The sequence below is a fragment of the Alteromonas sp. G5_S2_22_S1 genome (assembly GCF_054968525.1).
In genome coordinates this window covers 1-57,671 of record NZ_JBQKUJ010000005.1, presented here as the reverse complement: position 1 = coordinate 57,671, position 57,671 = coordinate 1, and the positions used below count along the sequence as shown (strand labels likewise).

General features: G+C 42.5%; 58 protein-coding genes and 1 pseudogene (1 of these 59 running past the window's edge). 28 read left to right on the top strand and 31 right to left on the bottom strand.

All coding sequences use genetic code 11. The features are described 5' to 3' along the window. The 8 genes from ACTRWF_RS07440 to ACTRWF_RS07405 all read right to left on the bottom strand — a co-directional run. Window positions 1–702 carry the 5' portion of a TolC family protein gene (locus ACTRWF_RS07440; protein WP_012518521.1) on the bottom strand. Its footprint begins 663 nt before the window's first position, so 702 of the gene's 1,365 nt are visible here — the first part of the coding sequence; it begins with the start codon at window positions 700–702; its stop codon lies off the left edge, out of view. A 69-nt stretch (window positions 703–771) separates the two neighbouring features. Next, the gene (locus tag ACTRWF_RS07435; RefSeq protein ID WP_012518520.1) at window positions 772–1,149 is read right to left on the bottom strand and encodes a hypothetical protein; all 378 of its coding nucleotides are present in this window, start codon (window positions 1,147–1,149) and stop codon (window positions 772–774) included. Between the two features lie 22 nt (window positions 1,150–1,171). Continuing rightward, window positions 1,172–2,074, bottom strand: coding sequence for a cation diffusion facilitator family transporter (locus ACTRWF_RS07430; RefSeq protein ID WP_023559718.1), 903 nt, complete (start codon window positions 2,072–2,074; stop codon window positions 1,172–1,174). A 215-nt stretch (window positions 2,075–2,289) separates the two neighbouring features. After that, on the bottom strand, window positions 2,290–5,424 hold the full coding sequence (locus tag ACTRWF_RS07425; protein ID WP_462835310.1) for a CusA/CzcA family heavy metal efflux RND transporter: 3,135 nt from the start codon (window positions 5,422–5,424) through the stop codon (window positions 2,290–2,292). A 60-nt stretch (window positions 5,425–5,484) separates the two neighbouring features. Next, a complete protein-coding gene (locus tag ACTRWF_RS07420) occupies window positions 5,485–6,420 on the bottom strand; it encodes an efflux RND transporter periplasmic adaptor subunit (RefSeq protein WP_438499077.1) in 936 nt (311 codons plus the stop codon). Continuing rightward, window positions 6,420–7,754, bottom strand: a complete 1,335-nt coding sequence (locus tag ACTRWF_RS07415; RefSeq protein WP_196899359.1) for a TolC family protein — start codon at window positions 7,752–7,754, stop codon at window positions 6,420–6,422. Before ACTRWF_RS07415 ends, ACTRWF_RS07420 begins: the two co-directional genes overlap by 1 nt. A 72-nt stretch (window positions 7,755–7,826) precedes the next feature. Continuing rightward, a complete protein-coding gene (locus tag ACTRWF_RS07410) occupies window positions 7,827–8,222 on the bottom strand; it encodes a hypothetical protein (RefSeq protein ID WP_196899479.1) in 396 nt (131 codons plus the stop codon). Continuing rightward, window positions 8,209–8,826 carry a cation efflux transmembrane domain-containing protein gene (locus ACTRWF_RS07405; RefSeq protein WP_015065928.1) on the bottom strand — a complete coding sequence of 206 codons (618 nt, stop codon included), beginning with the start codon at window positions 8,824–8,826 and terminating at the stop codon, window positions 8,209–8,211. The genes ACTRWF_RS07410 and ACTRWF_RS07405 overlap by 14 nt, the downstream gene beginning before the upstream one ends. 82 nt (window positions 8,827–8,908) lie before the next feature. On the opposite strand from ACTRWF_RS07405, the gene cadR reads away from it, so the two are divergent. Beyond that, window positions 8,909–9,325 (top strand): Cd(II)/Pb(II)-responsive transcriptional regulator, encoded by a 417-nt coding sequence (gene cadR / locus ACTRWF_RS07400; protein ID WP_012518513.1) that lies wholly within the window; start codon window positions 8,909–8,911, stop codon window positions 9,323–9,325. A 273-nt stretch (window positions 9,326–9,598) separates the two neighbouring features. On the opposite strand, the gene ACTRWF_RS07395 is transcribed toward cadR, so the two are convergent. Both ACTRWF_RS07395 and ACTRWF_RS07390 read right to left on the bottom strand, forming a co-directional pair. After that, window positions 9,599–10,216, bottom strand: coding sequence for a SprT-like domain-containing protein (locus tag ACTRWF_RS07395; RefSeq protein WP_080663234.1), 618 nt, complete (start codon window positions 10,214–10,216; stop codon window positions 9,599–9,601). 2 nt (window positions 10,217–10,218) lie between these two features. Then, a complete protein-coding gene (locus ACTRWF_RS07390) occupies window positions 10,219–10,431 on the bottom strand; it encodes a hypothetical protein (protein WP_148291026.1) in 213 nt (70 codons plus the stop codon). 166 nt (window positions 10,432–10,597) lie between these two features. Between ACTRWF_RS07390 and ACTRWF_RS07385 the strand changes: the two genes are divergently transcribed. After that, window positions 10,598–13,657 (top strand): Tn3 family transposase, encoded by a 3,060-nt coding sequence (locus tag ACTRWF_RS07385; RefSeq protein ID WP_012518510.1) that lies wholly within the window; start codon window positions 10,598–10,600, stop codon window positions 13,655–13,657. Window positions 13,658–13,730: 73 nt separating this feature from the next. On the opposite strand, the gene ACTRWF_RS07380 is transcribed toward ACTRWF_RS07385, so the two are convergent. Then, window positions 13,731–14,195, bottom strand: a complete 465-nt coding sequence (locus ACTRWF_RS07380; RefSeq protein WP_462835309.1) for a hypothetical protein — start codon at window positions 14,193–14,195, stop codon at window positions 13,731–13,733. A 12-nt stretch (window positions 14,196–14,207) separates the two neighbouring features. On the opposite strand from ACTRWF_RS07380, the gene ACTRWF_RS07375 reads away from it, so the two are divergent. From ACTRWF_RS07375 to ACTRWF_RS07360, 4 genes are all read left to right on the top strand, one after another. Next, complete coding sequence (locus ACTRWF_RS07375) at window positions 14,208–14,906, top strand: hypothetical protein (protein ID WP_462835308.1); 699 nt, start codon at window positions 14,208–14,210, stop codon at window positions 14,904–14,906. A 33-nt stretch (window positions 14,907–14,939) separates the two neighbouring features. Further along, window positions 14,940–15,236, top strand: a complete 297-nt coding sequence (locus ACTRWF_RS07370; protein ID WP_462835307.1) for a hypothetical protein — start codon at window positions 14,940–14,942, stop codon at window positions 15,234–15,236. A 2-nt stretch (window positions 15,237–15,238) separates the two neighbouring features. Further along, window positions 15,239–15,973, top strand: a complete 735-nt coding sequence (locus ACTRWF_RS07365; RefSeq protein ID WP_462835306.1) for a hypothetical protein — start codon at window positions 15,239–15,241, stop codon at window positions 15,971–15,973. 167 nt (window positions 15,974–16,140) lie between these two features. Then, the gene (locus ACTRWF_RS07360; protein ID WP_462835305.1) at window positions 16,141–17,952 is read left to right on the top strand and encodes a diguanylate cyclase; all 1,812 of its coding nucleotides are present in this window, start codon (window positions 16,141–16,143) and stop codon (window positions 17,950–17,952) included. Window positions 17,953–17,981: 29 nt separating this feature from the next. On the opposite strand, the pseudogene ACTRWF_RS07355 reads toward ACTRWF_RS07360, so the two are convergent. After that, window positions 17,982–18,137 (bottom strand): annotated as a pseudogene (locus ACTRWF_RS07355) (antitoxin Xre/MbcA/ParS toxin-binding domain-containing protein); the annotation flags it as partial. 560 nt (window positions 18,138–18,697) lie between these two features. Continuing rightward, entirely contained in the window at window positions 18,698–19,333 is a 636-nt protein-coding gene (locus ACTRWF_RS07350) for a hypothetical protein (RefSeq protein ID WP_462835304.1), read from the bottom strand. 2,019 nt (window positions 19,334–21,352) lie between these two features. On the opposite strand from ACTRWF_RS07350, the gene ACTRWF_RS07345 reads away from it, so the two are divergent. Both ACTRWF_RS07345 and ACTRWF_RS07340 read left to right on the top strand, forming a co-directional pair. Beyond that, window positions 21,353–22,543: a tyrosine-type recombinase/integrase gene (locus ACTRWF_RS07345; RefSeq protein ID WP_020743663.1), complete on the top strand. Its 1,191-nt coding sequence runs from the start codon at window positions 21,353–21,355 to the stop codon at window positions 22,541–22,543. A 219-nt stretch (window positions 22,544–22,762) separates the two neighbouring features. After that, window positions 22,763–23,113, top strand: a complete 351-nt coding sequence (locus tag ACTRWF_RS07340) for a hypothetical protein (protein WP_012518536.1) — start codon at window positions 22,763–22,765, stop codon at window positions 23,111–23,113. 23 nt (window positions 23,114–23,136) lie between these two features. Here ACTRWF_RS07340 and ACTRWF_RS07335 read toward each other — a convergent pair whose 3' ends face one another. Continuing rightward, window positions 23,137–23,490: a diacylglycerol kinase gene (locus ACTRWF_RS07335; RefSeq protein ID WP_012518537.1), complete on the bottom strand. Its 354-nt coding sequence runs from the start codon at window positions 23,488–23,490 to the stop codon at window positions 23,137–23,139. A 68-nt stretch (window positions 23,491–23,558) separates the two neighbouring features. Then, the gene (locus tag ACTRWF_RS07330) at window positions 23,559–23,981 is read right to left on the bottom strand and encodes a universal stress protein (RefSeq protein WP_020743664.1); all 423 of its coding nucleotides are present in this window, start codon (window positions 23,979–23,981) and stop codon (window positions 23,559–23,561) included. A 201-nt stretch (window positions 23,982–24,182) separates the two neighbouring features. Here ACTRWF_RS07330 and ACTRWF_RS07325 point away from each other — a divergent pair, with 201 nt between their 5' ends. Further along, on the top strand, window positions 24,183–24,656 hold the full coding sequence (locus tag ACTRWF_RS07325) for a c-type cytochrome (protein WP_462835303.1): 474 nt from the start codon (window positions 24,183–24,185) through the stop codon (window positions 24,654–24,656). A 92-nt stretch (window positions 24,657–24,748) separates the two neighbouring features. On the opposite strand, the gene ACTRWF_RS07320 is transcribed toward ACTRWF_RS07325, so the two are convergent. Continuing rightward, window positions 24,749–26,380, bottom strand: coding sequence for a glutamate synthase-related protein (locus ACTRWF_RS07320; RefSeq protein ID WP_462835302.1), 1,632 nt, complete (start codon window positions 26,378–26,380; stop codon window positions 24,749–24,751). Between the two features lie 399 nt (window positions 26,381–26,779). Here ACTRWF_RS07320 and ACTRWF_RS07315 point away from each other — a divergent pair, with 399 nt between their 5' ends. From ACTRWF_RS07315 to bfr (ACTRWF_RS07305), 3 genes are all read left to right on the top strand, one after another. Continuing rightward, window positions 26,780–28,351, top strand: a complete 1,572-nt coding sequence (locus tag ACTRWF_RS07315) for a cation:proton antiporter family protein (protein WP_015067287.1) — start codon at window positions 26,780–26,782, stop codon at window positions 28,349–28,351. Window positions 28,352–28,484: 133 nt separating this feature from the next. Continuing rightward, complete coding sequence (bfr, locus tag ACTRWF_RS07310; protein ID WP_462835301.1) at window positions 28,485–28,961, top strand: bacterioferritin; 477 nt, start codon at window positions 28,485–28,487, stop codon at window positions 28,959–28,961. Continuing rightward, on the top strand, window positions 28,961–29,428 hold the full coding sequence (gene bfr / locus ACTRWF_RS07305) for a bacterioferritin (protein ID WP_012518543.1): 468 nt from the start codon (window positions 28,961–28,963) through the stop codon (window positions 29,426–29,428). Before bfr (ACTRWF_RS07310) ends, bfr (ACTRWF_RS07305) begins: the two co-directional genes overlap by 1 nt. A gap of 69 nt (window positions 29,429–29,497) precedes the next feature. On the opposite strand, the gene ACTRWF_RS07300 is transcribed toward bfr (ACTRWF_RS07305), so the two are convergent. After that, window positions 29,498–29,977: a hypothetical protein gene (locus ACTRWF_RS07300; protein WP_023559720.1), complete on the bottom strand. Its 480-nt coding sequence runs from the start codon at window positions 29,975–29,977 to the stop codon at window positions 29,498–29,500. A 229-nt stretch (window positions 29,978–30,206) separates the two neighbouring features. Here ACTRWF_RS07300 and ccoN point away from each other — a divergent pair, with 229 nt between their 5' ends. The 12 genes from ccoN to ACTRWF_RS07240 all read left to right on the top strand — a co-directional run bounded on the left by ccoN (window position 30,207) and on the right by ACTRWF_RS07240 (window position 41,470). Continuing rightward, on the top strand, window positions 30,207–31,640 hold the full coding sequence (gene ccoN / locus ACTRWF_RS07295; protein ID WP_012518545.1) for a cytochrome-c oxidase, cbb3-type subunit I: 1,434 nt from the start codon (window positions 30,207–30,209) through the stop codon (window positions 31,638–31,640). A gap of 15 nt (window positions 31,641–31,655) precedes the next feature. Further along, window positions 31,656–32,261 (top strand): cytochrome-c oxidase, cbb3-type subunit II, encoded by a 606-nt coding sequence (gene ccoO / locus ACTRWF_RS07290; RefSeq protein ID WP_012518546.1) that lies wholly within the window; start codon window positions 31,656–31,658, stop codon window positions 32,259–32,261. Window position 32,262: 1 nt separating this feature from the next. Further along, window positions 32,263–32,424 carry a cbb3-type cytochrome oxidase subunit 3 gene (locus tag ACTRWF_RS07285; protein ID WP_012518547.1) on the top strand — a complete coding sequence of 54 codons (162 nt, stop codon included), beginning with the start codon at window positions 32,263–32,265 and terminating at the stop codon, window positions 32,422–32,424. 16 nt (window positions 32,425–32,440) lie between these two features. Then, window positions 32,441–33,394 (top strand): cytochrome-c oxidase, cbb3-type subunit III, encoded by a 954-nt coding sequence (gene ccoP / locus ACTRWF_RS07280; protein WP_015067289.1) that lies wholly within the window; start codon window positions 32,441–32,443, stop codon window positions 33,392–33,394. Window positions 33,395–33,662: 268 nt separating this feature from the next. Continuing rightward, window positions 33,663–34,142 carry a FixH family protein gene (locus ACTRWF_RS07275; protein ID WP_015067290.1) on the top strand — a complete coding sequence of 160 codons (480 nt, stop codon included), beginning with the start codon at window positions 33,663–33,665 and terminating at the stop codon, window positions 34,140–34,142. After that, window positions 34,142–36,532 carry a heavy metal translocating P-type ATPase metal-binding domain-containing protein gene (locus ACTRWF_RS07270; RefSeq protein WP_462835300.1) on the top strand — a complete coding sequence of 797 codons (2,391 nt, stop codon included), beginning with the start codon at window positions 34,142–34,144 and terminating at the stop codon, window positions 36,530–36,532. Before ACTRWF_RS07275 ends, ACTRWF_RS07270 begins: the two co-directional genes overlap by 1 nt. A gap of 1 nt (window position 36,533) precedes the next feature. After that, window positions 36,534–36,764, top strand: a complete 231-nt coding sequence (gene ccoS / locus ACTRWF_RS07265; RefSeq protein ID WP_012518553.1) for a cbb3-type cytochrome oxidase assembly protein CcoS — start codon at window positions 36,534–36,536, stop codon at window positions 36,762–36,764. Next, a complete protein-coding gene (locus ACTRWF_RS07260; RefSeq protein WP_462835299.1) occupies window positions 36,751–37,410 on the top strand; it encodes an urease accessory protein UreH domain-containing protein in 660 nt (219 codons plus the stop codon). The genes ccoS and ACTRWF_RS07260 overlap by 14 nt, the downstream gene beginning before the upstream one ends. Before the next feature lie 45 nt (window positions 37,411–37,455). Beyond that, entirely contained in the window at window positions 37,456–38,196 is a 741-nt protein-coding gene (gene fnr / locus ACTRWF_RS07255; RefSeq protein WP_462835298.1) for a fumarate/nitrate reduction transcriptional regulator Fnr, read from the top strand. A gap of 256 nt (window positions 38,197–38,452) precedes the next feature. Continuing rightward, on the top strand, window positions 38,453–39,376 hold the full coding sequence (gene uspE / locus ACTRWF_RS07250) for a universal stress protein UspE (RefSeq protein WP_012518556.1): 924 nt from the start codon (window positions 38,453–38,455) through the stop codon (window positions 39,374–39,376). A gap of 114 nt (window positions 39,377–39,490) precedes the next feature. After that, complete coding sequence (gene ttcA / locus ACTRWF_RS07245; protein WP_012518557.1) at window positions 39,491–40,444, top strand: tRNA 2-thiocytidine(32) synthetase TtcA; 954 nt, start codon at window positions 39,491–39,493, stop codon at window positions 40,442–40,444. Further along, window positions 40,445–41,470 carry a patatin-like phospholipase family protein gene (locus ACTRWF_RS07240; protein ID WP_020746032.1) on the top strand — a complete coding sequence of 342 codons (1,026 nt, stop codon included), beginning with the start codon at window positions 40,445–40,447 and terminating at the stop codon, window positions 41,468–41,470. Window positions 41,471–41,473: 3 nt separating this feature from the next. Here ACTRWF_RS07240 and ACTRWF_RS07235 read toward each other — a convergent pair whose 3' ends face one another. From ACTRWF_RS07235 to ACTRWF_RS07190, 10 genes are all read right to left on the bottom strand, one after another. Beyond that, window positions 41,474–42,121 carry a DUF2987 domain-containing protein gene (locus ACTRWF_RS07235; protein WP_015067295.1) on the bottom strand — a complete coding sequence of 216 codons (648 nt, stop codon included), beginning with the start codon at window positions 42,119–42,121 and terminating at the stop codon, window positions 41,474–41,476. Continuing rightward, window positions 42,118–42,909, bottom strand: coding sequence for a glucosaminidase domain-containing protein (locus tag ACTRWF_RS07230; protein ID WP_015067296.1), 792 nt, complete (start codon window positions 42,907–42,909; stop codon window positions 42,118–42,120). The genes ACTRWF_RS07235 and ACTRWF_RS07230 overlap by 4 nt, the downstream gene beginning before the upstream one ends. Then, on the bottom strand, window positions 42,902–43,633 hold the full coding sequence (locus ACTRWF_RS07225) for a hypothetical protein (protein WP_020743669.1): 732 nt from the start codon (window positions 43,631–43,633) through the stop codon (window positions 42,902–42,904). The genes ACTRWF_RS07230 and ACTRWF_RS07225 overlap by 8 nt, the downstream gene beginning before the upstream one ends. Window positions 43,634–43,715: 82 nt before the next feature. Beyond that, a complete protein-coding gene (locus ACTRWF_RS07220) occupies window positions 43,716–44,342 on the bottom strand; it encodes a LysE family translocator (RefSeq protein ID WP_012518563.1) in 627 nt (208 codons plus the stop codon). Window positions 44,343–44,354: 12 nt separating this feature from the next. Beyond that, window positions 44,355–45,128 (bottom strand): Sir2 family NAD+-dependent deacetylase, encoded by a 774-nt coding sequence (gene cobB / locus ACTRWF_RS07215; protein ID WP_257720488.1) that lies wholly within the window; start codon window positions 45,126–45,128, stop codon window positions 44,355–44,357. A gap of 54 nt (window positions 45,129–45,182) precedes the next feature. Then, window positions 45,183–46,013, bottom strand: a complete 831-nt coding sequence (locus ACTRWF_RS07210) for a sulfurtransferase (RefSeq protein ID WP_024016348.1) — start codon at window positions 46,011–46,013, stop codon at window positions 45,183–45,185. Window positions 46,014–46,085: 72 nt separating this feature from the next. Next, window positions 46,086–46,586 (bottom strand): thiol peroxidase, encoded by a 501-nt coding sequence (gene tpx / locus ACTRWF_RS07205; protein ID WP_012518566.1) that lies wholly within the window; start codon window positions 46,584–46,586, stop codon window positions 46,086–46,088. A gap of 74 nt (window positions 46,587–46,660) precedes the next feature. Continuing rightward, window positions 46,661–47,353: a tRNA-uridine aminocarboxypropyltransferase gene (locus ACTRWF_RS07200; RefSeq protein WP_024016349.1), complete on the bottom strand. Its 693-nt coding sequence runs from the start codon at window positions 47,351–47,353 to the stop codon at window positions 46,661–46,663. Window positions 47,354–47,620: 267 nt separating this feature from the next. Beyond that, window positions 47,621–49,234 (bottom strand): DUF726 domain-containing protein, encoded by a 1,614-nt coding sequence (locus ACTRWF_RS07195; protein WP_462835297.1) that lies wholly within the window; start codon window positions 49,232–49,234, stop codon window positions 47,621–47,623. Between the two features lie 17 nt (window positions 49,235–49,251). After that, window positions 49,252–49,896 carry a tellurite resistance TerB family protein gene (locus ACTRWF_RS07190; RefSeq protein ID WP_462835296.1) on the bottom strand — a complete coding sequence of 215 codons (645 nt, stop codon included), beginning with the start codon at window positions 49,894–49,896 and terminating at the stop codon, window positions 49,252–49,254. Window positions 49,897–50,288: 392 nt separating this feature from the next. On the opposite strand from ACTRWF_RS07190, the gene ACTRWF_RS07185 reads away from it, so the two are divergent. Together ACTRWF_RS07185 and ACTRWF_RS07180 are read left to right on the top strand one after the other, a co-directional pair. Further along, window positions 50,289–51,341: a hypothetical protein gene (locus ACTRWF_RS07185; protein WP_462835295.1), complete on the top strand. Its 1,053-nt coding sequence runs from the start codon at window positions 50,289–50,291 to the stop codon at window positions 51,339–51,341. 229 nt (window positions 51,342–51,570) lie between these two features. Further along, window positions 51,571–52,236 (top strand): YagK/YfjJ domain-containing protein, encoded by a 666-nt coding sequence (locus ACTRWF_RS07180; RefSeq protein WP_462835294.1) that lies wholly within the window; start codon window positions 51,571–51,573, stop codon window positions 52,234–52,236. Window positions 52,237–52,242: 6 nt separating this feature from the next. Here the strand turns inward: ACTRWF_RS07180 and ACTRWF_RS07175 are convergent, their stop codons facing one another. Together ACTRWF_RS07175 and radC are read right to left on the bottom strand one after the other, a co-directional pair. Further along, a complete protein-coding gene (locus tag ACTRWF_RS07175) occupies window positions 52,243–52,803 on the bottom strand; it encodes a tyrosine-type recombinase/integrase (RefSeq protein WP_462835293.1) in 561 nt (186 codons plus the stop codon). A 113-nt stretch (window positions 52,804–52,916) separates the two neighbouring features. Further along, a complete protein-coding gene (radC, locus tag ACTRWF_RS07170; protein ID WP_462835292.1) occupies window positions 52,917–53,387 on the bottom strand; it encodes a RadC family protein in 471 nt (156 codons plus the stop codon). Window positions 53,388–53,794: 407 nt separating this feature from the next. Here radC and ACTRWF_RS07165 point away from each other — a divergent pair, with 407 nt between their 5' ends. Continuing rightward, window positions 53,795–53,980 carry an AlpA family phage regulatory protein gene (locus ACTRWF_RS07165; RefSeq protein ID WP_462835291.1) on the top strand — a complete coding sequence of 62 codons (186 nt, stop codon included), beginning with the start codon at window positions 53,795–53,797 and terminating at the stop codon, window positions 53,978–53,980. Window positions 53,981–54,180: 200 nt separating this feature from the next. Here the strand turns inward: ACTRWF_RS07165 and ACTRWF_RS07160 are convergent, their stop codons facing one another. Together ACTRWF_RS07160 and ACTRWF_RS07155 are read right to left on the bottom strand one after the other, a co-directional pair. Continuing rightward, a complete protein-coding gene (locus tag ACTRWF_RS07160; protein ID WP_462835290.1) occupies window positions 54,181–55,584 on the bottom strand; it encodes a DUF4831 family protein in 1,404 nt (467 codons plus the stop codon). 9 nt (window positions 55,585–55,593) lie between these two features. Continuing rightward, the gene (locus tag ACTRWF_RS07155) at window positions 55,594–56,352 is read right to left on the bottom strand and encodes a C1 family peptidase (RefSeq protein ID WP_462835289.1); all 759 of its coding nucleotides are present in this window, start codon (window positions 56,350–56,352) and stop codon (window positions 55,594–55,596) included. Between the two features lie 404 nt (window positions 56,353–56,756). On the opposite strand from ACTRWF_RS07155, the gene ACTRWF_RS07150 reads away from it, so the two are divergent. Next, the coding region (locus tag ACTRWF_RS07150; RefSeq protein ID WP_462835288.1) for a hypothetical protein at window positions 56,757–57,671 on the top strand (915 nt) is incomplete at its 3' end.

Sequence of the window (57,671 nt, the reverse complement as noted above, 5' to 3'; positions counted from 1 at the left end):
TTCGGCCATTTGAAGTTGAGCCTCTGATCCCGCCACCTGAGCAAATTGTTTCGACAACGACAAAAAGGTAAGCTCTGCATCGATACTGCCTAGATCACCGGCTTCTTGGCGTATTTCGACTAATTCAAGTAACGAATTAAGTTGCTGTTGTTGTGATTTGGCAATAGACGCTGCGCGTTTTGCTGCATGCCAATTAATTAATGCGTCGATAGCATCGGCTGATTTGTTTAAAACGACTTCTTGGTATTGAGCTTGTGCAGCAGTGCGCATAAAACCGGCTTTTTGTCGCCTTGCGCCTTGCCTGTCCCAAAGGTCGATTGTCTGTTCAATACCTACGCTGTAGTCATTGTTATCGCCATTTCGCGCATAATCAGTTGACAATTCAGGGTTATAAAGTGCTTGCTCAGAAGCTTCCGCAAGCGCCCCAGTACTGAACAATTGTTCTTTAGCCGCTATAATGTTGGGATGTTTATTTATCTGCGATGATAACCAGTTTTCCCAGCTTTGATTTTGAGCGTGAGCAAAAAATGGAAGAAACAATACGCAAGCGCATAAAAGTTTAAGTCGGTTAAATATCGTTGAATCAAGAGCCTTGTATACATTGGTTGATTCTGCCTGAGTGTTTCGCGTGAAAATACATCGCGCGACGAAAAGTGACCACATGAATAATTGGTCACGCTCATTACGATGAGTGAAATTCATAATAAATCCTAAAATATGATAAAAACGGACAACGCGGATACACGTTCCGCGATGCAATCAATATACTTCCTAGGATTGGTATTTGGGTGGTCGTAATAGGCGGTTGATGGCTGCGTCTAAGACTGCATCCAAATAGTTGAAGTTGTGGCCGGACGCCACCTCATTAAGGTTATTGATGCTGTGATGACCTACCCATTGGGCATGTGAGCCGTGGCAGTGTCCGCAGTGGTGGCAATCGGCAGGATTATGGTGACCCCTTGCGTCATCTTCACTGATATCTATTTCAGGGCTTACCGAGGCGTTGCTGCTATGCTCGGCATGATCATGCTCGTGTTGCAGGTGTTCAGTGTCTATTGCATGAAAATCCAATGAATTAGCTACAGCAGAAAACGACTGAAATACGATCAGCATGATCATGATGTAGCTTGTTCGTTTAAGTTTCTTCATCTCAAGTAGTCTATCAGTTGCTTTACGCCTCGTCACGGCATTGTTCATCCGCAAACTCAAACTCGACTGTCGTATGCTCAAAATTATATTTCTTGAGTGAGTGCTGTACGTCATTTTTAAGCGTTTGAATATGCTCTGTGGACACATCTCCAACTAACACTAAGTGAACGGTCATCACATTGCGCTCACCATCGAGCGACCAAATATGAAAATGGTGTAGGTCACTGACGTGTTCATTTGACAACAAATCATCTCGGATGCGTTCAAGTTGCGCTTTATCGGGCGTGGCTTGCAAAAACAACATTAAGGTTTGTTTTAAATTACGGATCACATTGAAAAGAATAAATAAGGTAAAACCGATGGATAAAATGGGATCTAAAATCGCCCAAGGCTTGAACATCAATACAATCGATACGATAAATACGGCCACCCAACCCAGGACATCTTCGAGTAGGTGCCAATTGAGCACGCGCTCGTTGAGCGAGTTACCCTCACTGAGTTTATAAGCAGCAAAGCCATTCACTGCCATGCCAAAAATCGACAATAACAGCATTCCTTCCACTTGCGGCATCTCAGGCTCGGCCAGCCTGGGAATGGCTTCAAATAGTATCCAAACGGAACCAATAGTCAGCACAACACCATTAATTAACGCCCCCAGAAGTGAAAATCGTTTATAGCCATACGAAAATGTACGATTAGCATCTTTATCACTGAGCTTGTTTAAGCCCCATGAGGTGCCAATCGATAAACTATCGCCTAAATCATGAACAGCGTCCGCCATAATAGCGGTACTGTTCGTTAGCCAGCCACCAATAAACTCGATAATGGTGAACACCACATTTAGGAAAAACGCCCAACCAATACGCTTTGACGCATCACTCGAACGCCCATGTGAATGGTCGTGACTATGATTGTGACTGTGCATGATTTAACCTTTTAAACACATGATGTTTTGCTTCTTTACTAAAGTTCATAAAGCCCCTCCTACATATCTAATGTAGTTGCTTGGAGCGTCCTATTCATTTTCTTAACAGTATTACCGATATAGTTATAAAAAACCAATGACACCATCAACTATTACTTTTCAGCGTTTGTATTTCAAAGGTCGATACTAGGAATCGACCTTCTCCATAACTATTATTAACTAGCGTGATTAATCGTCAATTTAGTTAGATGTCTCCCATACACAATTCTGTAGAGAACTGGTAGAACAACCAAAGTAAGCAGTGTCGAGGACAAAATGCCGCCAATCACAACAGTGGCCAACGGTCTTTGCACTTCTGCACCTATGCCCGTATTCAGCGCCATGGGCACAAATCCAAGGCTTGCAACTAATGCTGTCATTAATACCGGACGCAAGCGAATAAGAGCCCCTTCAACAATGCTATTCACTAATTCTCCGGTTTCTAGCAAACGTTGCTTGATGAATGACAGCATTACCAATCCGTTTAATACGGCAATCCCAGACAGTGCGATAAACCCTACCGACGCGGATATGGATAAAGGCATATCCCTTAACCAAAGAGACATTACACCGCCTGTTAATGCCAAAGGGATACCTGTGAAGATAATTAACGCATCACGTATTGAACCAAACGCAATTACCAGCATAGTCAAAATCACAAACAACGTAACCGGTACCACAATCGTCAATCGTTGACTCGCACTTTCGAGCTGCTCAAAGGTTCCACCATAGTCGAGCCAATAACCAGCAGGTAAATTTACTTCATCATTAATTCTCGCCTGAGCTTCCTCAACAAAAGTGCCAATATCTCTGTCACGCACATTTGCTGTGACAACAATACTACGTTTGCCATTTTCCCGGCTTATTTGGCTAGGTACTTCTTTAAATGCAAGTGTGGCTAATTCGCTCATTGGTACATGCTCACCAGAGGGCGTGACTATGGGAATGGTCTCAAGCTGAGTGAGTTCATTTCGAATGTCGTCGGCATATCGCACGACAATTTTAAAGCGTCTGTCGCCCTCAAAAATCATTCCAGCGGTTTCTCCACCTGTCGCAGCATTGAGCCATAACTGCAAGTCGGCTATATCCAAACCAAAGCGTGCCAATTGATCAGGCTTTGGTGTGACGGTGAAGATTGGAATGCCTTCTACCTGCTCAAGCCTCGCGTCATCAGCCCCTTCAATCGTTGAAATAACGGTCAAAATGTCAGAAGCAGATGCAAAGAGCGTATCTAAGTCATCCCCAAATAGCCTTATCCCCAAATCTGCCCTTACGCCACTAATCAATTCGTTAAAACGCATTTGTATAGGTTGCGTAAATTCATAATTATTGCCGGGCAAAGTAAACAAGTCCTCTTCAAACGTTTTCACTAACTCAGCTTTTGTCATTGATGGATCGGGCCATTGCTCCCTAGGCTTTAAAATAACAAACGTATCAGTAATGTTTGGTGGCATAGGGTCGGTGGCGACCTCACCCGTACCCGTGCGACCGAATACCGTCTGTACTTGCTCATACTGCATAAGTTTCGCTTCAAGAGTTTTTTGCATTTCAACTGCTTGTTCTACCCCTGTCCCAGGGATGCGTATCGCCTGTACTAAGATATCACCTTCATTGAGCTGAGGAATAAACTCCGAGCCTAATTTACTGCCCATCCATAAACTGCCGACAACCAAAGCACTCGCTGCTACTACCACTAGCCATCTAAAACGCAGCGCTCCGGTTAAAACAGGACGATAGACTGCCTTTGCACCTTTAATAATTGGGCTTTCTTTTTCGCTAATTTTACCTCTCATGAAAATTGCTATCGCCGCAGGCACTACGGTAAAACAAAATACCATTGCGGCAAGCAAAGCCATTATCACGGTCGCTGCCATGGGGTGGAACATTTTACCTTCGACGCCAGTGAGCGTGAACAAGGGGATATAAACAATGGTAATGATCAATACACCAAACAAACTGGGGCGTATGACTTCATTAGTGGCTTCATAAACAACATTCAGCCTTTCTTTGAGCGGTAGAGTAGCGCCGTTTTGTTTCTGGGATTCGGATAATCGTCTGATACAGTTTTCAACAATGATAACTGCGCCATCGACAATCAAGCCAAAATCCAGTGCGCCTAAACTCATTAAGTTAGCAGACACATCGGTTTTGACCATACCCGATATCGTGGCAAGCATTGCCATGGGTATTACAGCGGCTGTAATAAGTGCAGCTCGCACATTCCCAAGCAAAACGAATAGCACAACGATGACAAGTAAAGCGCCCTCGACGAGGTTTTTTTGTACTGTGTCGATGGTTTTGTCAACGAGGCTTGTTCTATCGTAAACCGCTTCAAGGATAACGCCCTCGGGTAAGCTTGTTTTAATGGTTTCGAGCTTACTGTCCACAGCTTTGGCGACCGTACGAGAGTTTTCTCCCACTAACATCATTGTCGTGCCAATCACTGTTTCTTGGCCATTTAACGTGCCGGCTCCAGAGCGCAGCTCTTTACCGAGGTTGATTTGAGCGATGTCTTGAATTTTTACCGGTACGCCATCAATGATCTTAACAACCACTTGGCCGATATCGTCGATGCCCTTCAGTTGGGCTTCCGATCTGATCAGTACTTGTTGCCCATTTTTTTCTACAAAACCAGCGCCTTGATTCGCATTGTTGCGTTCTAGCGCACTGAGAAGGTCACCTGTACTTATCCCAAAGTTTATCATTGCGACTGGATTAGGATTCACATGATATTGCTTTTCAAATCCGCCTACCGCATAAACCTCGGTCACCCCCTCAACAAGCGACAATTGGGGCTTAACTACCCAATCATGGATCTCCCTTAATGCCATAGCATCATAGGGTTGACCGTTGTCCTGTCGCGCCTGAGGCTCAGCACTTAACGAGTACATGTAAATTTCACCCAAGCCTGTGGCGATAGGGCCCATTTCAGGGGTTAACCCTGATGGCAATTGCGCCGCGATGGCGGTGAGACGCTCGTTGACGAGATTTCGTGCGAAATATAAATCGGTGCCCTCTTTAAACACGACTGTGACTTGCGACAAGCCATAGCGTGATATCGAGCGGGTATACGATAAATTAGGCAAACCGGCCAGCGAGGTTTCAACTATAAACGTTATGCGTTGCTCAGTCTCCAAAGGCGAGTAACCTGGGGTTGCGGTATTTATCTGCACTTGCACGTTGGTGATATCAGGCACAGCATCAATCGGCAGTTGTTTGTAACTGTACATACCAAAAAAGGCGACAAACAAGGCGAACAACATCATGACACCACGGCGCTCAATCGACAGACGGAGTATTCGTGCAATCATGCTCTCACCTCACCGTTTTTATGGACTTGGCTTTGCTTTTGACAATAAATGCGCAGGTAATTAGTCATCATCGCCCGCCTCCATTTTTAATAAATCAGCTTTTAGTAGATAGCTATTTTCTACAACGACTTGCTGGCCTATTTGAACGCCCTTCACAATCTCTACTAAACGGTTGTCCGTGTTCCCAAGTTTTACTTGGCGGGGGTAAAATCGTTCCCCTTCTTTGACAAAAACAATGGTTTGCCCATCTAACTCTTGTATTGAACTTTTGGGGAGTGCCAGATTGACTTCTTGGAAACCAATCTGAATATAACCCTCTACCATAGCGCCTAAAGGCCAATAACCACTGCCATTATCAACGTTTACAAACGCGATAGAATAGGGTTTGTCATCCGGTGAGGACGTAATGTGGCTTATACTTGATTGTTGCTTCAATTCCTCAAGCCTTAAAGTGACTTCCATATCAGCGGCAATATGAGTACGTTGTTTGGGGAAAATAGCCAATTGAGCAATTGCGCGAGAGTAATTAGCAACAGAAAGCAGCACTTGACCGTTGGTGAGCTCACCATCATTGGCGTGTCTAGCTATGATTTTTCCAGACATCGGTGAGGTGATTGAGTATTGATTTAAACTCTCGTTTGACTCAATGATTGCCAGTGTGTCACCTTTTTCTACTTTATCTCCAATATTCACCATGATACGTTTTACAACACCGTCGAAGCGGGCACGAATATGACTCAGTGACGCAGGATCATGAACTATCCGCCCAAATGTTCTGGTTGTGAGCGATAATGATCCTGACGCGGCTGAAGCAGTCACGATATCGTGTTCAAGCATCCGTTCTTGAGATAACACTACGTACTCGGGTCTTTCTTCGGCTTCCTCATCGTCATCATCAGCCAGGGCGACAGTAGCAAACAGTAAAGTAAGTAGCATGGCTAACACGCCAAGCAAGTCACGTGCGCTAGTGAGTAATGTAAATTGTGATGTATTCATTATTTTTTCTCTAGTAATTCTGATGATTGAGCAGACGTCGAGGGAGAGTCAGAAAACACGGGAATTCCCGTAAGTGCCTCTAGATCTGCGCTTCGAAGGTGAACTAAGCCTGCGGCTTTTATCATAGTTCGTTGCATATCTATGAGTTGCTGTTGCGTTGTCACCCACTCTATATAGTTGTAGCGACCACTTTCATAGCCATCCCGCGCCAATTTCAATGCAGATTCCAATGTGGGAACGACATTGTCTTGAAGGGTCGTAACAGTGAGCAAGGCTTGGTCTTTTGCGCTAATGACTTGATTTAATTGGCGAGTGAGTTCACGAATTTTCGCTTGTTTTTGATAGTCGATACTGTCAAGCAATGCGCGCTGTTGTTCGTATTCTCCTAGATTCCGCTGCTTGGTATTTAACGGCACCGAAATACTGGCGACTAACGCTGTGTCATTAATTCCCTGCATTCTTCGGATACCGGCTTCCCACGCAATATCAAACAGCTGGCTAGTCTGAACCACTCTTAGTCGGGCCTCTTGAACCCGATAATTATCAGCATAAAGCAAAACGTGTGGATTGCTTTGAAGCTGTGAAAGCATATGTTCAAGTGATAGTGAATTTGGAAACGATAACAGTGTCCCTTCAACTTCCGCAAACGCAGCGTTAGTGTCACCCCACATGATGGCCAGGTCGCGTTTATACTCATTGAGTTTTTGTTCACTTATCAATAACGACAAACGCGCCTGCGACAACGCTGACTCTGCACGTTTTTTCTCAAGTGGTGAAGAAGCCCCCGCTTCAACCCGTGTAGAGACTGTCTGAAGCATTGTGCGAGCCAGCATTTCAGCTCGTTGCTCAGTCTTGTGCAACGCTTGTTGGACAATGACATTGATATATCGTCGAGTTGTTTCACCCAAGATGTCCAGCGTACGAATGCGCCGTTGTGTAAGCAGTTGTGCTTTTTTTGAACTCACCACATTCATTCGGCCGCTGACTTTATCGCCAAGCTCGATGACCGACGATAAGGTCAGTGTCAATTCGGCATCTTTGATACCAGACACTTCGCCTGTTCCCAACACATTTTCAACTTCAACCCCAACAGACATTTCAGGTCGTAAGCTGGCCATTTTTGATTCACCATCCAAAGCCGAAGATTTAAATTCGAACACAACTAAATCTGGGTTGTTTGATAATGTGCGTTTGAGCGCATTTTCAAGCGTGATTGAAGACTTTTGCGCATTGGCAGATTGAACAGATATGCTCATGGTTACCAGTGCAGCAGATATCAATTTCAGATACGCTGAGCTAGCTTTTTTTATGCCCAATGGGCGTGAAGAACGCATAAAAGAACCTTTTGTTCATAAGATAACGACATACATGGAAAGCACCCATGCAAACATATAGGAGGGAATGGATTAATGTTGAGGTGGGCGCAAAAGGCCTTCGACTAGGCCGTCAGTGACGTTGCGGGAATAACTGTATTGATTGGTATATAACGGTTTAGCTACGTCATTTATTGGGTGTTGTGCCAGAAACTTAATCTGTCCACATTGACACAGCACACAATGGAAACACTTAGACTCTTCACTCGACGTATTATCACCAGCATTTACATTTTTTTCGGGAACATCATAAGTGCCTATCGACTTTGATTGTTCAGGGACTGACGATACCTCCGCAGGGTAGTCATCGCATTGAGCGGCGAACGAAAAGCCCGATTGACACATGAGCAAAGTAATAAGTAGCCATGCCAACCTACGCAGTTTTGATGTGCAATTAAAAATTGGCATGTTCTTATCAACTTTGCGCATTAAGCGCTCGCTGTCTTTCATTTCCAGCATCTTCGAGGATCATTTTTGCCCCGCGCAACACAACGCACGAAACTATCACACCGATAACCAGATCAGGCCATCGAGAATCGAGCCAAAACACCAAAACGCCAGCAAAAATAACGCCTAAGTTGGCAATCACATCGTTGGCTGAAAATATCCAGCTTGCCCGCATATGCACTTCTTCATTTCTTTGTTTGCGTATGATCACAAGACAAATGACATTAGCAACCAGTGCAACTGCCCCCATAGCCATCATTAGTCCCGATACAGGTTCGCTACCGTAAATTGACCGTCTTACAATATCAATGATAATCAACACACCCAGTGCCATCTGAAAAAAGCCGCTAATTCTAGCCGCATTGGCTTTGTGCAATAGCGATTTACCAATAGCATAAAGGGCAACACCATAGACAACTGCGTCGGCGAGCATATCAAGTGAATCGGCTATTAATGCGGTTGAATCAGCAAGCAACCCGATCCCCATTTCTATAACAAACATTGTCGCGTTTATTCCCAAAAGCCAATACAAAACCTGTCGTTGAGACTGGTCTTTTATTTCAACTTCGCACCCACATCCGCTCATTGGAAACACACTCTTTACTGATGAAAAACATTAGTATAAAGTATATACTTGGTATAGAGTCAAGCGCATCAGGTAAAGAAAAATGAAAATAGGACAGTTAGCAGATAAAACAGGCCTAAGTATTCAAACTATTCGCTTTTATGAACGAAAGGCGTTGTTAGCAGCACCACAGCGCACGCAATCGAATTATCGACTTTACTCGGACGAAGCGCTAAAGCAGTTGCTGTTTATTAAGCAATGCCGAGCGCTGGATATGACGATTGAAGAAATTAATTTGGTTCTAAAAACACGAGCTAACCCAGAGAGCAGTTGCGAGAGTGTCAATGCGACAATTGATAAGCATATTGAGGATATCGAAAGTCGCATCATTGAGTTGAATGCATTACAAAAGACACTTCTTTCATTTCGTTCAGCTTGTGAGGATGATAAAAAAGTAAAAGACTGCGGCGTCTTACAGCAGTTGGATAATATCGTTACTTCTAGAACGTCATCCAATTAAATAATAATAAAAATTGATACTGTTTACTTAGTTTATAAGCGACAGAGCCTGTTGCTTATTTTTTGTCTATTTATGCACGCCGCCACTTTTCGCTTCAATATCATCGCCTGCAATCTGGTTAGTGATGGCTTCAGCATCGGTTTTGGGTGCAAATATATAAATTTTTGAAAGAGTTGGTCTTGGTTTAACAGCAAGAGAGTGTTGAGTATTGCGATGTCGCCATTTTTTTTAATGCGTCACCAAAGTATGTATCGTCTGCTACCTGTTTAGCGGTTATTCCTTTGTGAAGGGTAACTCGCAATCACCGCAAATAACATTTAGCGACGCTTTGCCATAAATTTTAGTGCTGCACCCAGGGCACGTATACTTTGACCGTGTTTGGCGTTTTGCTACTTCTGGGATTAAAAAAGTATCCGGCATTGACGTAAGGCCCTCGCGCTTAGATGCAAATGATGCGAACTGCGCTTCATCCCGCAGCGAAATGACGTTTGCATTTATGAGATCACTTGCATGAGCGCAGTGTTCAACTTGCGAATTTGGTTTAAATACTGGATTATCAACAATTATCGGCTCATGAAGTTTAGGTAGGGCTAAGCGGTCAACCCAGCGTAAATTGAATGTTTTGTCATCTAGAAGCTCGTTAGCCGCTTGCATAAACGCGCCCTGCTTCATAATAAAGTCGCTCATATTGCGTCCGACAATCGCCCCACCCGGCTCCCCAGTATCTGAGGGCATCAAGCCTATGTCCATCATCTTCTGCGCCCACTCTTTATTATGGTAATGACCCTCGCTGGGCAGACCAAAATGAAATTGCCATGCATGCACCATCTCATGAACCAAGGTCTGAAAAACTTCTATTATTCTCGACGAAGCAAAATAGGAAGGATTGATACTTAACTCACTGCAGAGCTCACCTTGCGCATTCCCCCCCGTTTTGCTGCGAAGAACCCCATCACATTCTTCTTACGCTGGACAGTAAAAATGACAGGCGGCAATTCGTTATTAAATAATGCGCGATTAAAGTGGTCAAATGCCTTTATCAGAGGCGCGTAGAGTTCGTTAGTGGGCGACATTTTTGCTGATGAACATCCGTGAATTATTGACACATTATCTTTTGTACACTACACGAAAATGACACGCTTAGTAAGACCATACAGTTATATATATTGCTTTTTTAATTACCATTTCTTTATATTTCAACAGTGCACACTGCACGTTTTTAAAGATAACGTAATTGATAGGTTGATTTTAATAACTAAAAGGAATGATAAAATGGCGAAAATGAAAGTACTTTCTTCAGCGAGAAAGCGAGCGTTCGATAGCGTACCAAAACTAACGAAAGAAGCAACTATTGGCTATTTCACTTTAGATGTCGAAACTAAAAAGATATTGAACAAAATGCAATCTGACGTTGCCAAGGTTGGTTACTTAGTGTCAAAGGCCTACTTTCAAGCAAAGGGACGGTTTTTTGAAACAAGTCGCTATATTGACGCCGATATAAAAAGGGCAACAAAAGTACTATCACTTAAAAGCACTATTGATTTATCGACGTATTCGCCAGAAATTGCCTCTCGGCAAAAGAAACAAATACTTGCGCAATACAACTGGCAAGCGATGACATCTAACACGAATGCACTATTAGCAACACATGCAGACAGCTTAGTATCCATCCGCATGAACAAAGAAGATATGTTGTTTGCACTTGTCTCTTATTGTTGGATGCGTCGCGTCGAAATCCCCTCATATAATCAGTTTGTTGACATTATCTCGACTGCTTTTCATTCTTATGAAACACGGATGCTTGATTTGGTTGAAAAGTCATTATCACTCAAAAAGAAAAAGTCGCTGTTGCAGTTTTTTTCTGCTCAATCGCATCTATATAGCATCAGAGATCTAAAAAGAATCGATCAAGGCCTTGGCCAGAGGATCCTCAATCAAAATGCGGCAATACTACAGGTGTTTGGCGAGCACTTTTTTGAACTATCACCTGTTTACAAAAAAATGGGGCTCACAGACGAAGCGATTAAGCATTTTTCAGATGCGATCTACTTAGGGAACAACGATGAAATTAGGCGATTGAAAAATGACAACAAACAGTCGCTTTACTATTTGTCTTTTATTTATGATCAGTTTTATAAGCGCCATGATTTTTCTGCTGATGCTATTTTAAAAGTAGTTAAACAATTTACAAACAAAGCAAAAGGTAATGAGCGGACCAAACGCGACGAGCAACGAGTCAGTACACTTGAGGCTAATAAATCGGTACTAAATAGTGCAAAAGATGCCAAGAGAGTGTTAGAGCTAGTATATTCCATCACCCAAGATGCGGATTTGTCTTTTGAAGAACGAAACGAGCGCGCACACCAGCTAATAAGTGCTTTTTTTAATGCCGAAAACCCTGATTTTGAAAAGCATATTGAACGTGTTGGAAACAGTATTACTAAACTAGCTACCCATGCTGATTATTATCGCTCGCTGTTTGAAAACAGCATTAAACTCCAGCGCACATTAGGTCCGCTTATTAAGTCTATGAGCTTTGACAAGCAAAGCAAAGATCAAGGACTGTTAGATGCCATAACCTTCTACTTATCCCAGCCAAAAAGTATTGATGAAGACTCACCTACTGCGTTCTTAAGTAAAATCGAATTGGCTCACCTAAATGAAGAAGACGATATCAATCCAATAAACAAATATCGGGCGTTCCTATTCATGAGCGTGGCGAAGGGACTAAAGAACAAGTCATTAACGTTAACTTATTCCTATCGTTACAGACAAACGCCAAGTTATATGATTGGTATCGAAGAGTGGAGTCATCATCGAAAAAGGCTGTTGGCAGCAGCATCGCTTGAAAAGTTTTCAGATGGAAAAGCGTTACTTGCCGACATTGGTCAGAGCGTAACGAGAAAATTTGAGGACGTCATTAAGCGGATTAACAACAATGAAAACTCACATTTTTCGACAAAAGAAGATGGTACTTGGCGGATTAAATATCCAGACCCCGAATTTTCAATCGCGAAATACATACCCACGCTGTTGGGAGCTTCCCGCTCAATTACGCTTCAAGATGTCATGTTCGAAATAAACCGGCATACTGATTTTTCAGGCTGTTTTCGTAATCGTCTTCCACGTGCTGGTAAATCTGAAGTAGACGTGCGCTTACTGTTTGCCACAATATTAAGTTTAGGGACAAACCTGGGTCATACAGAGCTTGCTAGGGCAAGTAAGTTATTTTCAGAAAAAGCGTTAAAAGATACTGAAAATTCATGGATATCTGCTCAAAATTTCCAACGAGCAAATGATCTTTTAGTCAAAACGATCCAATCGCTCTCCTTACCCACCATATATAATGAAAATGATGGGAGACTACATTCAAGTAGCGATGGTAAGAAAGTTGTGGTTAACGTGAACTCTTTGCTTGCAAATTATTCATACAAATATTACGGCAAAGAACAAGGGATAAGCGTTAATAGTTTTCTTGACGAAAAGCAGTCATTTTTTCATGTCAATGTATTAACGTCATCAGATCGCGAGGCGCCTTATGTCCTTGAAGGGTTAGTTTCATCAAAACCTGCATTAATGCAAGACGATACAGAGGAGCACTTTCATAGCACCGACACGCATGGTTATACTGAAGCTGTTTTTGCGGGCTTGCATTTCATGGACGTGTCTTTTGCACCACGCATTAAAAATGTTCATCATCAGACTCTTTATGCTTATGAGTCTAAAACAACCAGCAAATACTCTGATTCGCCATTAGCGCCAAAGACGCAAATCAATAAGAAACTTATATTGGAAAATTGGGATGATATATTAAGGCTTATGGCGTCTATGAAATTGAAGCGCTGCAGTGCTTCACAAATGTTAAAAATGTTATCCAGTAGTGAGCGAGACAACACACTATATAAAGCCTTTAAAGAATTCGGACGCTTGCTAAAGACCCACTTCATTTTAAACTATGTAGACGATGAAGCGCTCAGGCAAAATATTCAGAAGCAGCTTAACAGAGTCGAGTTAGGTCAAAAACTTGCAGACAAAGTACTGTTTGGAAGAAACGGTAAGTTACAAGTCGGTCTGCAGGACGAGATTCAATTGGTCATGGCCAGTAATACCTTGTTACGCAATATGATTATTCTATGGAACTACTTATTTTTGTCTGACTATTGTTTGTCTCTTGATTCACATGACGAACGTATGAATGTCATTGAATCAATATTGACTGGCTCTGTTATCGCTTGGGCGCACGTTAACTTTATGGGTATATATGAATTTAACCCAGTTGTGCGAAGCCAATTTGGATCTACATTAAAGCAAATGAGAGACGTATCAATTTAATTTTTGTAATATTAAGCCATTTTAATCAATGGCTTATATTATAATATCGTAAATTAGTGACCTAAACGGTAGTTCAGCCTTTAATGAACTCTCGGCTCTGAATAAGAAATAAGCTGTCCAATTGTTGCAATGCATCATTTAGTTCGACTTCGCCCAAGTCAGTATATTGGTGGATTTCAGTACGCGATAATGAACCAGCGTGGCAAATTGCCAAAAGTACTTTGATAGCCTCTACTGATAATTCAGATACTTCCTTTCTTAAAGCGGCTTCTCGCACACTGTCACCACTCTTCCCTTTCCATTCTTTTATAGCATTTTCCAGAGAATAGCCTAGCTTGCATAGGCGTAAAATTGAGTCTGTATATAAAGGGGAACCTTCTGAGGACTGTTCGAGCTTGCTTACTTTCTTTTCATTGAAGTCGCTAATATGTAATCTTTTGCAATTTGAACGAACCAGTTCAGAGTATTCATTGCCAGACAGCCCGGGCACTAAAATAGATGTGTCTGAAGAGTAAATATTATTAACTCGAGTAGTCATTAAAATGCGTGAGTGATTGGAGGAAATAAATTAATTTTTGATGTCCGAGACGTTAGTAGCGCCATAAAACGCATCTTTGTTTATCCACACACTGGCTTTGTAAAAGCAGTCTCTGTTGCAGGTATCAGCCAGACTGTGCTCGATACTTTGTTACTGGATACGAAACGGATAACGTCTCACTTGCTATCTGGACGGCTTAAAGGTTACTTAGCTATCAATTCCACTACCAGCCTTATCAACCGGTCTACCCTTTCAGCTGAAAGCCTTTCTGCGCTCTTTGAACACGAACTTAAAAATAGTGACCACCTGTCACTTACAGCGACTGCAAAATTGCTGGGTATTCATGCTACTGGCGTTAAGGGATTAATCGAGCGACAGCTCCTCAGATGGGCGCCATGGCAACGAACGTGCGGACAAGTTGTAGATATTGCATCGATAAAAACGCTACTCGCGGATTACCTTTGCATAAATCGCGAGGCAATTCTTAAAGATGTAAGTATCACAGCCATCATCGAAGATATATTAAACTGTTGTGGTACATTGCCAGACGTTAGTTTTAGGGAGTTCAGGGATCCCATCACCGTAATGCTCTACGAAAAAAAGTCACTGTCACCGTGTTGCCTAGCGCTGGCTGAAAACCAATTAGAAGCGCTAGAGATTGTTGGTGTAGACCTTTCCAAAAAGGTGAAACGTTTTGCGAACGCCGCATAGCACGTATGCTCTTGCTTAAATGAGAGACTGTTTATGTCGAAACTGAAAATTCAAATAGAAGCAGACGACGGTGAGCCGCAGAAGCTCTTGGAGGAACTTGCGCTAAATAAATTAGGTGCGACAAGAGTACTTCCTGTGCCGGGCTCTAACACACTCAATATTGATGGTGGTCTCAATGATATTCGGGCTGTGATAGATACCAACAACATATCCTTCTACGTACGCTACGAACGAGACGCGGATAAATTTGAGAAACTCATCACCTATTTCGTAGCATCTCAAACCGAGCGCTGTCATATAGTTGTTTATGAACGTGAACAGGATAAATGAATGTGAATGGAATAAACGAAAATATCAATCAACAGTATGACGTCATATCACCGGGCAATGTACTTAAATCATTCAAACCATTGATATCAGAAGTGTGCGAGTTAATATTAGCTTACAGGCAAATGGTGCCTGTAATACCAGAGCTATGCCTTCCGACAGCTACTAAAGAGATTGCTTTTACTCCCATCCTTTTTCAAGCCGCGAACAACATTAGAATTAAGAATGCCAATAGTTTTTGGCCCGTTTCTGAAGTGACAGTGTTAAGAAAATCATTAAAAGCAAAGGGACGGATTGACTTAGGCCTTTTCAGCAAAAGGCATATATCACTTATTGAGTGCAAAGTAACGCGAGTGAAAGTCAAAAGCAAAGACATCGCTTCAGTGCGCTCTGCGATGGAAAACGCCGAAAAACAATTACTCGATGTCAATCTGAAGAACTTATTTTTCAAAACTACCGATGAACAACTGAGAAATTACCGCAAGCACAATAAATTAGTTTCGATAGTAACTGCCAACATTACAACTGACGTTAACAACAACAAAGCAGATGAACAATTTTTCAGTAAGTTGCAGCAGGTAAGAAATGAATACCCTTCCTACATGATTGCATGGGTTAAATACGAACCACATCGAATTAATCAGAAAAATGATGGTTCACTGCTACCGAATGAACGTACTTTGAGAAGCATTGGCCAAATAATGGTAATCAGAGAGGTATTTGGCAATAAATGGGGATAGTGAGAAACGTCGCCAGAGAAAATCAAGCGCAACTAAATTCTATACTTCAATAGAAACTTTCTGGCTAGAGCAATCTGAATACGGTATGGTTTATCCGTCTTTCGTGCACCTCTGCCATGAGGATGTTTACGAAGGTGTGTATAACAAAATTTAAATAAGTAGTACCAATGAAACGGATTTCTTTCTTTTTTCTGATTTTGATACCTTTTTGTCTGCTGGCCTCGGCATCGGCTGGTCAGTCTATAGCTGAGTATAAGCGCACCTATATAGACCTACAAAAACGCTACCCTGACCCACAATTCCGAGTCGAGGCAGCAGCGGAAGAAAAAGAATTCGACAAGTCTGACTTAGGCCGTGTATTCACATTTATTGCAAACAGTGAAGTACATGGCATCACGTCCTCACTCACCTTTCCCGAAATTCATGATGACACATGGACTAGCATCAAATATGAGGATGAAAACCTTTATTATGGTCTTCAAGGCCTTAGTATCATTTATAGCGAAGCGTCCCTGAGAGACAGACTGGAGAAGCTCATTGTATTCAGAGAGGGCATTCCACGGCATATCCAGTCAGATGTCGTTTACGCGTTAACCGCAAAAATCATTACCTCACTCTTCTATTTAAACGAGATTTCGCCAGCTCTTATTGAATTGATGTTGGTAATGGATAGTCTTTCCGATGAAGATCCAAATAAAATCTTCCAATATTCTAAAGCGGATTCGTTTAACACCGCGTTTGATATTTATTTTGAACTAAGTGATTTCAAAGCTGCTCGCAAATATTGTAATCGCTATATAGAAAACACCTCTTTTCTCACACATTCACAGTACGTTCATTGTAATGCTTTGCTGGCTAACCATGAAAACAGTGAAGATTATCTCGAACAAGCTTTTGAAAATACAACTTCCCCACTCGAGAAAGCGAAAATTTTGGGTTCGAGGGTCTGGCGGGATATACACCACAACAATGTTGATAGTGAGACACTGAAAAATATAGATCTCGTCATCGCTACTTGGGAAAGCCAAACGGTAAAAAACCGCGAGCAGCTTGTAGGTTCTTACATTAAGAAAACCTATGTCTTATCAATACTTAGCGAATTCACTGGCGCACATAAAGCCATTGAAAAAGCCCATGGTTACAACACTCCGTCCATAGGTTACGAGCGCTTGATAAACATGGCTGAGATTGCACTTCTGAAAGCTGAAGGAAAATTGGATGATGCATTAGCCTTGTCCCGAGAAACACTAATTGATGTTTTTTATGCTGAGCCAGTAATGAGCGCTGGCGAGAGAACCGTCTTGAGTGCGACGTTGGACAAGGTCCTGAATTTTTCAGATTATGAAAGCATGCAGAGAAAGAATCGCGAGCAATCACTCGTTATTGAAAATCAGAACCTCACCAGAACGCTTCTCGTAATTTCATTATTTCTTTCGCTTGCAGTATTGCTTCTCACTTACCAAGGTTACCGAAGCTTTAGACGCCGCGCCCAGTACGACGGCCTGACTGGCATTTATAACCGCTCAACAGGTATAGAACGACTTAACTCGGTCTACACCAACGCTCGACGAGGAACTGACAGCCTCGTTTTGGCACTGGTGGACCTCGATGACTTCAAATTAATAAATGATAACTTTGGGCACAGTGCTGGCGATGAAGTGCTCAAAGTATTTGCGAAAATCGCACAGGACTCAATACGCACATCGGATATTTTGATGCGTTATGGTGGTGAGGAGTTTTTGTTTGTTTTTGCCGGTATTACACCCAAGATGGTTTCAGACAAATTGGAAGATATTCGCGAGTCACTGAAAGAGCACAAAGATTGGAAAACTGTAGAGACAGAATTCAGGGTTAGCTTTTCAGCGGGGATTTCGTCTGCGCCGAACGCTGGAGAAATGCAGGAAGCTATTAATCAAGCCGATGAATCGCTGTACCGGGCTAAGGCTCAAGGTAAGGGTAAAAGTTGTATTGCGGGATAGGTTAATGTCTGCAAGATTAAAGGTCGGTCTCAAGCCATCTCGCCGAAGTGCATCTCGCCAATTATGTCCAGTAGTCTTCGACGTCTCTCTTCTGTATCCATGAAGTCAGTTGGTCGTTCTCCGCCGAGAACCGGCAATGGAGTGTAAAGCCACTCGTCCATCATACTACGGTCACCTTCGAAAAATTCGGCAAGCTGTGAGAGTTAGTAATCTTTGGTAATTAGTTCCATCTCGGTTTCTCATTAGATTAGGCGCAACCTGATTATAGCAAAGTTGTAGAGGCATTTGTGAACTGAGCAATGCGAGTGGTTCATAATACTCATCAGCAACATCTAAGCGTATTTGATACGATTCTATGTAAAGCCCGCGTACCGTAGAGAAATCACCTCTACCGGCCTCCAACCTGACCGAATATCAGCATATTTCTGAAAAATTGACTCAAGCCCTTGCCTATTAGCTTAAACTGAACAGAACTTAAAGAATCTGCCAATCGCTGTCAGTTTAGGTCTGACGTAATCTTATAACCCTGCTCTATTTGCTGAAAAAAGTATAGAATTCAGCAATCAACACTCCTCTCTAGCTATTCTTGCCAATTCCTCCTGACTCGATAACCGAGGGCCGAAATGCGCGGACCAGCCTGAAAGAGCCTCCCTGAAGACTATCCATATATCTGACCGTTCATATAAATGGCTTAGATGTGTGAACATCACCTTAAAAACGGGGCGAGTTGTTAAAGGGCAACGTGCTAAATACTAAAATAAAGAAAGATATAGTCTGCTAGTTGAAAAACTGTATACGCTAATCCTGAAGAAATTGCGACCACGCCAAGTTCAAAGATACAAAATGAAAATTTCGACATTTGACCATTTTTAGAGAATAACTGAATCAGCACGATAGATAACTCTAGATACATAGTTCTGAAAAGTTGGTCCTTGAAAAGAAAGTTCTTTGAAGCAACAACAATTATGATCACGGTAATAATAGAGATGACTTCTTCAGTATAATTAAAAGCGAGCTGTTCTTGTTGTGACTCAATAAGTATATGAGTAATGATATAGATTAGGAAAACTACAAATGAACCTACTATTCCAATGAACATTATTACTGGAGGTAACCAGCTTAATGTAAGTAACTTGCTTTTAGTAATTGCTTTAAATTTAGAGTAAGAGCGTTCCGTGTTAACGACAAAAACCACGTAAGCAGTTACGGTTAGCGATGTAACTAGATTCACCCATTCGAGACTCGATTGCCCGATCAGAAAGTTAACCGTAAACGACAACAAAGCGATGAACGTTCTCCAGATTAACTTTTCTTCCTCACTAGAAATCATCCAGACAGGCTCAGTAATACCTAACTCTTTTTGCAAAACCGGTTTATTCAAATGGAAATTTCCTCAAAGGATACAGTGTTTTGTAAAGCATTGTACATCATCTTTGTTATATTGAAATCGTCGGTTTTGTCACAAATAGTAGCAAACCTATGTGATTACAGCGTTTGGTTCATTATGAAGTCACTCGGTTAGACCAACATGATATAAGAACGGACACCTGTGCAATGAGGGCTTTCCGCATGATGTTCGCGATGTCACTCCTCTATCTTTTTCCGGTTGAAAACATTTCGCCTAATTTCAAGGTATACACAATGTGATGACTGTAAGTAGGCATAGAGTGTTCGGCATCCCCCGATGCCGAGAGGTAGACAATTTGTGTTTACCTTACCCTCCTACTCTTTTTTAACATTACAAACAGCGCACAAAGGCTTGCTTAATATGGGTGGCTTCCAAGAGTCACACCGACAAAGGTGTTGAAGGTGATGCTGAGGACTCATCGAAACCAATCGGGATGATAACGGCTATACTTCATAGCTAAAGGTTAGGAAGTGCGTTCGCATGAATGCCATGATTTGTAATTATCCGAATTGTATGTCACATTATGACAATATAAAGATTTATAAGGACGTAAGTTTCTAGAAATTCCAGCGAGCCTAAAAATTGAACTGCGTTCCAGCTTTTAAATAGACAATATCTCTAGCCCCCTAATAGAATTTTCTTTCTAACCCATTGATTTCACGGTAAGCGTATTCCAGCTCAGGAATGGATCTGACAAAAGCACTATTAATTAGTTCGTTATTAGAGGTAGATATTTAAAGCGTTATGAATGGTTTACCGTTGATTAGGAATTAAAAGGTTCTGGTTATAAAACACGAGTTTAAATATAGGTTTTGTTCGTTACGTTTTATTTCTTAAATAAATCTAGCAAACCATTTATAACCGTATATTTGAGAATGAGTCCTGCTCGACAGGTTTTAAAAAGCTAATTTATAGCAACCCATAGATGATTAAACGTCGCCTTTTTCAAATAAAAGGCTTCGGTTGATAATAAAGAATATAAGGCTACAATCTTTGTAATCTATCGATAACAATCTTATTTAGTACTTAATACAAAGCACGCTATCTAAATAAGTAATACTTGTTGGGCTAAGTAAAGTGATAAATATAAGGTATTGAGATTAAAGAAAAACTCGTTAATAAGCGATAAAAGCAATTTAAAAATGTGTCATTAATAAGTTCAGCATGTTTAATTGCAAGCACTATATTTAATTCGGCGTCAGTACAACAAGGTTAATCATGAATAAAGTATTTACGTAATACACAGAGGAATTTAATGTAAAAGCGGATGACTTATCGTAGTTCAGATATTGAAATACTGCTTACTGAGCGCCAGTCTGAAAGCCGAAAAACGAAAACGGTACGAGTATCGCCATTTAACTGTGGTAGGTAAATTGGCCACGTTGCTATCACCTATTCCGCTAAGATAGCAGTATCAAAAAAGTGATAACCATGAGTATGGATGAAACAAGCCATTCAAGACCTTGTGTTTATCTTTAGCGCGTCGTTCTACGGTCAGAGGTCTTCGGTCTGCCACCTATTTTAGTGCATTTTTCAGGCAACGCTACATGAAATCTATAGGCATAATAAGGGTATTGCCTTATAGATTTCACACAGCGCACGCGTTTATCTGAACATAAATTGAGCTTAAATCGCGAAATTCTATTGCTCCTGTTTAAAAAGGCAGCCGGAAGACAACTAAACTAAGCAGGAATTACCACAAAACTGTATGTAAATACAGCCTTGTGGTAAAGTGGCACCTAATAGGAAATATTACTGAACTAATAGGAAATACTACTGAACTATCAGGCAAGGTATCCCGATTACGCGTTCTGTAAGCCTATATTTATTGAATAAACGTATGGTTAGACCTGCGCGAATACAAGTATTACCTTGTTACTTCACGCATGATAATTACAGTTATCATGCGTGAATAACTATTTAAATCAATACGTTACAAAATTATTTATAATAGATACAATCTTATTGAACGCGCTACATGCAGGCCAATTCATGTCATCTAAGCAAAAGATAACACATTTACACCCCCATAAAGTGAAGCGGCAAGCGACAAGTGATTCATTGGAATATAGCAATAATAGCAGCCACGCTTCCGGTTATTACGATTCTGGTAGTGGCTCCACTAAAGGAGGTGTCAATTCGCAACTCGTTTCGCTTTCACGTTCTTCATCTACGCATGATGTTGAAAGTTACTACCGAGAAATTTTTACTAAGTTACCGTACAACACGCAACGTGCGTATATTAGTGACTACAACGAATTCGCAATTTTTTGTAAGCAGGCTAATCTGCAAGGCTTCACCGACGATTTTAGCCACAATGAATTATGTATAAAGCAATATGTAGAAGAATTGTGTCGTTCTCCCCTCGCCTACAGAACGATTAAACGTCGTCTGTCTGCGCTCAGTAAATTTTTAGGTGTTGCTAAATTGCCTAACCCCATCATCCGTTCTGCCTATTTAAGAGATTTTATAAGACTGTCTCTTATTGAAAATAGAAAGTATCGTTTGACACACAAACAGGCTGTTCCGCTTACCATTGAAATGGTTGAACAAATAAATAACGCTATTATTCCCGACTCTTTGTTAGAACTAAGAGATATTGCCATTATTAACCTTATGTTCGATGCCTTACTGCGTGCAGACGAATTAGTAAGAGTTTGTGTAGAAGATATTTCTGCCAGGAATAATACACTGCTTGTGGTTTCTTCTAAGAGTGATCAATCTGGACAAGGTCAATATAGGTATGTTTCCTCCAGTACGGTTTCTATGATCCAAGAGTATATAAATGAAGCAAATACTTGCCCTAAAACCAAACAAACCCGACATGTTTCAGATTTACGTGGGCTACACAAAGGCATACTTTTTCGACGATTGACGAATCATAAAACGGCACTATTGCCCTTTGACGAACAAATACCAAGTCATAAAGCAAACGTTCTTAATTACTCAAGTGTCTATCGTATTTGGCGACGCATTGCCCATCGTGCTGGAATTTCCGAAAATATTACGCCACACAGTGGTCGCGTTGGCGGCGCAGTATCGCTTGCAGAAGATGGCGCATCTTTACCCGAACTGCAGCTTGCCGGGGGCTGGCAATCTCCAGAAATGCCGGGGCATTATACTAAACAAGCGAATGTAAAACGGGGCGGCATGGCGAAATTGTCCGCCAAACGCAATCGATAACCCACTGAAATAAATAAAGTATTTTTCGTTAAATGGTTACGCGTAACATTGATCAATACCAACAGCACCCTACTCTGCAACGCTTTGTTATCTTTACCAATCTAAATACGTATTCCCTGCGTAACAACTGCATACATTATCGAATCTAGTTTGCGTACGGTGTAGGTATTCAATCACCTCAAGTACGACATGTTTTTGCTTTACGTAAAGGAGTTATATATGAGTAGCGGAATCGATACAAAGCACGGCAAACTACTGGCAGAGTTAGTCGTTCCCTCTTCGTCTTGGCATGTTCAACCAGAGAAACAAGACCCCTTTAAATCGAAAGAAGCAGCGGTTGAGTATCTGAACTCTCATAATGAGCCCTTATATCTTCATGTACCACTGGCACAGTCTGATGATTTCGTACGCATTTGCGTTACCTCACGAGATGACGATGTAGTATTTACGATTAAAGACATCAGTAAGGGTGGCGAAACTTCAATTCACTATTCGCACATAAAGAATTTAGACAGCACTATTCGAACGTTAGTTAATGAGTCGTGTGACAAAAAAATAAAGTCGCTTTAATAACCCCACGTATTATTACTTGGTTACCATAAAATTGATAACCAAGTAATAATAGCAAGCAAGAGGCTAACGAAGACAGCGGCCGAGCCAATATCTTTTGCTCGTCCAATGAGTTCGTGGAAGTCGGTTGTTATATGATCGCAGAGCTTTTCAATCGCGGTATTGAGAAGCTCTGTGATCAAGACAATAAACAACGACACGATAAGCAGTAATTTTTCTACCGTTGAAATGTTCAAGAGCAAAGCCGTGGGGACTAATAAGCTCATCGCCATTAATTCCTGCCTTATCGCCGCCTCACTTTTAAATGCGGCACGCAGCCCTTTGATTGAATAATGGGTTGCAAAAAGAAGCCTAGAGAACCCTGTCCGTTTGATCATTTTTAGTATTATTCGTTCCCACAAAAATCATCACGCTAGCGAAGCTTCATGACAGTCGAATGACATCGCTATACTTTTACCGCCAACACATCTGTTTTTACACCGTGAAGCACAGCATTTGCGGTTGAACCGAGTAAAAGCCGCAAACCACTTTGACCATGGGTGCCTACAACAATGAGATCGGCGTTAATTTTTTCAGCCATATGGTGAATCTCATCAGCGGGCGAACCTATTTCAACATTGACATGGCTATAGGGAATATCATGCTTTGCTGCCACATCTTTTAGCTGCCTTAAGGCTTGCTCTCTTACCTCTTGTGAAAAATCTTTTTCTAAAAAGAAACCGTAGGGCTCCATATTAGTTTGGGGGTATGCGACATATAGCAAGTGGAGCTTATGGCTATTACCAGCGATGGAAATCGCTCTTTCTACTACCACGTTGTAATCAGAATACACATCTATAGGTACTAAAATCGTATTGTAGCTTTGCATAGCTTTTCTCCCGTTGTGATAAAAAGTTAACGCCAAATAATCGCTTTGCTTTTGCGTAAACTTGATAACAAAAGATTATCTTGTGTTTATTGTTAATACTTTGCGCTAGGTCAATATAAGTTCCAACAGCTACTTCATACTAAATTTATCAACTGAGCTTTGAGCTATCATTTAATAGTAAAATAATAGAAGGAATAAGTGATGAAGACCGCAATCATACTGCTAGCTACGCTTCTGCTTTTTGCCTGTGAGCAAGGCGCAAAATCACCCAGAGGGTTTAGTTTACCCGAAGGCAACGCGGAACAAGGTTATCTGGTTTTTAAAAAATATCAGTGCCAAGATTGCCATAGAATTGCTGGCGAAGGCGAAGATGGCAGCGCCCAATACTTGTTGGTTAAACCTATACCGCTAGGCGGAAGTAGTGGCAGAATTAAGACTTATGCAGAACTTGTGACAAGCATCATCAATCCTTCACACAAATTGACACCCCGACAGCCTGCAAGCTTTACGAGTGAAGATGGTGTTTCCTTGATGCGCGTTGTTAATGACGAACTCACCGTTTCCGAGCTCATAGATTTGGTGGCATACCTTCAACCAAAATATAAAGTCTCACCTTATAGAACCAGTGACTATCGTCTTTATCAATTACGTATTCCAGAAAAGAAAGTGGAATAGCAAAAAAGCACGTACACGCCTGGTCTTAGAGAAATTGGCCAGGAGTGTAAATGCCTTTTCATGAAATCACAGTTCTCGTTGCTAGTAGCGCTTTACGAAACGTCTTTCGTTTCTTTTTCAATTTCAGCTAACAAACTACACGGCATAAAGCTTTCTGCATTGGCCTCTTTAAGGTGAAGCTTAAACCGTTCAGGTACCTCATCAGTAAGGAAGCTTCCGGTTTTCACTAACGGAAAAATCTCATCATAGCGCGCGACGTGACACTGATCGACCCGCCTGAAAATATGAGTTCGGTTTAGCTCACTGGTTTTAACATGGCCGGTAGAAGATAAAATATCCATCAGTGCGTGAATTGTCTTTCTATGAAAACGGTAAACCCTTTCAAATTTGTCCTCTACATTTAATCCGCGGGCAAGTCTTGGATCCTGTGTTGCTACGCCAGTTGGACACTTATTCGTATTGCAAGACAGTGATTGAACGCAGCCTAAAGCTAGCATCATGCCTCTCGCACTATTACATAAATCGGCGCCTAAGCTTAGGTTTTTAGCGAGTTGGAACGCCGTAATTATTTTTCCAGATGCGATAATTTTAACCTTCTTCCGAAGGTCGAAACCAGTAAGACAGTCATCTACAAACGCCAGCGCTTCTCGAAGGGGAAAGCCAATGGAATTCGTATACTCTAATGGAGCCGCGCCAGTTCCACCTTCGCCACCGTCTACGGTAATAAAGTCGGGGGTAACGCCCTTTTCCACCATGGCTTTACACATAGCAATAAACTCACTTTTCCTTCCAAGCGCTAATTTAATGCCAACGGGCTTATAGCCACTTAGCTCTCGTAACTCAGTAATGAAATCAATCATCTCCGATGGCGTCGAAAACGCTTTATGTCGTGGCGGAGAATCAACCTGAGTCCCCGGTTCTACCCCTCTTATTTCAGCGATTTCAGGGGTATTTTTATACGCAGGAAGAATGCCGCCATGGCCTGGCTTAGCGCCTTGACTCAATTTTATTTCTATCATTTTAACGTTGTCTAACTGTGCCTTTTCCTTGAACACGTCAGGATCAAAGCCGCCGTCTTTGGTTCTACAGCCGAAGTAACCCGTACCAATTTGCCAAACGATGTCACCACCATGTTTTAAGTGGTAGGGCGTCAGACCGCCCTCACCGGTATTGTGATAAAAGCCACCTTTCTGCGCCCCTTTATTTAGGGCAAGTACTGCGTTTTTAGATAAACTGCCAAAGCTCATTGCACTGATATTCAGCACACTGGCTTCGTAGGGCTGCTTACAATGTGGTCCGCCAACAGTAATGCGGGGGTTTTCATCCATTTCCTCAACTTCGCGGGCAGATAACGAGTGGCCAATCCATTCATATCCCTCTTTATAGGTGTCGAGTTGCGTTCCAAATGGAATAGTCTCGCGGCTATTCTTAGCACGCTGATAAACAATTGACCGAAACATCCTCGATATAGGCGCGCCACCCGTATCGGTTTCAATAATATACTGCTGTATATAAGGTCTAAGGCCTTCAACAGTCCATCGGACTCGACCTATCAATGGAAAGTTTTTCAATATGGCATGTTTTGATTGAAACGCGTCGTATAAGCCAAAAATAAGAAGGGTGACAGAGAGTAACAGAAACCACCAAATTGGAGTCCAAAGCAAACCAATTGCTACATTAAAAACAACCAACATGCTAAGCACGCCTAATATTGTAATACGCATTTAAAGTCCTTCTTTATTTTGGTCATGTTTTATTTGTATACTAAGCCACTAACCTTCTTCAATACACCCAAAAGTGAGATCTAGATTTGCCTTGGCGGTAAATAGCTGATTTGAAAACTTAATTTGAACAACCTATTAGGCACACCTATCGGTTACGCGTTACCATTAGTGCGATAGAACACGCATATAACAGAAAAAATACTCAGCAATAAAAACACGCTTTTTAGCTGCGAAAACAAGCTATTGCATGTTAATCTACAGAAAGTATTTACACCTTAAACACTTGGTATCTGATAACCACTATCAATAATAAAAATCGATAGCTTATCCAGATATAAAAGTGTTGTACCCTTATTAAAGGCTACGGTTTTTACGTATAACTATTTTGAAAGGTAATTCATGGAGTATGCATTTCTTCTCTTCGCATTTGCGTGCGGTTTAACGGTTAAGCTTATCGGCATTCCTCCACTTGTCGGCTATCTCGTTGCTGGCTTTTTATTAAATTTCGCAGGCTATACCTTAACCGAAGATTTAACCCAAATAGCTAATTTGGGTATTACTATCATGCTCTTCACCATTGGGTTAAAGCTCAATATTCGTGACTTGAGTCGTCGCGAGGTTTGGGCTGGAAGCATCACACATACCTTAGTTTGGGTAGGTGTAATTACCTGTTGTTTATTTGCTATGGGGACGATAGCAGCTAATTTTGTAGACGGTCTTACTTGGGAAAGTGCTGCTCTTATTGCATTTGCCTTAAGCTTTAGCAGCACCGTTTGCGTGGTAAAGGTGTTAGAAGAAAGTGGTGAAAGCAAAACCCGTCACGGGCGTTTAGCTATTGGCATTTTAGTTATGCAAGACGTGTTCGCCGTAATATTTTTGGTCGTAGCCACAGGCAAGCTTCCTTCGGTATGGGCGCTTGCATTACTTGCCTTATTCCCCGCCATGCCACTCATAAACAAAATGATAAACAAATCAGGACACGGTGAATTATTACCACTCACCGGCTTCATCCTAGCGCTCGGCGGATATCATTTATTTGAACTGGTGAATATAAAGGGCGATTTGGGTGCACTCATATTTGGTATTTTGCTTGCGCAGCATGAAAAAGCATCAGAACTTGCCAAATCATTATTAAGCTTTAAAGATCTGCTGTTAATTGGGTTCTTCCTCACTATAGGGCTAACAGCGCTTCCAGATTTAAATATGATAGTGCTGGCCATCGTATTCTGCTTGTTTATTCCTCTTAAAGCAGCGCTTTTCTTCGGGCTATTTACCTCACTGCGATTAAGAGGCCGTACGGCTTATTTAAGTAGCTTAGTGCTCTCAAACTACAGCGAGTTTGGGCTCATAGTTGGCGCACTTACTGTATCGCTTGGATTGCTGGCTAATTCGTGGTTAGTGGTTATAGCGCTTGCAGTGTCTATTTCATTTATTTTTACCAGCGTGCTGTATCGCAATTCTCATTCTCGCTATCACAAATACAAACAAACAATAAAACGCTTCGAGAAGCCTGAACGATTAAAAGAAGATATCTATCCTACTTTGCACAATGCCGAATTTTTAGTCTTAGGAATGGGCCGCGTAGGCCGTGGAGCATTTAACGCGCTTTCTAAGCTAAGTGAAGTAAACGTATGGGGCATGGATGCTGACAGAGTTAAAATCAAAGAAATGGCAAGCGAAGGCCTTAACGTAATTTGTGGTGATGGCGAAGACGTTGATCTGTGGGATAACCTTGATATACAACAAGTTCAGCTTGTTTTACTGGCGTTACCGTCAATTCAGGATTCCATCAATATTACGCGCCAGCTCAAAAATGCAGGCTATACGGGCAAGGTCGCAGCTATCGCTCGTTACGAAGATGAAGTGTCTCATTTACTAGAAAATGGCGTAGATAAAGTGTTTAACTTCTTCACTGAAGCTGGGCTGGGTTTTGCGGAAGAAAGCCTTGCCTATGCTCATGCGCAACAGTGATGCAGTTCTAAATGCGAACAATGGATGAATTGAGAAACGTTATCGTTTGTAAGCGGCTGTTTTTCAAAGGAATTTTGACGCATCACAAATATTAGTCTATACTTGCGGCAAATACGTCAATAGGGTTTACACAATGCAAGGTGATAAACAAGTAGTTGCAAAATTGAACGAAGTGCTCACAAGCGAACTTACTTCGATAAATCAATACTTTCTGCACGCCCGTATGTTTAAAAACTGGGGCTTTTCCGAGTTAAACGAAAAGAATTACAAGAAGTCCATCAAGGATATGAAGCAAGCCGATGATCTCATTGAGCGTATTCTTTTCCTAGAAGGGCTACCTAACCTTCAAGCGCTAGGTAAACTTTATATTGGTGAAGATACCGTAGAAATGCTGTCGTGCGATGCGCGTTTTCAAAAAGAGCAGCTTCCCCTACTTCGCGAAGCCATCGCATTATGCGAAGAGAAACAAGACTATGTGTCTCGCGATTTATTAGAAGACCTTCTTGAATATGAAGAAGAGCACTTAGACTGGATTGAAACGCAAGAATATCAGATTGATGCGATGGGTATTGAAAACTACCTGCAAGCGCAAGTAATGGGAGATGGCTAATGAAAGGCAATCAAGCAATAATCAATGGCTTAAATGAGCTGCTTTCATACGAACTAGCAGCCATGGACCAATACTTTATTCACTCTCAAATGTATCTCGATTGGGGGTTGAATAAGTTGTATGAGCGAATCGATCACGAGTTTGATGACGAACGCGGTCACGCAACAAAGCTCATAGAGCGCATGCTGTTTTTGGAAGGCACCCCTGATATGACAAAGCGCACAGGCTTTAAAGTGGGTAAAGACGTACCAGAAATGCTTGAGAGCGATTTGCGTGTGGAATACGAAGTTGACGCAAAACTACGTGAAGTCATCGCGCTTTGTGAAACTGAGAAAGACTACGTGACCCGCGACATGCTTATTGTTCTTCTTGATGACACAGAAATGGATCACGCGCATTGGTTAGAACAACAGTTAGGGCTGATTAAGCGAATTGGCCTTTCGAACTACTTACAGTCGCAAATGTAAGTTGTGAAAAAAACATAGTAAAGTAATAACGGCTGCATCGCGCAGCCGTTATCTATTGTGCTGCCATACTTATTGTTGCGTCACAAAATATAAATAGTGGGGGTTGTCCTTTCCTTCAATATTTAACCGCAATTGCCATTTCATAACTGGCTCACTACAACTGCCTAACATAAACCAACCTGACCACTTTCCTTGACCATCGTTATCTAACAGCACGGGAATTTTGCCCATATACATGTTTACCCCTTCAATCCAGGCACTCTCGATTTCTTGATTTTCAGGAATTAAAATTTTCAACGTTACCGACTCTTCAGGTTCAGGCATAGTTGAAAATGTGGCAATGGCCACCTCGCCATCAATTAAGAATTCGCAAGTTTCGTTGACAAAGTTGCAGCTGTTTCCTATTCCATTAATAAGTACGTTCTCGTTCATCGCTGATGATTGAAATTCATGCGCAAGATAAACACACACCGCGACTACGATGATGGCGAGCAACGGCAGTTGAGAATGTAAAAATTCTGATCTTTTATTGTTATTTTTTTTTAGCATTTCTTAAATTTTGTATATTTCTTCATTGATGGAGATCAACCTTAGGTAGTTTATGGTATCTTTTTGTAATTAAAAACCTTATCATCCGCGTACCAACTGGCTTGGAGACAATAATTATTACTCTTTCCGAGCTCGGTGTGAAGCGTTATTCCTTAGCTGATACACGTCTCGACCGTACTATTCCGGCAGTTGGAGACCATAGTTCATTTGAAGTGGAAGATTCATTAAAATGAGTGAAATAAGCCAAGCACAACCTGACTACAATTATAAAGTAGTTAGGCAATTTACCATCATGACCATAGTCTGGGGTATCATTGGTATGGGCCTAGGGGTATTTATTGCCGCGCAACTATTTGCACCTATGCTCAACTTTGACACACCATGGCTAACATTCTCACGTTTGCGTCCGTTGCACACTAACGCCGTTATTTTTGCCTTCGGCGGCTGTGCGCTATTTGCAACGTCGTACTACATCGTTCAGCGTACCTGCCAGGTAAGACTGTTCAGTGACAAACTTGCCGCATTTACCTTTTGGGGTTGGCAAGCCGTTATTGTTTTAGCTGTAATTACCCTACCTATGGGCTTAACCAGCACTAAAGAATACGCTGAACTAGAATGGCCAATTGACATCCTTTTGGCACTGGTTTGGGTCGCTTACATCATCAACTTCTTCGGAACCCTAGTAATCCGTAAAGTTTCGCACATTTATGTAGCGAACTGGTTCTTAGGTGCGTTCATGCTAACTGTTGCAATTCTTCATATTGGTAACAGCATGGCTATTCCGGTATCTTTCACTAAATCGTATTCACTGTATGCAGGCGCAGTAGACGCTATGATGCAGTGGTGGTACGGCCATAACGCGGTAGGTTTTTTCCTAACTGCGGGCTTCCTTGGTATGATGTATTACTTCGTGCCTAAGCAAGCTGGTCGCCCGGTTTATTCATACAGACTTTCAATTGTTCACTTCTGGGCACTTATTTCTCTGTATATCTGGGCTGGTCCACACCACCTTCACTACACTGCCCTACCAGACTGGACTCAGTCACTAGGCATGGTGATGTCTATTATCTTATTCGTTCCATCTTGGGGTGGTATGATTAACGGTATCATGACGCTATCTGGCGCGTGGCATAAGCTTCGCACTGACCCAGTACTGCGTTTCTTAATTGTTTCATTGTCTTTCTACGGTATGTCTACTTTCGAAGGCCCAATGATGGCAATTAAAACCGTTAACGCATTATCTCACTACACTGACTGGACAATTGGTCACGTACACTCTGGCGCACTAGGTTGGGTAGCAATGGTCTCAATTGGTTCAATTTACCACTTAATTCCAGTGCTATTTGGTCAGCGTGCAATGTACAGCACCAAGCTAGTTAACGTGCACTTCTGGTTCGCTACTATCGGTGTTGTTCTATACATCGTAGCAATGTGGATGTCTGGTGTACTTCAGGGTCTAATGTGGCGTGCAGTAAATGCTGATGGTACGTTAACCTATAGCTTTGTTGAGTCATTAGAAGCGTCTAAGCCGTTCTATGTGGTTCGTTTCATTGGTGGTTGTTTCGTGGTAGCGGGTATGCTCATTATGGCATACAACACATGGAAAACCGTTCGTGCACCTAAAGGCAGTATCGCTGCAGATCCAGCGACTCAGCCAGCGTAGTTAAGGAGACGAATAATGAAAAACGCACATGAGTTAATTGAAAAAAATGTCGGTCTGTTAACGGTATTAATTCTTATCGCTATCAGCTTTGGTGCCATGGTGCAAATTACGCCGTTGATGTTTCAACAGCAAACCATGGAACCGGTAAAAGGCTTACGTCCATATACCGCGCTTGAGCTAGAAGGCCGTGACATCTACATTCGTGAAGGCTGTGTAGGTTGTCATAGTCAGATGATCCGTCCATTTCGCGCAGAAACAGAGCGTTATGGTCACTACAGCGTTGCTGGTGAGTCAGTATGGGAGCACCCTTTCCTTTGGGGCTCTAAGCGTACTGGTCCTGACCTTGCACGTGTTGGTGGTCGTTACAGCGATGAATGGCATCGTGTTCACCTGCTTAATCCTCGTAACGTAGTACCAGAGTCGAACATGCCAGGTTTCCCTTGGCTTGCGGAAAACACGCTTGACGGCGAGTTAACAGCTAAAAAAATGGAAGTATTCCGTGGATTTGGTGTTCCGTATACCGACGAAGATATTGCGGGTGCGAAAGCGGCAGTAAAGGGTAAAACGGAAATGCAAGCCCTTATTGCTTATCTACAATCTCTTGGCACACATTTGAAATAATATGGATCAAGGAATTGTAGGCAGCATTTTTACTGTCATCGTCTTTGTAAGCTTCATCGGTGTTGTGTGGTGGGCGTTTAGCGGCCGCAACAAGAAGAAATTCGACGAAGCAGCAAACTTACCGTTTGCAGACGAAGAAAAAGAAAAATCAAAAGAAGATTAGCAGGAGTCTCGAACTCATGAGTATGTTTTGGACAATTTGGATTTCAGTGATAACCCTAGGGTTAATCATTGGTTGCTACTTCCTTCTACGCTGGACCCTTGCGAACAAGACCGGTGTACCTGAAGGTGAGTCAATGGGCCACAAATTCGATGGTATTGAGGAGTTGAATAATCAACTTCCTCGCTGGTGGACAATTATGTTCTACATGACCATCGTTTGGGGCTTTTTATATCTAGCGCTTTATCCTGGCCTAGGTGCATATGAAGGTATTTTGGGTTGGAAGAGTTCTAACCAAAATATTCAGTCGCTAGAAGAGTCAGTTCAGGCGCGTATTGACGCAAAAGAGCAAGGCTACCTAGTGGAGTATGACCGTGAACTTGATTTCGCTGCTGAGAAGTTCGACCCGATCTTCGAAGCCTACGCGCAAGTTCCTGTTGAAGAACTGGCTAAAGACCCAGAAGCAAATAAAGTAGGTCAGCGTTTATTCCTACAAAACTGCTCTCAGTGTCACGGTTCAGATGCACGTGGTCAGAATGGCGGCTTCCCTAACCTAACGGACAACGACTGGTTGTACGGTGGTTCAGGTGCGAAAATCGTAGAAACCCTTACGCTTGGTCGTCAAGCAGCAATGCCTGCATGGCTTGATGCTATGGGTGAAGACGGTATCGAAGAAGTCGTTAACTATGTACTTAGCTTAAGCGGTCGCGATGTAGACCCACAGCTTGCTGAAGCGGGTAAAGCGCGTTTCGCAGCATGTGCGGCATGTCACGGTATGGACGGTAAAGGTAATCAGGCACTAGGTGCACCAAACCTTACTGACAATATCTGGCTATACGGCGGCAGCCACAGAGCGGTCACTGAAACACTAACTTATGGTCGTAACGGTGTAATGCCTTCATTCAAGAAAACCTTGGGTGATGATAAAATTCACGTAGTTGCGGCGTACGTTTACAGCCTTTCAAATGATTAATGATTTAAATCATTAAATATCTCAAAAAGCCTCGTTACTACGGGGCTTTTTTTATGAGAAAATACAGACATATAATTTGCGTACGCTACAACGTTATAAAACGCGTATTTGTCGCTTAGCAGCACGTAGCACACATCCTATTTTAACTAACGTAAATAGTATAAATGCCTATATCCAACGCCATAGTTATGGTTATTGCTTTAACTGAGTTCTGTTTAAGCAGTATTAATACCTATGTTGTTAGCGTAGTAACCACGAGAAAAGTTGAATGAATAGACCCTGGTATAAAGAGTTTTGGCCCTGGTTTTTAATTGCCGTCCCTATCATTACCCTTATTATGGGTGGTGTACTGTTAAACCTAGCCATTTCCACTGAAGATAGTTTAGTGGTCGACGATTACTACAAAGAAGGGAAAGCGATTAATGCGCGCTTGGATAAAGAAGCCATAGCCCGTCGCATGAATATCACTACCGACTTAACCATTAAAGATGGAAGTATTGCCCTTGAGTTTCACTCTGGCATTCCACAAGACGGCAATGCGGTGAAACTTAACTTCTATCATGTAACGCTTGAAGAGCGTGATGTCAGCGTACTACTTAGCCGCGATGCTAGTGGTATCTACCGAGGGTATGTTGAAGAAAGCCTCGACGGCAAGTGGCGGGTCTCACTTACGCCTATTGACGATAGCTGGAAAATTCAAAATATCCTCTACCTTCCCCACGCTGGCAAAATGAAATTCAATCCATAATGGCCACGCACGACTGTTATCACTGTGGCCTGCCCATTGCGAGTCACGAGGAAGGAAAGTTTAATACAGTTATTCTAGGTCAGCAGCGCGATATGTGCTGCCCAGGCTGCTTAGCTGTTGCCGAAGCAATCGTAGACAACGGGCTTGAAGACTACTATCAATTCAGAACTGAGCCTGCGCAAAAATCTGACGATGGGATTCTTGAGACCCTCGATAAATCAAAAGTTTATGACGACCCGTCACTGCAAGAAGAATTTGTGTTCGAGGAAGGTCAAGATAAACAAATTCAACTGACCCTTGAGGGTATTACGTGTGCTGCTTGTGGCTGGCTTATTGAAAAGCAGCTGTCTAAGGTAGAAGGCATAAAGCAAGTGGCGGTCAACGTACAAGAGCGCCGCGCACTGGTTACTTGGTCTCCATTTCAAATCAAACTTAGCCAAATTCTTTCTACGCTCAAACGAATCGGCTACGTTGGCTCGCCTTTCCACCCCGATGAACACGAAGCCAGCTATAAGCGAGAACAAAAAACATTTTTAAAAAAACTGGGGCTTGCCGGCATCATGACTATGCAGGTGATGATGCTAATGACCGGGCTTTATTTCGACTGGTTCGGGGCTATAGAACTTGAAACTCGTCAGTATTTCTACTGGGTAGCCCTGACACTTACCACCCCTGTAGTGCTTTATTCAGGCAGTACGTTTTATGTAGGCGCAGCAAAAGCCCTAAGTGCAAGAACAGTTAATATGGATGTGCCGGTCTCACTGGCTATTTTCGGCACCTATATTGCGGGAATTCGCTCTACGGTACTAGAGCAAGGTGAAGTGTATTTCGAATCGATCTGTATGTTCATCTTTTTGTTGCTACTCAGTCGCTTTTTAGAGCATCGCAGCCGTCAACGTGCTGCGCAAATATCCGCCAATATGATGCAATACGTGCCTGTGTCTGCCACTAAGCTAGAAGCTAACGACAGCGTAACAGAATGTTTAGCAAAGCAGTTAAAAATAGATGACATTGTACTGGTTAAGCCAGGGGAAACCATTCCCATAGACGGTTTGGTAACACAAGGGAGCGCTGCCGTTGACGAGTCGATGCTTACCGGCGAATTCAATCCGGTGCGAAAGTCAGCCAATAGCACCGTTTATGGCGGTACTGTTTGTCAGGACGGCACATTAACGGTAAAAGTTACTCAGACACTTAAAAATGCGTTGGTAAATCAAATTGTCCGCCTTCAGGCAAGCGCTATGGCGAGTAAGCCTAAAGCGGCACAATTAGCCGATAACTTTTCCCGTTATTTCGTGAGCGCCGTACTGGTTATCTCAGCGTTAACTTACGGGTTTTGGTACGTAAACGGCAGTGACGATGCCTTTTGGATCACTATATCTGTGCTGGTAGCAACCTGTCCTTGCGCGTTAGGTTTAGCCACGCCTTCAGCGCTAACCTGCGCTATGGCGAAATTAAACCGCCAAGGCATTTTGCTAAAACGCGCCGACGCCCTCGAGCAGATCACTAATATCGACACCATAGCATTGGATAAAACCGGCACCCTGACTCAAGGCAAGTTTACGATTTCCAATGCGTGGTTTGCTGACGGAATTGATAGCGAAAGCGCTATGGCGATAGCCTGCGCGCTTGAAGCTCGTTCCGAACACCCAATCGCGAAGGCCTTTAACGGTAAGGTATCACACAAGGTGGATAATTTTACCGTAACGCCTGGGGGTGGCATTAGCGGTGTAATCAATGATACACATTTTTCAATGGGCTCTGCCGCATTTAGCCTGGCTAACTTACCATCATCAGATACTTACCCATCAGCCAATGTATTTTTAACAGTAAAAGGGCAAATCATTGCTGCTTTTGAAGTACGTGACACCCTTCGTGACGATACCCATGAAACTCTAGATATCTTGTCGCAAAGCCATACCCTTGCGGTATTAAGTGGTGACACCCAACAAAACGTTGATACGCTAACCGCGCCTTTGCCCATAAAAACGGCGAAAGGCGGCTTAACACCTGAACAAAAATACGAAGCGGTTCAGCAAATGCAGCAAGGGGGAGCCAAAGTAATGATGATGGGCGACGGCATTAACGATGCACCTGTACTTGCCAGTGCAGATGTTGCCATTGCAGTGGGTAACGCAACGGACGTTGCCAAAACGGCTGCTGACGTTATATTGCTGGGCGATCAACTGTTATCTGTACCAGCGCTAATTAAAACCTCACATCAAGTGAAACAGAAAATAAGACAAAACATCGGCTGGGCTGTGGGATACAACCTTTTAATATTGCCTTTCGCCGTGTCTGGTTTACTTTCTCCATGGATGGCGGTTGTGGGTATGTCATTAAGCAGTATCATTGTAGTTACAAACTCAACGCGACTTTTGAGCAAATAGCATGAGTATTATTTACGTATTAATTCCTATCGCCATCATTATTGTGGCAGTCGCTATTGTCATTTTCTTTTGGGCGGTAAAAACCAATCAGTTCGAGGATTTAGACCGCCAAGGCTATAGCATTCTTTTTGACGATGACTTATCGCCAGAAGAGAAAAAACTGGCCGAACAGCGCAAACAAATACAAGAAGATAAGGCAGCAAAAAGCCAAGAAGATAATGGACGGGATTAATTACTTTTCTGCCTTTCTTATAGGTTTAGCAGGAGGCGTACATTGTGTAGGCATGTGCGGCGGTATTGTTGCAGCGCTTAGAGTGGTATCGCCAAAGGGGGCATCGGTATTGCCCTACACCCTCGCCTACAACATGGGACGCATTACTAGCTATACACTAGCAGGGGCCATTACCGGTGCGCTTGGAAAAATAGCTGCTGACTTCGTACCGCTTGCTAATTATGCCCTCTCTCTTCTAAGCGGCATCATGTTGCTTTTACTCGCTTGTTACTTAGGGAAATGGTGGACGGGTTTATCGGTCTTAGAAAACGCGGGCAAAGGCCTGTTTGCAAAGCTTCAGCCTTTATCAAAACGATTTCTTCCTTTCAAAACGCCGTTAAGCGCGGTTCCCTACGGCTTTGTATGGGGCTGGCTACCATGTGGATTGGTCTATTCAACGCTAACCTGGTCTCTGGCAGCGGGTAATGCATTGCAAGGCGCTGGCATTATGTTTTTCTTCGGTTTGGGAACGTTACCCACATTGTTAGCCGCAAGTGCCGGTAGCCAGTATCTTGTTCAAAGCTTTCAGCACAGCTATGTGAGACAAGTCATAGCTGTGATAATGGCCATATATGCCACTTATCTAATTTATGGCGCATTCATGTGAAAATGCGTGTACTATAATCATGTGTACATTAAGAGAGTCAGTCTTATGAGCAAAGGAAGCGAATTTTCAATACATTGTCAGAACTGTAGTTTCAGTCACCTCTGTTTACCTGTTGCATTGAATAAGACAGAAATAGAGTCTCTCGACGATATCATAGAGCGCAAAAAGCCCCTTCATAAAGGTGATACCCTTGTTCAAACCGGCGATAAGTTTGAGTCGTTATATGCAGTAAGAACCGGGTCATTTAAATCGTTTGTGACTAACTCTGAAGGTGAAGAGCAAATAACGGGGTTTCACTTTCCCGGTGACATCATTGGCTTTGATGCCCTTCGAGAAAACAAGCACCAAAGTTACACAATGGCTCTAGAAACCGCCATGGTGTGCGAGTTGCCCTACGAAACGCTTGACGAAATGTCGATGCAGTTTCCTAAATTACGCCATCAAATTATGAGCTTTATGAGTGCAGAGATTAAACATGATCACGATTTGATAATGCTTCTCAACAAACGCACGGCTGAAGAACGCCTTTTGTATTTTATCTCTCATTTATCTCAGCGTTTTGAAGAACGCGGTTTTTCACACAGAGAATTTCACCTTACGATGACGCGTAACGAGATAGGTAACTATCTTGGCTTAACGATAGAGACCATCAGTCGCTTATTAAGTCGTTTCCAAAAAGAAGATATTATTAAAGTTGATGGTAAACTTATTACGATTGTGGACTTTGAACGCCTTAATACCAAGCTAGAAGTGCTTAACGGCCCGAGTATAGTGTGTAACGGCTAACGTGGTCTAACTCGGTTAAATAGTGTTATCTTCCTAAAAGCGCGCATTCAGCGCGCTTTATAATCCTACTTCCAAAACCTTTTTTACCCATTAGTGCCAATGCCGCAGTCACTATACATTGTTGCTTGCCTTGCAATATAAAATACTTGATCTAAAACAACTTACGTTTTCCACATTGTCGTTTATAGTTAGTAAGAGTTACTGTTGAACGTTACCGTTCACACAGCCACGACCAAACTTCGTATTAGGGGGAGTTATGATTGAGTGTAAACGAATCCTTGCGGTAGTCGATGCCGAGCGAGATAACCAGCCCGCGTTAAGTCGCGCTTATGAATTAGCATCAAAGACCGGGGCCTCTGTAACTGCGATTATGGTGGTTTACGACTTGTCTTATGATATGACCACTATGTTAAGTCCAGATGAGCGAGAAGCCATGCGAGATGCTGTTACCAATGAGCATGCTAAATGGCTCTCTGGGCAGCTTAAAGAACAAGGCTTCGGTGAAACTGACATCGTGGTTGAATGGAACAATCGTGCCTACGAATCGATTATCTATTACACACTTAAGAATCAAATTGACCTTGTTGTAAAAGCCACTAAAAAGCATGACGACCTGGCTTCCGTTATTTTTACACCTACCGATTGGCATTTAATGCGTAAGTGTCCGCGCCCCGTTTTATTAGTTAAAGAGCATGATTGGCCAGAAGGCGGCGAGATCATTGCCGCTGTAAACGTCGGCAGTGAAGACGAAGAACATGCTGCGCTTAACGACAAGATTACCGTTATCGCCAATGATTATGCGGCCTTGCTAAAAGGTAAGGTTAATTTAGTCAATAGCTTCCCTTCTACGCCACTTAATATTGCTATCGAGGTGCCCGAATTTGACCCTGATACCTATCATGACGCGGTAAAAAATCATCATAAGAAAGAAATGAAAAGCCATGCGTTAAAGTACGGCATTGCAGATGAAAAATGTGTTGTCAGAGAAGGGCTACCTGAAAAAGTCATTCCACAAGTGGCAAAGACATTAGACGCCGAACTCGTCATTATAGGCACTGTAGGCCGTGTTGGTCTTTCTGCCGCGCTTATTGGGAACACGGCGGAGCATGTTATTGATGAGCTAAATTGTGACGTATTGGCTATCAAGCCAGACGGATTCGAGTCGCCGTTAAGTGTGTGATGCCATTAACCTTACGAGCAACCTTTTATGCGTAAATTTAAGAATACAGGCATGGTCTAGAAAAGGCCCTTTATTGTATAATGCTTGCTTTATCACGAACCAAGCTAGTTAATTATGAGTTTAGGCACAAGCAGTGCTGATGCGTCGGTACTAAACGCAGCGCAAAGTAAGCAAAAGTACAACTTCAACAAACTTCAGAAGCGCCTTCGCCGCAATGTGGGTAAAGCCATAGGCGATTTCGGTATGATTGAAAACAATGACAAAGTCATGGTGTGTTTATCTGGCGGTAAAGATAGTTACACCATGCTGGACATTTTGTTGTTTTTAAAGAAGATTGCGCCTATTCACTTCGACATAGTTGCGGTAAACCTTGACCAGAAGCAACCAGGGTTCCCTGAGCATGTATTGCCTGAATATCTAGAGCGTATTGGTGTTGATTACAAAATTGTAGAAGAAGACACCTACTCTATTGTTAAAGATAAAATTCCTGAAGGTAAAACCACCTGTTCACTTTGTTCAAGACTGCGCCGCGGTATTTTATATCGCACCGCAAAAGAACTCGGCGCAACAAAAATAGCCCTTGGTCACCACCGTGACGATATGTTGGAAACCTTTTTCCTAAATATGTTTCACGGCGGAAAGCTGAAGTCCATGCCGCCAAAACTAGTCAGCGATAATGGCGAGCATATCGTTATTCGTCCGCTCGCCTACTGTACAGAAAAAGACATCGTAAAATATTCACAAGCCGTAGAGTTTCCTATTATTCCTTGCAACCTATGCGGTTCCCAAGAGAATTTACAGAGACAAAATATTAAAGCCATGCTTCAAGACTGGAACAAACGCTTTCCGGGCCGAATAGAGTCAATGTTTAGCGCTCTTCAAAATGTAGCGCCATCTCACTTAGTAGATAACAACTTGTACGATTTTAAAGGTATTACCACCCAAGATGGCCCCGTTGAAGATGGCGACATTGGATTTGATCAACCTTCTTTTACCACAAACAGCAACGCTGCTTTAGCAACCGAAGAAAGCGCGATTGAAGTGGTAAACATTGTGGAACCTAAATAGATGAAAATAGGACTTGCGTTAGGCGCTGGTGCAGCACGAGGCTGGACCCATATAGGTATCATTCAAGCCTTAGAAAAGCTGGGCGTTAAAATAGACGTTGTTGCCGGCTGCTCCATTGGCGCTTATGTTGGTGCTGCCTATGCAAGTGGCAAGCTGGAAGGCTTAAAAGAGTGGGCGTGTTCATTAAGCGACTGGCAAGTGCTTGCTCTTATGGGAGTTGGGCTTAGGCGTGGTGGCATAGCTAGCGGACAAAAGGTTTTTGACAAGCTTGCTAGCGAGTTTTGTGAATCTAGCTATGAAGATATGCTTAAACCTTTTGCGACCGTGGCTACTGACTTATACACAGGTCGTGAAGTGGTGTTTAACTCAGGTCCTATTGGCGATACCATTCAAGCATCTTGCGCTATTCCTGCCCTCTTTGCGCCCGTAGCTCATGGAGACCGTTGGTTAGTCGACGGTGCGGTCGTAAATCCTGTTCCTGTCAATTTGTGCCGTCAATTAGGCGCAGATTTTGTCATCGCGGTTAACCTAAATGCCGACTTTAGGCCTCTTCGCCTTGAAAAGTTAAGACAGGATCACGAAGAAAATCAGCGTAAGACCGAAGACTTTTTTACCAAAAGCCAAAACGTATTGCGTCAATGGTTTTCCCCCGACAGTAAACAAGATGATAAAAGTATCGAGGATAAAGAAGAGCCTAACGCCGATGCAGCCAAAAACGTTAAAACCGAAGAAGGTATTGCCGCAGATGTTATCGATAAAGTAGAAGAAGAGTTTACCGAAGTTCCTGTCAAGGTAAACAAGCGCAACCCACCGGGCATAATGAGCGTGATGAGCAGTTCATTAGAGATCCTGCAGGCGCGCGTTACACGCTCTCGTCTGGCTGGCGATCCGCCGGATATCTTAATTGAACCTCAGTTGACAGACGTGGGTATTATGGAGTTTCACAGAGCTGAAGAGCTGTGCGCGAAGGGAGAAGAGACCATCGCGCGTTTAGCCGAACAGATTAGATATCAGTTACTTACGTAATAACTAGCTTGACGCCATAGCCGTAACACGAAGGGGCGCATGAGGCAAAGTCAATCCTTTTGCGCCATCAATCCACTCTTGTTCAAGGTGCAATACGCCATTATTTATCTGTACACCTTGCGGGGTAATAAAATCTAAATTCTTATCGTCAAATTGAATCATTAAGCCTTTTACAGAAGGCATCATGAAAGACAAAAAACTCCCCATTTCATTAAAGAAAGCTTCGTATTGCCCGTACAAAAACGTAAGGTCATCTTTTGTATAATATTGCTTTAGGTATTCCGGTTTTGTTTCAAGTTGAACCGACATATCGCACACATTGGCACGTTCGCCTAAATCAATGCGCACCAGTGCGTTGGCTAGCTTCAGGGCTTTTTCGGTGGGAACGGTAAAGCGCCCTTCTTCACTTACAGTAAGTGCCATCGTTTTCTTATCAGTCACTATAGCTGCGCCATTAACTTCACAGAGGCGCCCTTCGCCTACGCGTACAAAACCAAACGCAAATTGAAGCGCTTGTGTATCTTCGTTATCCAGTTTTTTAACATGGCTATAGAAACGACTGTACTCAACGTCAATCGTTTCTGCAGCTACCGGTGAGATGCCAAAACCGACAAGTAGGGATGAAGCTAAAAATAAGGCAGCGCGTTTCATTCGGATAAAAACTCCTCGTTAAATCGAATCATTGTTTGAAGCTCTTCCACATAAGCGGCTCCGCGCTCTGAGTAGTTCATTAGCCCTTCCGCCAATGCCACTCCAGTAATAGGTATTTGGTTCGCCCTTAATCGACTGCGAATTTCTCTTAAATCGGCATAGGCGTCGTGTCTGTTTAAATTTCGCATGTAGGTATAGGTCGCTCTCGACAAGCTGTCGAATTTAGCCACTTCGTGAGAAGCGCCGTCGTTTCGTCGGCTTGGCACAAAACCACACCCTTTTGAGAAGCACCACAATCCAAAGAAATTGTACCCTTTTCTGGCAAACCGGCTCGTACCCCACGCAGACTCGTTCGCTGCCTGAACTAGCACTAATTCTGCTGGCAATACATCAATTTTTTGCAGTAGCGCTAACAACTTGGTTTTAAGGGGCTGAGTTGCTTTTACTCGATATTCTTCTTCAAGCCACTCAAGTCTTACAACATCTTCTTCAGTTAAAGGCTCATCTGCCAATGCCTTTCTATAAAGTGTCTGCACATAGTGCCTAAGGGTTAAGAGATAGGCATTTTGCTTTTCTACTTCGGGGCGTAGATAATCAAAAAACGCTTCCTTTTTCTCTTTGACATTGGTGTAAACAGAGAAATCTGGAACTGGCTTTGTCGCCTTTGTCGTTTGGGGTATTGCTAAAATATCAGGTTCGTCTTCGGTAAAGATAATGGCGTTAATAACAATGACCGCCAGCACCCCTAGCGTTATAAGAACAATTTTGAATGTTTCACGTTTATGCATCAAAGCTCGACTCATTTACATCATTTTCAGATGCGTCCGTGCCCACTCCTTGTTCGCCTATTAGTTCCTGATAAAGCAAACCCATTGTACTAAAATAAAAGGGAAGTACCCAAATAAGCGAGAAACCGAAGGTTAACGGCACTGTCGCAAACAGTAAAAAGAACACCCCAAATATGCTGGCTATTTGTGCCCAATAAGCATTAAACACGCGGCAAGAGAGAATGATGGCGCTAATCGGTGTTAGCTTCCTATCGGCAACTAACATCAGCGAAAAAGACGAGGCGAGATAAAAGTAAACGCCAGGCAGAATAAGCAGCACCACACCAAGTTGTACCAGTATGCTATTAACGAGTTGAGTGAGAGCTAACAGCAATAAAAGCGGAAAAAACTGAAATACCGTAAACACCGATGTTTTGACACCACGGGCAACGAAGACCCCCATCATATACAGGCCTGTCAGCAAGGGCGCGACTATACAGATAGCGACAATTTCAATGATAGACTGGTGTTCAAAAACGTATGTTCCGTCGTCGTTTATCGTAATGTACTGCTGCGCAAAAACCCCTAACACAACGAAGGTTAAGAACAGAACAACGCTGCCTTGTAATAACGAAGAAAAGTTAGCTTTGGTTAAACCCGCAGCACGGCGCAATAGCCCTTTAATATCAAATACATACTGTTTAGCTAACGTACTGTTCAGGCGGTCAGGATTTACGTCTCTCACACAACTCTCATATATTTTTGGGAAATCGGCGGTATTATACCAATTCACAAAAACAAATGCCTGTTTGTATGGTAAACAAAAGTTAACCTAATACTAGTTTTGCTGCTAACCCTACTAAAAGTACGCCCATAGCTCGGTCTAACCAGTAACCTTTTTTACCAATAAGCTCGGCAACCTTGCTAGTGCTGAGTAAATAAGAAAGAAAGCAAAACCAAAGCCCAGTAGCAATCGCTAAATAAATGCCATAACCAAGCTTAACGCTAAATGGGGTTTCAATGCTGATAATAGCGGTAAAAAGAGACAGGAAGAAAAGCGTTGCCTTCGGGTTAAGCCCATTAGTGAGAAAGCCCATCCACACCGCACGTTTCACTGAAATTTGCGATGTTTTGCTTTCTGAGTTCACTACCTCGTTTTGCTTCACCGGGCCACTTCTTAGCGCACCGAACGCAAGGTAAAGTAAATAGGCGGCGGCGGCATAGCTAAACGTTGTAAATAGCCATGGGGTAGTAGCAATAACCACGCTTAACCCAACAAGCGAATAAGCAACGTGAAGTAAAATGGCTAAACCAATTCCCACGCTAGTAAACATGGCGGTGCGACGACCGTAAGCAACACTATTGCGCACCACAACGGCAAAGTCGGGCCCTGGACTTGCAACAGCAACAAGGTGTACTAGTGCGATGGTGAGAAATTCATTCATATACTGCATGCGTTGCGCCCCCTACAGCGCATAATTTGATAGTAGTTCATTTACCCATTCAGGTACTATTTGAGAAGCCGGCCCTGTTAACGATTGGTCAAATAACGCATTGGTTGCGCCCGGCGCTAGGTTTGCTTCAATCGTGTATGCACCCGACTCTTTCGCGATCTGAACAAAACCTGCAGCCGGATACACGTTGCCCGATGTACCAATAGCAATAAAAATGTCAGCTTGGGCTAACGCCGTGTATATCTCGTCCATATACAGGGGCATTTCACCAAACCACACAATATCGGGTCGCAATGTTACTCGATGACAACAAGGGCACTTTGTAGTGTGATCAAAGCTATCGCGCCACACAAAAGACTGCTGCGAAATGGCGCAGCGGGCCGACAGAAGTTTGCCGTGCATATGGTAAACCGACTTGCTGCCACCGCGCTCGTGCAAGTCATCAACGTTTTGTGTAACTACCATGAGATCGTCGCCCAACGCTTGTTCCAATTTAGCTAACGCTTGGTGCGCAGCATTGGGTTGTACATCATCTTGCTGAAGCTGGGCGCGGCGGGCATTGTAAAAGCGATAGACTAAGCTTGGGTTTTGTTCAAAGGCTTCAGGTGTGGCCACTTCTTCAACGCGGTGGTTTTCCCAAAGCCCGTCGTTATCTCGAAACGTTTTTAGCCCTGATTCGGCAGAGATACCCGCCCCAGTAAGCACAACAATTTTAGGGTTCGTTAAGGTATTATCAGCAGGCATGTCAGTCCATCTTTCTCTGCATTTAAATAATGGGTGGGTAATTGTAAACCGATATGTTTAACGGTGAAATACGCATTGTTAAGGTGAGCGCTTTTTTTATTCGTCTGTTACCACAGGATAGTGTGTACCTGCGCCCCACTCTGACCATGAGCCATCGTAAACAGACACTTGTGTTGCGCCGCACATAAGCGCAGCGACACCAATAATACAGGCCGTTACTCCCGAGCCACAGGTGCATATAATAGGTTTTCGCAAATCGATATGAGCCCCCTTAAATACGTTTTCTAGTTCGCTTACGGGCAGAAAATGACCGTTTTTGAGTAGTGTATCGAAAGGAACATTGAACGCACCCGGCATGTGCCCTGCTCTTACCCCCTTGCGCGGTTCTGAAATTTCACCTTTAAAACGCGCACTACTGCGCGCATCCACAAGCTGCGCATCAGTATTTAGCGCCTGCAAAACAGCGCTAGAGTTTGAGAACCAACCCGGGCGCGGCGTGGCCTGATACGTTAACTTTCCGTACTGCTGTTGTTCAGAAACAGGTAAGCCGGCATTTTCCCATGCGGGTTGACCACCGTTTAATAGGTAGACATCACTATGGCCTAATGCTTTGAGCATCCACCACACTCGAGGAGCGGTATAAATACCTCGTGTATCGTATACAACGATTGGTGTATTGGCCGTTACACCTTGATTCCCCAAATAAATTGCAAGGTCTTCGGCTGAAGGCATGCTGTGGGGAAAACCCGTGGTGTGATCGCTTCCTTCACTGTCTAAATCAAAATCAACTGATGCGGGTAACACCATCGCTTTTCGCGTATCCGGTGTTTTCGAAACGGGATCGTCCATGAGTGCGCGTAAAAGCGTAATGGGCTTTTGTTGCATTGAACTGGCTAATTCAGCTACTGAAAGCAAAACCGAAGACATGTTATTTCTCCTGAAAGGCACTCAGTTAATTGAGTGCCTTATCACAACTGCCGTTTTTAATTTGGCGGTGCTTTATTCGCTTAGTGCAGCAATAGCTGCATCGTAGTTTGGCTCTTCTGTTGTTTCAGCAACTTGTTCTGTGTAAACAACTTTGCCTTCAGTATCAATAACAACAACCGAACGGGAAAGTAGACCGGTAAGCGGCGCTGACTCAAACGTTACGCCGTAGTCATCGCCGAAGGTTGAGCGGAATGTAGAACCTGTAAGTACGTTTTCAATACCTTCAGCACCGCAAAAACGCCCAGCCGCAAACGGTAGATCTGCTGAAACACAAATAACAGTGGTATTGTCTAGTTTTGCCGCTTCCTCATTAAATTTACGAACCGACATAGCGCACGTACCGGTATCGATTGAAGGAAAAATATTTAGAACAATGTTTTTCCCCGCAAGCTCAGACAGTGTTACTTCGCCCAAATCTGCTTTCACTAAAGTGAAGTCAGGTGCTTTCGCGCCAACTTCTGGTAGCTGACCAATAGTTGAAACTGCATTACCTTGAAAAGTAACTGATGCCATTCGCTTTCTCCATGTTTTGTTAAGTTAAAATAGTGGATGTAAAACAATACTTTCGCAAATAAAAGTGACGTTTTTTATACGTTTTCTTTAACCTGCGCTTCTGCAAATGCGAGTTTGTGTTGTAAGTGGGGTTTCCCTTTAAGGTACTCCCGCCTGAAAACACTGAAATAGTGGGCCAAAGTTTCCGCCCCCTTTTTTTGTTCAGCCAACGCCAAGACACTTATCCCAACTTCTGCGGTGCAGTGTTGAAATGCATGTGTTGATTCTCTCAATAAATAATCCGATGCCACTTCACTGCTTACGCCAAGTACTGGCAAGCAATGTAAATAAGGGCTTTTCGAAAACATTTTTTTAGCTTCACGCCACGTACCATCCAAAAAGATAAATAGTAACGTTTTGCCGGTATTCAATGGTGGAGCGTCAATACAACGTTCAGCTGCAGCATATTCGTGTGGAAATACCACAATGGGAAAATATTTATCGTCGCTTAACAGTTTCAGTAGCGCTTCATCAGGTTCGGTTCGTCTCCACAAAAACGCATGGTTGTCTTTAACCACATCCGCTATCAAACGACCTGTATTGGTAGGTTTATAGTACTCGCCTTTGTACATTAAAAACAAAACCGCCACGTCTGTGCCAGGTTCAGGCTTAAATTCGCAAATACAATTTTGCGCGGGAAGCAAACACACGTCGCAGCGAATTACTTTACTACCACGGGCGTGAAAGGGACGTTCAGCACGAGATAACTCATCTAAACGCAATGACATAACTGAATTCAAGATAGTAGGTCTTAGCCAAAATTTTTATGGATTTTACCATAGTAATTCATAGCGAATTGAATATTTAAGCTAGTTTGGAATTTGTAACTAAGAAATGGTGCCGGGGCCGGACTTGAAATGCTCAGTAAACCATTGATATTGATAGTAACAGCCAAATAAACACAAATCCGTAGCACCACCCGTAGCACCGGTTCCTATTTGTCGTTTTTCGGACTTGAACCCGGCAAATAAAAAGGCATATATAGACAATTAAACTCAATTATCATGTAAAGCTTGTAACACACGACCAAACATACGTTTATGTTCTCTGTGACCCATAACCAAATTAGACGCATTGAAATTGTTTACTGAATTCGAATAGATGATCTTGCCAAGTCCAATGGGCTTGCTAGAAAACGCACTTGCGGTCGTGTATGCATATCGAAGAATATCATCATTCGTAGAGTAGACATTATAAATTTCCCCCTCGACCGCCGCAGGAATACTTTGCCAACTATCGTCGTTACCCACAGCGCCCCCCAATAAATAAACCCGTTTAATAAGCGGAGCGCCCTCTAGAGTTGAAAGAGCTGCCATTGTGTAATAAGCAACTCTGGCACCCAAAGAATGCCCTGCCAAAATAAATCCGTCACTTGGTAGTGTTCGAGCAATTATATCGGCGAGTAATACACCGGTCATTTCTGATTTTACTACAGCTTTGTGCCACGGGTTGTTTACAATACTGGCGATTAAATCAACTATAGTAAAAACGCTAGAACCCTTTTTGGATAGACCTTTTAATACCTTTAATAACGCTGGTTTCCCCCCAACCGAAGAGAACCCGGCAAACAATCTGCCAATTTCTAACAAAGACGATGATTCCCAGCTCAGAATGTAGCATGGGTTATCTGGATAAATCGTTTTAATAGAGTTAAGCCATGTATCTTCATCTTGATTTTGTTGTATTGCATCCGATTGGGTTAAGAACCCATTGATGAAAATGATTGATGGTCCTTTACCTTCTCTAATCTTCTTGATATCAAATCCATTGATGTCTCCAAAATAGCCAGCACCTATTGCAGCTCCTTTCCTAGCTCCAAGAGCCGCCCCTGCTGCAGAAATGCAGGTCACTCCGCCTACGACCCCTCCAGGCCCAATTGCTGCAAGTGATGCACTTGTAAGCGCAGCTCCGGACAAAGTACTTATTGCTGTACCAGTGCCAGCTGCTCCCAAAACCCCAAAAGCACCCAAAGCCGATGCTGCCCATGGAGCTGCAAACCACGCACCTGTAGCCAGCGAACCTGCTGTTGCTACGGCAATCCCTGTAGTTTTTGTTAACGCGACAACATTGACTTTCCTACTTTTATAGATCTGATTGAAGTTCGATATGTCATCTAATGTATCGTTCAATGTATCAAATGACGAGATGGTGCCATCGTGTTCAGCACAGTACTCACTCGCCCAGCTTTGCTTCAAAAGTTCAAGCTGATTTTCAGCTTGGATTTTTTCTGGCTTGAAAGTGGCCATATTGTCACAGCCAGGGAAACGACATTTCAGAGTAAAGTTTTTACAGTCATTACACTTGTAACAGTCTCTTGTCAAACTGTTAGCTTCAACCAACCCATGCCATGTTTTTTCGAGACACCAAGAACAATACTTCTCAACTGCACCATGCTTCCATGTGAGCAGCTCTTTTACGTCTGTTCTCAAGCGATTATAAGAATCACTATATTGCTTTATAGATGATGTAAACTCTTCGTCACTAAGGTGGAGCGATACCGAAGTATTGTTTTCGTTTTTGTCATCAACAACTTCATACATTCCATTCTTGTCGCTGAGAGCCTTACGTCGCTTTTTTCTATCTAAAAAACGTTTTGCCTTTTCACTCATAATTGTTTAGCTCAAAACTACGCGGCGTTCAGATTTCGCCATTCCTCTTTAAACTTAACCTCAGAAGTATGAGTCACACCATCTGCATGCATAACCAAATCAATAACGGCTTCAAAGTCTTCTTTCAATTCTGCGTAATTCTCCAACTCCTTTGCTAAACGAAATGCTTGCTCAATATTCGGAGGACTTTCCACAAACGATGCTATTAATTCTTTTTCACTTTGCGGCATATTACTGGCATTAACACCTGCGACAAATTCCAAGATTTCGAGCTTTTCAGAGTCACAGATTTTTCCATCACAGTTCGCCGTAGCAAAACCGACAGCGGCCAGGGCGACTAGCTCTTTAAAATAATGCTCATGTTCGCTGAGCTTGCTTGACATCTCTTGGCTTCTTTTCTTCAATTTTTCAATGTCTTCTTTCACCTCTTCTCTTGCCTTATTTCGAACTTCGTCTTTATTCTTTTTATCCTGATCAGACATTGCGTATCCGGCACTTGCCCCTGCAACACCAGCTACTGTTGCTGCTGCTATAGTTCCTCCACCAGCGAGAGAACCAGCTAAAGTAACAGCCCCTAATATAGAGCCACCACCGGTAAATGGTGCTGCTGCAATCGCACCTACCCCGACTGCAGCTCCAGCAGCAATCTTCCAAAAGCTCATATGAACATTCCTTTTAGTTCTATAAATATTAAATTGTCAAAACCAATCGAGTTAAATTTGATGTTAAACGTAAGGACCAATAACAACCATTAATAATGCGAACAATTCTCACTACCAACATAAGGAGCTTGAAAAATAAGCAATAGCCAGCTAGGCTTTATCGTAAATTTTAATTTAGCTTTCGCTCCCAATAAACAATGACTTCAGAGGCACTAAACCCATTAAAGATAACAGCCGAATTCGAACTAAATTCTGAGGCTAAACTTAGCTCTGCAACCAAATTTATATTGTTAGGGTTTCTCGATATCTGCCAAAAAGAGCATAGCAGTTCTTTTAGTGCCACAGTAGAGTCAATCTGTAAAACGCTGTCTATTTCTGACAAAGCGCTCTTGATGGCAACTAAAGAACTACGAAAGTGCCGATTATTACAGAGGCGAAAAAAGAGAACTCAGAAAGGAAGGAGCACCTATACGTATCGACTGACTGAATCAGCTCTAATTGATTCTTTTTCAGATTATTGTACAAGGATCTACTCTAATGTTTTATTTAGTGAAGGTTATCCGAAAGAACAAAAATTAACATTAGTACAACGTCTTCTCTTATATGTAGTGCTTTCCATCAGTGATGATTTTGGTTTCGCCTCAAGCTCCCATGTCAGTGTGATCTCTTCATTAACAGGTATAGACCCAAGGAATATTGAGAATAATTTAAAAACCGTGGAAAGAAAGTCACACCTCGAAGCCCTTTCATTTCCGTCTTTACGACATGGGCGAAGAGAGAAAAACTGGGCTTATAAACCAAACAGCTTAATATCTGAATACAAGGATATTCCGGAGCCTGGAATTTATCGGTTAGAGCTAGACTATGCCTCGATATCGGCTCAAACACTGCTAATTAACTTAATAGAACACCAAGATGCACTTAAAGTTTATCAAGAAGAAAAGAAGCTTGATTTAAAGTATAAAGAGGAGATCTTGGTTCAAAGAACATTGAGAGCATTGAGGATAAAGGATGATAAGTCACTGACGAAATTACTCAATGCTTTACCAGCTTTGAACAGGTCTCCTGGCAAACATGAACACAACCCTCTTATCCCCAAAATACAAGGAGTAATTTTAACGTCGATTGGATGGGTTTTAACAACCGGAGGTATTAAAAATAAACGTGACCATTCAAACTTCAAAAAGCAAGTGCTAACGCTCGTAGAGTCTCTTGACACTGATAAAGAGGTCACAGCCCCACTTGGTCAATTAATTGTGCAAATGTGCTATGAGATGCACGCTCAACTTGAAAAAGCGATACGAGCATCAGTAGGAAATCGTTCTATCACAAGAATCGCTATAGACAGCGTAGAGCCGTCCCTAATATTGAGACTGGCGACAACTGGCACACAGTCTATTTGGGAGCATACTGACCCTTCATATTTCATTTTTGCAACTGTCTGACGTGGTTGAAAAAGCCAGGCTGTTGGACAAGCATTTTAGCGGCTCTCTTAGCGATTAATATGAGAGCGTTGTTTTCCATGTTTTAGTATGTTTCTGGATAGCACACAACTCATTTTGACGCAGCAATAAGTAACATTTCTCTAGGGTATGAATATTATCTGAAACTGGGCGTATTTTTTTAATGTTCACATTCACTTTATGTATCCAACCATTCAGGAGCATAAAGACAATGAAGAACATCACAAACCAATCGAGATACCTGACATTACCATTATTACCCTCTAAAAGAGGCTATTTCACCAATTATCTAAAAAGAAACGTGGAAGTGCTGGAGCATGCCTTTAGGAAGTACTCCAAGGTATTCGCATTCAGGGTAGACTTAAGGTTACCTGATGATTTTAATTACTATGACACCAATCTGATCACCCGCTTCTTTGCATCCCTTAAAGCAATGCTCAATGCAGACTATGCTAACAAAAAAAGAAATAGCACAAGCTACGTTCACCCAAGTGAACTGATATATGTCTGGACCAGGGAACTAGGACATAGCGGTAAGCCGCACTATCACGTGTGTATATTACTCAATGGTCACGCTTATCGAAGTCTCGGGGTATTTCAAGAGGGGCGAGAGAACCTCTATAACAAGATTATTAGCGCATGGCAGAGCGCACTGTTCACTCATTTTTATCACAACCCTTTTTGTTTCAAGCCCTCACTTGTGAGCTTTCCTCCCAATAGTGAGTATTTCATTGAACGGAATAAGCAAGGATTCGACACCAAGTACCGAACCCTGTTTAAACGATTGAGTTACTTTGCGAAAATTGAGTCGAAACCAACTGGTCTAGGTGTACGCAACTATGGTACTAGTAGGATCCCGTTAACAGTCACTGTTTAATGGTTGTCACAGAACAAGCTCTCGAAAGTCATTATCTATTTCATCTTGAGTGATCCCGATATAGCGTAATGTTTGCGCCTCAGAACTGTGGCGTAACATTTTCATTACCCGTGCGATATCACCGGTTTCTCGATATAGATGATAACCCCTTGTCTTACGCATTGAGTGCGTCCCTAGGCGTAACCTAACCTCTTGCCCTATTTGGTCCAGTGCGTTACTCACAGCCCTTCTACTTAGCGGTTTTGGGGCTGAACTTTGAGCGTAGCGGCTTCTATAAGATTGAAAGACAAACTGATGACCAGGAAACTGCGCTTTAATATCTTTGATCAGAGCCAACGCCTTGTCATTAAGCGCGATACTGGCCACTTTGCCAGTCTTTGATTCGCGTATAGTCAGCCTGTTGTCATTAATATCGCTAAACTTGATGGAGAGAAGATCTGAGACGCGTAGCGCAGTATTGATCCCTAGCTGCCATATCAGAGACATCTGCTTGCTAAATCTGATAGTTAGTAGATGGGAAATAAGTGAAATGGTTTCTTTATCTTTTACAGCGTGCACTTCTGCCATAGCTATATTCCTCTTTTTCTGTATATCTAAAAAATGGGAAGATGGGCATGTAGAGCCCTTGAATTACGTGGGGTGCAATGTTCCCAATAAACCATATTGGGAACTTAGATAGTTTAGGTACACAACAACCCGCGTTCAGCAAATGACACACATTCTTTCCCTACCACTATATGGTCGAGAACCGGCACGTCGACCAGTGCGAGAGCGGCCTTGAGGCCTCTTGTAAGCGTCTTATCGGATTCAGAGGGCTCAGGTACCCCTGATGGATGATTATGAACCAGAATCACTGCAGAGGCGTTGTGAGCGAGCACGGATTTAACGACCTCTCTGGGGTATACGGCCGCAGCGTTAATGGTTCCCCGAAACAGTTCCTCAAACTGAATAAGATGATGCTGTGAGTTCAAATGCATGATGCAGAATGTCTCATGCTCTAATGCTGCCATTTTAAATTGTAAGAAGGATTTAGTTTCTGCCGCAGAGCTGAACGTTGGGGTCTGGGTAAACTTTTCTTCCAAAATATTAGCGGCTGAAGCCAGTATGTCGTTCTCTGAATATGTTTCGGAAAGTAAAGGTTTGATAGGCATAATAGTCTCCTGTATTCCTGTTTATGCCTATAGGTGATATAGGTCCCAAAAAAATACGAGTACGGCATAGGGGGCCAATGGCCCCTCTTCTTAAGGCTGTTTACCATCCCACTTTGCCCAGTTATACCCAGCGATAAGCCCGGTCAAAAACAATTTGAGAAGCGGTGATTCTGTTAGTATTCGGCTCACAAGTTTTGCCCTCTGGAAAAATACTCATAAAGACCCACACCAGTAATAAAACCAGCAATGAATGTAATCGGCATGTTTGCCTCCTATTTTTATCTATAGAAATGAATACAGACCAATAGTTAGGTCTGCAATCACGTGATGTAGGTGTGAAGTACTTTCAAGACGTTTTTTATTACACCGCTCAGTTATCTGATGACTTAAACCATCGGAACAACATCATGAGACTTATTAAAATCAAAGAAGTGATAAAAATGACCAGCCTAAGCCGCGCCACTATATACAAGTACATGGCTGATGATAGCTTTCCGAAGCCGGTTTCATTGGGTGCTAAGGCCGTTGCTTGGATAGAGGATGAAGTGGAAAATTGGATTATGGAAAAAATAGAACAACGCACCATGTTGTGACTTGGAAGGTAGTAATACCGCTAGATAAAGTTCACCGTTTTATTTATTTGCACCTGCCTATCTCAAAAAAACGAGATAGGCAGACACTAAAATTAGTTACAGTCTCATCAAAAACAATTCACGTAATTCAGACTACGGCCCATTGTCGAACCCTATATGACTGTATAAATAACGCAAATAAACGCTCTAGACTGTATTGTTCAGTTTTCTTCGTTGGTATACACCGCAAGTGCCTCTTTTGCCACCTCTATAGCGAGCTTCGTTTCTGCTAGATTTTTGGTACGAGTCAATATAGTTAGTTCATCCTTTTCTAATGATTCCTTGGCAGCTACCTCTGCGGCTTCCGCATCTTGGGCCGCTTTGGCAGCTAGATAGTTTGTAGCACCCGTTGCAACAGTACTAAAAAGGCCTGGTAAATCGGCAGCATCATTGGTCACTTTAACAGTTTTTAAGGCTCCTGTTTCTGGGTGAAGTGCCACAGTCATGGCTGGACTATTACCTTTAAACCTTGGAAGCGCGCCAACTGAACCCAATTGAGGCAAAGCGTATATTTTATCCTCCACAGCAGCCTTTGAATGTCCCGAAATCGAAACAATAGCTTCGATGGGAATATTATAATAAAAACCCTTTTCTTTGATTAGAGATGAATTAGTGTTGGTTTTATCGATAAGTGTAAAGTTGGCGTTTCGAGTTTTTTGCTTATCAAGGTTTTTTATATTCATCACTATGTGTTTGATGTCACATGTAGAATCGTCATCACTGCATTGTAGGGGGGCAGTTGAAGTAGTGATTTTGTCGCCTGTCATCCTGCATCCTTCGTGCAATTTGAATCCTTGCTTTGTTTCAACATCGAACAAAGAAATAGACTTCATGTCTTTTGGTGAAACATGACAAACAATACTAGATAAGGTTATATCCACTTTTCCTGTAAAGTGTGCTTGCTGTGCAGCTTGTTCTTTTTCTATTTCTGAACGATAGATACCCAATAGCTCGGGAGAAATATCAAACCCAGTAGCTCTAAAATTATTCCATTCCTGTTTCAAGGCTTCATAAGCTACTACTGCTTGTTCACACTCGTCTGGAAGTAATGAGTCTTCCGATTTAGCACCCGCAGGTGAAAGGCCTACCGCTACGCTCAACCCAATTTCAAGCACTTTACTTGCAATTTCGACTGCCTTACTTGTTGCACTGCTCTCAACAGATTCAATTATGCCGTTTTCGTTAATCGTTATCTGCAAGCTTGTGTTAGACCAGTTTGAAGATTCAGGTAAATGCATGACATACACTTTATTTTTATCTGGGACAGGTTTAGCCTCCATTGAACTGCTTTTAACCATGTGTACTGTTCTTTTATTATTTGATACCAAAGAACTCTTTAAATCGATTCTTTTTAATAACTCGTCAGAAGGATCTTTGCAGACTGGGGCGCCAAAATTCACCTGGCTTACCTCAAAAACTACATCAAAGCTTGTCCGTGGTAAAGCATATAGAATTCCACCTCCCCCCCACTCTTCACCATCGTCAAGATGCTCGACTTTTGGTGTGTATACACATCCAGTTACGATAAAGAATACCACTACTATAAAGCTAATTTTAAAGGTCATTATTATTCCTTAATAATTATAAGTTAACCGTCCAATGGCCCAACTTTCATGAACTTGTGAGCTCATCACTATAGAATAAGCCAAAGGCCACTCTCCATTGTTAGTGTATTCAGTTCCTCTTGAATCTCTTACGAAAAAAACACTTTTTTCATCGTCAAATCCCAATACGCATACAGCGTGTAATAGGTGACTACGAGTCTGTTCAGCATTTAAAATTCCTCGACCATTCCAATAGCTGTCCTGTAACCAAATTGCACAAATAACGGGATATCCAGCTGCCAAGGTATTTCTCCACCTATCAACACGGGGAGAAGCTCGACTATCTAAAGGAAAATATCCAGGTCTATTCGTTCTTCTATCAAAGCCGATCTTGTGATGCTTTGCTCTCTCAATCGCTTCGGGAGTCGGACTTTTAAAAGCATTATCTTTGGTACAAGAGTAAGGATGATCGCTGTAGGGACAAACACCATTCACCAAAGCCCTATGCAAAGCAAACCTCAGAGGAACGGGGCCTAATCTAGATGTAGAAACCCTTGCATAATAGTAATTGAATAGTGGTGACAGAGGCATAAATTGCCCATCGCTAAATTCCAAAGATTCCATAGCGGTGCACAATGCCATAGCTGTACAAGCATCCACCTCTCTTCCTTGGTTCTTCAATGGAGGCCTGGGCAATTGTAATTGACGAGAATGAGTAGTATCGAATTGATATTCGATATCTCGTCCATCGTGAGGTGAAGAAATGACACCGCCTCGAGTCCTTGGCATTTTTATCGCTCAAAATTTGCGCAGTGCGGAAACTATATATAATTTTGAATGGGGGAGCAAAAATACTTATTGATCTCACTAAAAGTCACAGCTGAGGGAAACTAGAGCCTTACCAGTGCAAATTAAAGTTGTTAAACACTAAAGGCTATCTATTTAGATAGCGTGCGTGGTAACAGGTGATTGGCCAGTTTGGTTTTACCTGGGTAAAAAACAACTTAGCCTTTCTCCATCGTTCTTGCCACTAAGCATTAAACAAAGACTTCTTTACTTTTTTACACCTACCTGCTTATTCTAGACGCTAACGGATGATACATGGTTGCGTATAAAGCTGCTCGTTGTTTGAACAGGAAGGCCAATTTCTGTTTTCTAGTTACTTTTCTGAAAAGTGTATAAAGGGAATAGCTATGAGTTGGATAGATGCGATTAATGCGTTTGGTGAAGAAAACGCAGGGGCATTCACAGCAATGTCCGGCGTGGGTGGCGCAGCTTCCGTGGTGAGTTTTTTTAAAACATTAAACTTCCAAAAGGATGTTATGGAAGACCTAGCAGAGATTAAACAAAGTTTAAATAGGATAGAGAGAAATACCGAGTTTATTATTGACCAAAATAAACAGATTTTGTCCAAGTTGGACCAACTGCCAACCCGCTTTGAAGTTAATATTATGCTCAGGCACGCTGTTCAGGAGGGCTTTTTAAAAAGAGCCTATTCCGATCTAAATGCAGCTATGAATGATGTTCAAGAGCACTGGACTAGCAATTCACCTAACTGGATATCCTATCGTGATTCGTTACAGTTTTGCTTTGATCACGATAATGCAATTAGTTCCACGGCAGAATTGCTCACCCACTGTAACTTTTCGTACCTTATAACTAAGACCCGAGCAAAACAATTCTTATCAACTGTCCTCAATAAACGTCGAGAAAAATTGGTGATGCTTGCCCGTGAAATAAAGGGTGAAACTACAGCAACACTAAAAAACCTTCGGTTGGATTTGCTTGGCGATAGTACCTATGTTGCAAAGCATAACTTTACTGATAGTTTAGTTGATTTGAGCACCATCGATTACACCATCAAAGGAGATCAATACTATTGGGTTGATGGGCCATGCTTGGTCGAAGATCGTCAAACTGGTTTTTGTTGGGAGCCTGGTGCACCTATCAGAAGGATAGATAGGCAGTTTCGCCTACTACGAGAAAAGCATAAAGCTGCAATAGAATCACAAATATCTGCTTCTAAGAAATTAAATGAAGAACTTGGAGAAATTACGGTATTGATTAAGGAAGTATCTTTCATATTACAACAACTAGAATTCACGCCG

Coding starts and splice junctions, on each gene's coding strand:
- ACTRWF_RS07220 (WP_012518563.1), bottom strand. CDS start 44,342: ATGCAGTATATGAATGAATTTCTCACCATCGCACTAGTACACCTTGTT.
- ACTRWF_RS07240 (WP_020746032.1), top strand. CDS start 40,445: ATGAAAATAGGACTTGCGTTAGGCGCTGGTGCAGCACGAGGCTGGACC.
- ACTRWF_RS07185 (WP_462835295.1), top strand. CDS start 50,289: ATGGCAACTAAAGAACTACGAAAGTGCCGATTATTACAGAGGCGAAAA.
- bfr (WP_462835301.1), top strand. CDS start 28,485: ATGCAAGGTGATAAACAAGTAGTTGCAAAATTGAACGAAGTGCTCACA.
- uspE (WP_012518556.1), top strand. CDS start 38,453: ATGATTGAGTGTAAACGAATCCTTGCGGTAGTCGATGCCGAGCGAGAT.
- ttcA (WP_012518557.1), top strand. CDS start 39,491: ATGAGTTTAGGCACAAGCAGTGCTGATGCGTCGGTACTAAACGCAGCG.
- ACTRWF_RS07260 (WP_462835299.1), top strand. CDS start 36,751: ATGGACGGGATTAATTACTTTTCTGCCTTTCTTATAGGTTTAGCAGGA.
- radC (WP_462835292.1), bottom strand. CDS start 53,387: ATGCCTATCAAACCTTTACTTTCCGAAACATATTCAGAGAACGACATA.
- ACTRWF_RS07380 (WP_462835309.1), bottom strand. CDS start 14,195: ATGACTACTCGAGTTAATAATATTTACTCTTCAGACACATCTATTTTA.
- ACTRWF_RS07420 (WP_438499077.1), bottom strand. CDS start 6,420: ATGAATACATCACAATTTACATTACTCACTAGCGCACGTGACTTGCTT.
- ACTRWF_RS07315 (WP_015067287.1), top strand. CDS start 26,780: ATGGAGTATGCATTTCTTCTCTTCGCATTTGCGTGCGGTTTAACGGTT.
- cadR (WP_012518513.1), top strand. CDS start 8,909: ATGAAAATAGGACAGTTAGCAGATAAAACAGGCCTAAGTATTCAAACT.
- ccoO (WP_012518546.1), top strand. CDS start 31,656: ATGAAAAACGCACATGAGTTAATTGAAAAAAATGTCGGTCTGTTAACG.
- ACTRWF_RS07320 (WP_462835302.1), bottom strand. CDS start 26,380: ATGCGTATTACAATATTAGGCGTGCTTAGCATGTTGGTTGTTTTTAAT.
- ACTRWF_RS07285 (WP_012518547.1), top strand. CDS start 32,263: ATGGATCAAGGAATTGTAGGCAGCATTTTTACTGTCATCGTCTTTGTA.
- ACTRWF_RS07335 (WP_012518537.1), bottom strand. CDS start 23,490: ATGATCAAACGGACAGGGTTCTCTAGGCTTCTTTTTGCAACCCATTAT.
- ACTRWF_RS07430 (WP_023559718.1), bottom strand. CDS start 2,074: ATGCACAGTCACAATCATAGTCACGACCATTCACATGGGCGTTCGAGT.
- ACTRWF_RS07160 (WP_462835290.1), bottom strand. CDS start 55,584: ATGACCTTTAAAATTAGCTTTATAGTAGTGGTATTCTTTATCGTAACT.
- ACTRWF_RS07405 (WP_015065928.1), bottom strand. CDS start 8,826: ATGAGCGGATGTGGGTGCGAAGTTGAAATAAAAGACCAGTCTCAACGA.
- ACTRWF_RS07385 (WP_012518510.1), top strand. CDS start 10,598: ATGGCGAAAATGAAAGTACTTTCTTCAGCGAGAAAGCGAGCGTTCGAT.
- ACTRWF_RS07180 (WP_462835294.1), top strand. CDS start 51,571: ATGAAGAACATCACAAACCAATCGAGATACCTGACATTACCATTATTA.
- ACTRWF_RS07165 (WP_462835291.1), top strand. CDS start 53,795: ATGAGACTTATTAAAATCAAAGAAGTGATAAAAATGACCAGCCTAAGC.
- fnr (WP_462835298.1), top strand. CDS start 37,456: ATGAGCAAAGGAAGCGAATTTTCAATACATTGTCAGAACTGTAGTTTC.
- ACTRWF_RS07190 (WP_462835296.1), bottom strand. CDS start 49,896: ATGAGCTTTTGGAAGATTGCTGCTGGAGCTGCAGTCGGGGTAGGTGCG.
- ACTRWF_RS07330 (WP_020743664.1), bottom strand. CDS start 23,981: ATGCAAAGCTACAATACGATTTTAGTACCTATAGATGTGTATTCTGAT.
- ACTRWF_RS07230 (WP_015067296.1), bottom strand. CDS start 42,909: ATGCATAAACGTGAAACATTCAAAATTGTTCTTATAACGCTAGGGGTG.
- ACTRWF_RS07210 (WP_024016348.1), bottom strand. CDS start 46,013: ATGTCTTCGGTTTTGCTTTCAGTAGCTGAATTAGCCAGTTCAATGCAA.
- ccoS (WP_012518553.1), top strand. CDS start 36,534: ATGAGTATTATTTACGTATTAATTCCTATCGCCATCATTATTGTGGCA.
- ACTRWF_RS07235 (WP_015067295.1), bottom strand. CDS start 42,121: ATGAAACGCGCTGCCTTATTTTTAGCTTCATCCCTACTTGTCGGTTTT.
- ACTRWF_RS07360 (WP_462835305.1), top strand. CDS start 16,141: ATGAAACGGATTTCTTTCTTTTTTCTGATTTTGATACCTTTTTGTCTG.
- ACTRWF_RS07340 (WP_012518536.1), top strand. CDS start 22,763: ATGAGTAGCGGAATCGATACAAAGCACGGCAAACTACTGGCAGAGTTA.
- ACTRWF_RS07415 (WP_196899359.1), bottom strand. CDS start 7,754: ATGCGTTCTTCACGCCCATTGGGCATAAAAAAAGCTAGCTCAGCGTAT.
- ACTRWF_RS07175 (WP_462835293.1), bottom strand. CDS start 52,803: ATGGCAGAAGTGCACGCTGTAAAAGATAAAGAAACCATTTCACTTATT.
- ACTRWF_RS07155 (WP_462835289.1), bottom strand. CDS start 56,352: ATGCCAAGGACTCGAGGCGGTGTCATTTCTTCACCTCACGATGGACGA.
- ACTRWF_RS07435 (WP_012518520.1), bottom strand. CDS start 1,149: ATGAAGAAACTTAAACGAACAAGCTACATCATGATCATGCTGATCGTA.
- ACTRWF_RS07200 (WP_024016349.1), bottom strand. CDS start 47,353: ATGTCATTGCGTTTAGATGAGTTATCTCGTGCTGAACGTCCCTTTCAC.
- ccoN (WP_012518545.1), top strand. CDS start 30,207: ATGAGTGAAATAAGCCAAGCACAACCTGACTACAATTATAAAGTAGTT.
- ACTRWF_RS07270 (WP_462835300.1), top strand. CDS start 34,142: ATGGCCACGCACGACTGTTATCACTGTGGCCTGCCCATTGCGAGTCAC.
- ccoP (WP_015067289.1), top strand. CDS start 32,441: ATGAGTATGTTTTGGACAATTTGGATTTCAGTGATAACCCTAGGGTTA.
- ACTRWF_RS07325 (WP_462835303.1), top strand. CDS start 24,183: ATGAAGACCGCAATCATACTGCTAGCTACGCTTCTGCTTTTTGCCTGT.
- ACTRWF_RS07370 (WP_462835307.1), top strand. CDS start 14,940: ATGTCGAAACTGAAAATTCAAATAGAAGCAGACGACGGTGAGCCGCAG.
- ACTRWF_RS07300 (WP_023559720.1), bottom strand. CDS start 29,977: ATGCTAAAAAAAAATAACAATAAAAGATCAGAATTTTTACATTCTCAA.
- tpx (WP_012518566.1), bottom strand. CDS start 46,586: ATGGCATCAGTTACTTTTCAAGGTAATGCAGTTTCAACTATTGGTCAG.
- ACTRWF_RS07410 (WP_196899479.1), bottom strand. CDS start 8,222: ATGCGCAAAGTTGATAAGAACATGCCAATTTTTAATTGCACATCAAAA.
- ACTRWF_RS07275 (WP_015067290.1), top strand. CDS start 33,663: ATGAATAGACCCTGGTATAAAGAGTTTTGGCCCTGGTTTTTAATTGCC.
- ACTRWF_RS07425 (WP_462835310.1), bottom strand. CDS start 5,424: ATGATTGCACGAATACTCCGTCTGTCGATTGAGCGCCGTGGTGTCATG.
- ACTRWF_RS07345 (WP_020743663.1), top strand. CDS start 21,353: ATGTCATCTAAGCAAAAGATAACACATTTACACCCCCATAAAGTGAAG.
- ACTRWF_RS07195 (WP_462835297.1), bottom strand. CDS start 49,234: ATGAGTGAAAAGGCAAAACGTTTTTTAGATAGAAAAAAGCGACGTAAG.
- bfr (WP_012518543.1), top strand. CDS start 28,961: ATGAAAGGCAATCAAGCAATAATCAATGGCTTAAATGAGCTGCTTTCA.